General features: G+C 63.5%; 68 protein-coding genes and 5 tRNA genes (1 of these 73 running past the window's edge). 53 read left to right on the forward strand and 20 right to left on the reverse strand.

The window, feature by feature from the left end; all coding sequences use genetic code 11:
• The 12 genes from AC07Z7_RS08490 to AC07Z7_RS08545 form a co-directional block, all read left to right on the forward strand.
• Positions 1-886 (forward strand): efflux RND transporter periplasmic adaptor subunit (locus AC07Z7_RS08490; RefSeq protein ID WP_494765985.1); only part of this gene is annotated, 886 nt, incomplete at its 5' end.
• A 9-nt stretch (positions 887-895) separates the two neighbouring features.
• Positions 896-4,078, forward strand: coding sequence for an efflux RND transporter permease subunit (locus AC07Z7_RS08495; protein ID WP_494765986.1), 3,183 nt, complete (start codon positions 896-898; stop codon positions 4,076-4,078).
• Between the two features lie 94 nt (positions 4,079-4,172).
• A tRNA-Leu gene (locus AC07Z7_RS08500) sits at positions 4,173-4,259 on the forward strand.
• 75 nt (positions 4,260-4,334) lie between these two features.
• Positions 4,335-5,648, forward strand: coding sequence for a trigger factor (tig, locus tag AC07Z7_RS08505; RefSeq protein ID WP_094287488.1), 1,314 nt, complete (start codon positions 4,335-4,337; stop codon positions 5,646-5,648).
• 122 nt (positions 5,649-5,770) lie between these two features.
• Positions 5,771-6,379 carry an ATP-dependent Clp endopeptidase proteolytic subunit ClpP gene (clpP, locus tag AC07Z7_RS08510; RefSeq protein WP_063461792.1) on the forward strand — a complete coding sequence of 203 codons (609 nt, stop codon included), beginning with the start codon at positions 5,771-5,773 and terminating at the stop codon, positions 6,377-6,379.
• A gap of 102 nt (positions 6,380-6,481) precedes the next feature.
• Positions 6,482-7,747 (forward strand): ATP-dependent Clp protease ATP-binding subunit ClpX, encoded by a 1,266-nt coding sequence (clpX, locus tag AC07Z7_RS08515; RefSeq protein WP_094287490.1) that lies wholly within the window; start codon positions 6,482-6,484, stop codon positions 7,745-7,747.
• A 126-nt stretch (positions 7,748-7,873) separates the two neighbouring features.
• On the forward strand, positions 7,874-10,306 hold the full coding sequence (gene lon, locus AC07Z7_RS08520; RefSeq protein ID WP_494765987.1) for an endopeptidase La: 2,433 nt from the start codon (positions 7,874-7,876) through the stop codon (positions 10,304-10,306).
• An 85-nt stretch (positions 10,307-10,391) separates the two neighbouring features.
• A tRNA-Gly gene (locus AC07Z7_RS08525) sits at positions 10,392-10,467 on the forward strand.
• Positions 10,468-10,525: 58 nt separating this feature from the next.
• Positions 10,526-10,599 (forward strand) — tRNA-Cys (locus AC07Z7_RS08530).
• 180 nt (positions 10,600-10,779) lie between these two features.
• Positions 10,780-10,855: transfer RNA gene (locus AC07Z7_RS08535), tRNA-Gly, on the forward strand.
• 154 nt (positions 10,856-11,009) lie between these two features.
• Positions 11,010-11,102 (forward strand) — tRNA-Leu (locus AC07Z7_RS08540).
• A gap of 142 nt (positions 11,103-11,244) precedes the next feature.
• Complete coding sequence (locus AC07Z7_RS08545; protein WP_494765988.1) at positions 11,245-12,228, forward strand: tyrosine-type recombinase/integrase; 984 nt, start codon at positions 11,245-11,247, stop codon at positions 12,226-12,228.
• Between the two features lie 9 nt (positions 12,229-12,237).
• On the opposite strand, the gene AC07Z7_RS08550 is transcribed toward AC07Z7_RS08545, so the two are convergent.
• The 16 genes from AC07Z7_RS08550 to AC07Z7_RS08625 form a co-directional block, all read right to left on the reverse strand.
• Positions 12,238-13,008: a DUF2971 domain-containing protein gene (locus AC07Z7_RS08550; protein WP_494765989.1), complete on the reverse strand. Its 771-nt coding sequence runs from the start codon at positions 13,006-13,008 to the stop codon at positions 12,238-12,240.
• A 104-nt stretch (positions 13,009-13,112) separates the two neighbouring features.
• Positions 13,113-13,340 (reverse strand): helix-turn-helix transcriptional regulator, encoded by a 228-nt coding sequence (locus AC07Z7_RS08555; protein ID WP_494765990.1) that lies wholly within the window; start codon positions 13,338-13,340, stop codon positions 13,113-13,115.
• Positions 13,337-13,690: a DUF4031 domain-containing protein gene (locus tag AC07Z7_RS08560; RefSeq protein ID WP_494765991.1), complete on the reverse strand. Its 354-nt coding sequence runs from the start codon at positions 13,688-13,690 to the stop codon at positions 13,337-13,339. The genes AC07Z7_RS08555 and AC07Z7_RS08560 overlap by 4 nt, the downstream gene beginning before the upstream one ends.
• Complete coding sequence (locus AC07Z7_RS08565) at positions 13,674-14,855, reverse strand: 3'-5' exonuclease (RefSeq protein WP_494765992.1); 1,182 nt, start codon at positions 14,853-14,855, stop codon at positions 13,674-13,676. Before AC07Z7_RS08565 ends, AC07Z7_RS08560 begins: the two co-directional genes overlap by 17 nt.
• A 3-nt stretch (positions 14,856-14,858) precedes the next feature.
• A complete protein-coding gene (locus tag AC07Z7_RS08570; RefSeq protein ID WP_494765993.1) occupies positions 14,859-15,368 on the reverse strand; it encodes a hypothetical protein in 510 nt (169 codons plus the stop codon).
• Positions 15,365-15,580, reverse strand: a complete 216-nt coding sequence (locus AC07Z7_RS08575) for a Lar family restriction alleviation protein (RefSeq protein ID WP_494765994.1) — start codon at positions 15,578-15,580, stop codon at positions 15,365-15,367. The genes AC07Z7_RS08570 and AC07Z7_RS08575 overlap by 4 nt, the downstream gene beginning before the upstream one ends.
• The gene (locus tag AC07Z7_RS08580; protein ID WP_494765995.1) at positions 15,577-15,834 is read right to left on the reverse strand and encodes a hypothetical protein; all 258 of its coding nucleotides are present in this window, start codon (positions 15,832-15,834) and stop codon (positions 15,577-15,579) included. The genes AC07Z7_RS08575 and AC07Z7_RS08580 overlap by 4 nt, the downstream gene beginning before the upstream one ends.
• A complete protein-coding gene (locus tag AC07Z7_RS08585) occupies positions 15,831-18,302 on the reverse strand; it encodes a ParB/RepB/Spo0J family partition protein (RefSeq protein WP_494765996.1) in 2,472 nt (823 codons plus the stop codon). Before AC07Z7_RS08585 ends, AC07Z7_RS08580 begins: the two co-directional genes overlap by 4 nt.
• 9 nt (positions 18,303-18,311) lie before the next feature.
• Complete coding sequence (locus AC07Z7_RS08590) at positions 18,312-18,641, reverse strand: hypothetical protein (protein WP_462387245.1); 330 nt, start codon at positions 18,639-18,641, stop codon at positions 18,312-18,314.
• Positions 18,638-18,955, reverse strand: a complete 318-nt coding sequence (locus tag AC07Z7_RS08595; protein WP_494765997.1) for a hypothetical protein — start codon at positions 18,953-18,955, stop codon at positions 18,638-18,640. Before AC07Z7_RS08595 ends, AC07Z7_RS08590 begins: the two co-directional genes overlap by 4 nt.
• On the reverse strand, positions 18,952-19,287 hold the full coding sequence (locus tag AC07Z7_RS08600) for a hypothetical protein (RefSeq protein WP_494765998.1): 336 nt from the start codon (positions 19,285-19,287) through the stop codon (positions 18,952-18,954). Before AC07Z7_RS08600 ends, AC07Z7_RS08595 begins: the two co-directional genes overlap by 4 nt.
• A 3-nt stretch (positions 19,288-19,290) precedes the next feature.
• On the reverse strand, positions 19,291-19,530 hold the full coding sequence (locus AC07Z7_RS08605) for a hypothetical protein (RefSeq protein ID WP_494765999.1): 240 nt from the start codon (positions 19,528-19,530) through the stop codon (positions 19,291-19,293).
• 94 nt (positions 19,531-19,624) lie between these two features.
• Positions 19,625-19,984 carry a hypothetical protein gene (locus AC07Z7_RS08610; RefSeq protein ID WP_494766000.1) on the reverse strand — a complete coding sequence of 120 codons (360 nt, stop codon included), beginning with the start codon at positions 19,982-19,984 and terminating at the stop codon, positions 19,625-19,627.
• A complete protein-coding gene (locus AC07Z7_RS08615) occupies positions 19,981-20,178 on the reverse strand; it encodes a hypothetical protein (protein WP_494766001.1) in 198 nt (65 codons plus the stop codon). The genes AC07Z7_RS08610 and AC07Z7_RS08615 overlap by 4 nt, the downstream gene beginning before the upstream one ends.
• Positions 20,175-20,381: a hypothetical protein gene (locus AC07Z7_RS08620; protein ID WP_494766002.1), complete on the reverse strand. Its 207-nt coding sequence runs from the start codon at positions 20,379-20,381 to the stop codon at positions 20,175-20,177. Before AC07Z7_RS08620 ends, AC07Z7_RS08615 begins: the two co-directional genes overlap by 4 nt.
• Positions 20,378-20,842: a DUF7673 family protein gene (locus AC07Z7_RS08625; protein ID WP_494766003.1), complete on the reverse strand. Its 465-nt coding sequence runs from the start codon at positions 20,840-20,842 to the stop codon at positions 20,378-20,380. Before AC07Z7_RS08625 ends, AC07Z7_RS08620 begins: the two co-directional genes overlap by 4 nt.
• A 117-nt stretch (positions 20,843-20,959) precedes the next feature.
• On the opposite strand from AC07Z7_RS08625, the gene AC07Z7_RS08630 reads away from it, so the two are divergent.
• Complete coding sequence (locus AC07Z7_RS08630; protein WP_494766004.1) at positions 20,960-21,478, forward strand: hypothetical protein; 519 nt, start codon at positions 20,960-20,962, stop codon at positions 21,476-21,478.
• Positions 21,479-21,480: 2 nt separating this feature from the next.
• Here the strand turns inward: AC07Z7_RS08630 and AC07Z7_RS08635 are convergent, their stop codons facing one another.
• Positions 21,481-22,047, reverse strand: coding sequence for a helix-turn-helix domain-containing protein (locus AC07Z7_RS08635; RefSeq protein WP_494766005.1), 567 nt, complete (start codon positions 22,045-22,047; stop codon positions 21,481-21,483).
• Between the two features lie 82 nt (positions 22,048-22,129).
• Here AC07Z7_RS08635 and AC07Z7_RS08640 point away from each other — a divergent pair, with 82 nt between their 5' ends.
• Positions 22,130-22,387 carry a helix-turn-helix domain-containing protein gene (locus AC07Z7_RS08640; protein WP_494766006.1) on the forward strand — a complete coding sequence of 86 codons (258 nt, stop codon included), beginning with the start codon at positions 22,130-22,132 and terminating at the stop codon, positions 22,385-22,387.
• Positions 22,388-22,392: 5 nt separating this feature from the next.
• Here AC07Z7_RS08640 and AC07Z7_RS08645 read toward each other — a convergent pair whose 3' ends face one another.
• Positions 22,393-22,746: a hypothetical protein gene (locus tag AC07Z7_RS08645; RefSeq protein ID WP_494766007.1), complete on the reverse strand. Its 354-nt coding sequence runs from the start codon at positions 22,744-22,746 to the stop codon at positions 22,393-22,395.
• Positions 22,747-23,016: 270 nt separating this feature from the next.
• On the opposite strand from AC07Z7_RS08645, the gene AC07Z7_RS08650 reads away from it, so the two are divergent.
• The 37 genes from AC07Z7_RS08650 (at position 23,017) to AC07Z7_RS08830 (ending at position 49,687) form a co-directional block, all read left to right on the forward strand.
• A complete protein-coding gene (locus AC07Z7_RS08650; protein ID WP_494766008.1) occupies positions 23,017-23,490 on the forward strand; it encodes a phage regulatory CII family protein in 474 nt (157 codons plus the stop codon).
• Positions 23,487-23,789 (forward strand): hypothetical protein, encoded by a 303-nt coding sequence (locus AC07Z7_RS08655; RefSeq protein ID WP_462387269.1) that lies wholly within the window; start codon positions 23,487-23,489, stop codon positions 23,787-23,789. Before AC07Z7_RS08650 ends, AC07Z7_RS08655 begins: the two co-directional genes overlap by 4 nt.
• Before the next feature lie 188 nt (positions 23,790-23,977).
• Positions 23,978-26,446 (forward strand): VapE domain-containing protein, encoded by a 2,469-nt coding sequence (locus tag AC07Z7_RS08660; RefSeq protein WP_494766009.1) that lies wholly within the window; start codon positions 23,978-23,980, stop codon positions 26,444-26,446.
• A gap of 428 nt (positions 26,447-26,874) precedes the next feature.
• The gene (locus tag AC07Z7_RS08665; protein ID WP_494766010.1) at positions 26,875-27,201 is read left to right on the forward strand and encodes a hypothetical protein; all 327 of its coding nucleotides are present in this window, start codon (positions 26,875-26,877) and stop codon (positions 27,199-27,201) included.
• Positions 27,188-27,619: a hypothetical protein gene (locus tag AC07Z7_RS08670; protein ID WP_494766011.1), complete on the forward strand. Its 432-nt coding sequence runs from the start codon at positions 27,188-27,190 to the stop codon at positions 27,617-27,619. The genes AC07Z7_RS08665 and AC07Z7_RS08670 overlap by 14 nt, the downstream gene beginning before the upstream one ends.
• Before the next feature lie 668 nt (positions 27,620-28,287).
• On the forward strand, positions 28,288-28,773 hold the full coding sequence (locus AC07Z7_RS08675) for a phage terminase small subunit P27 family (RefSeq protein ID WP_494766012.1): 486 nt from the start codon (positions 28,288-28,290) through the stop codon (positions 28,771-28,773).
• Positions 28,742-30,526: a terminase large subunit gene (locus tag AC07Z7_RS08680; protein ID WP_494766013.1), complete on the forward strand. Its 1,785-nt coding sequence runs from the start codon at positions 28,742-28,744 to the stop codon at positions 30,524-30,526. Before AC07Z7_RS08675 ends, AC07Z7_RS08680 begins: the two co-directional genes overlap by 32 nt.
• Positions 30,523-30,696: a hypothetical protein gene (locus AC07Z7_RS08685; protein WP_218338966.1), complete on the forward strand. Its 174-nt coding sequence runs from the start codon at positions 30,523-30,525 to the stop codon at positions 30,694-30,696. Before AC07Z7_RS08680 ends, AC07Z7_RS08685 begins: the two co-directional genes overlap by 4 nt.
• Positions 30,697-30,699: 3 nt before the next feature.
• Positions 30,700-31,989 carry a phage portal protein gene (locus AC07Z7_RS08690; protein WP_494766014.1) on the forward strand — a complete coding sequence of 430 codons (1,290 nt, stop codon included), beginning with the start codon at positions 30,700-30,702 and terminating at the stop codon, positions 31,987-31,989.
• Complete coding sequence (locus tag AC07Z7_RS08695; RefSeq protein ID WP_494766015.1) at positions 31,986-32,927, forward strand: S49 family peptidase; 942 nt, start codon at positions 31,986-31,988, stop codon at positions 32,925-32,927. Before AC07Z7_RS08690 ends, AC07Z7_RS08695 begins: the two co-directional genes overlap by 4 nt.
• A gap of 65 nt (positions 32,928-32,992) precedes the next feature.
• Positions 32,993-34,306 carry a phage major capsid protein gene (locus AC07Z7_RS08700; protein ID WP_494766016.1) on the forward strand — a complete coding sequence of 438 codons (1,314 nt, stop codon included), beginning with the start codon at positions 32,993-32,995 and terminating at the stop codon, positions 34,304-34,306.
• An 83-nt stretch (positions 34,307-34,389) separates the two neighbouring features.
• Positions 34,390-34,785: a hypothetical protein gene (locus AC07Z7_RS08705; RefSeq protein WP_494766017.1), complete on the forward strand. Its 396-nt coding sequence runs from the start codon at positions 34,390-34,392 to the stop codon at positions 34,783-34,785.
• A 3-nt stretch (positions 34,786-34,788) separates the two neighbouring features.
• Positions 34,789-35,340 carry a hypothetical protein gene (locus tag AC07Z7_RS08710; RefSeq protein WP_494766018.1) on the forward strand — a complete coding sequence of 184 codons (552 nt, stop codon included), beginning with the start codon at positions 34,789-34,791 and terminating at the stop codon, positions 35,338-35,340.
• A 9-nt stretch (positions 35,341-35,349) separates the two neighbouring features.
• The gene (locus AC07Z7_RS08715) at positions 35,350-35,688 is read left to right on the forward strand and encodes a phage head closure protein (protein ID WP_494766019.1); all 339 of its coding nucleotides are present in this window, start codon (positions 35,350-35,352) and stop codon (positions 35,686-35,688) included.
• Positions 35,681-36,166, forward strand: a complete 486-nt coding sequence (locus AC07Z7_RS08720; RefSeq protein ID WP_494766020.1) for an HK97-gp10 family putative phage morphogenesis protein — start codon at positions 35,681-35,683, stop codon at positions 36,164-36,166. The genes AC07Z7_RS08715 and AC07Z7_RS08720 overlap by 8 nt, the downstream gene beginning before the upstream one ends.
• Before the next feature lie 104 nt (positions 36,167-36,270).
• Positions 36,271-36,528, forward strand: a complete 258-nt coding sequence (locus AC07Z7_RS08725; RefSeq protein WP_494766021.1) for a hypothetical protein — start codon at positions 36,271-36,273, stop codon at positions 36,526-36,528.
• A gap of 17 nt (positions 36,529-36,545) precedes the next feature.
• A complete protein-coding gene (locus AC07Z7_RS08730; RefSeq protein ID WP_056063275.1) occupies positions 36,546-36,767 on the forward strand; it encodes a hypothetical protein in 222 nt (73 codons plus the stop codon).
• 41 nt (positions 36,768-36,808) lie between these two features.
• Positions 36,809-37,744 carry a phage tail tube protein gene (locus AC07Z7_RS08735; RefSeq protein WP_494766022.1) on the forward strand — a complete coding sequence of 312 codons (936 nt, stop codon included), beginning with the start codon at positions 36,809-36,811 and terminating at the stop codon, positions 37,742-37,744.
• A gap of 97 nt (positions 37,745-37,841) precedes the next feature.
• Positions 37,842-38,162 (forward strand): hypothetical protein, encoded by a 321-nt coding sequence (locus tag AC07Z7_RS08740; RefSeq protein ID WP_440597104.1) that lies wholly within the window; start codon positions 37,842-37,844, stop codon positions 38,160-38,162.
• Entirely contained in the window at positions 38,126-38,575 is a 450-nt protein-coding gene (locus AC07Z7_RS08745) for a DUF1799 domain-containing protein (RefSeq protein WP_494766023.1), read from the forward strand. Before AC07Z7_RS08740 ends, AC07Z7_RS08745 begins: the two co-directional genes overlap by 37 nt.
• Before the next feature lie 6 nt (positions 38,576-38,581).
• Positions 38,582-43,069 carry a hypothetical protein gene (locus tag AC07Z7_RS08750; RefSeq protein WP_494766024.1) on the forward strand — a complete coding sequence of 1,496 codons (4,488 nt, stop codon included), beginning with the start codon at positions 38,582-38,584 and terminating at the stop codon, positions 43,067-43,069.
• On the forward strand, positions 43,066-44,007 hold the full coding sequence (locus tag AC07Z7_RS08755; protein WP_494766025.1) for a hypothetical protein: 942 nt from the start codon (positions 43,066-43,068) through the stop codon (positions 44,005-44,007). The genes AC07Z7_RS08750 and AC07Z7_RS08755 overlap by 4 nt, the downstream gene beginning before the upstream one ends.
• The gene (locus tag AC07Z7_RS08760; protein ID WP_494766026.1) at positions 44,007-44,468 is read left to right on the forward strand and encodes a hypothetical protein; all 462 of its coding nucleotides are present in this window, start codon (positions 44,007-44,009) and stop codon (positions 44,466-44,468) included. Before AC07Z7_RS08755 ends, AC07Z7_RS08760 begins: the two co-directional genes overlap by 1 nt.
• Positions 44,465-44,854, forward strand: coding sequence for a hypothetical protein (locus AC07Z7_RS08765; protein WP_476498247.1), 390 nt, complete (start codon positions 44,465-44,467; stop codon positions 44,852-44,854). The genes AC07Z7_RS08760 and AC07Z7_RS08765 overlap by 4 nt, the downstream gene beginning before the upstream one ends.
• The gene (locus tag AC07Z7_RS08770) at positions 44,854-45,345 is read left to right on the forward strand and encodes a hypothetical protein (protein WP_494766027.1); all 492 of its coding nucleotides are present in this window, start codon (positions 44,854-44,856) and stop codon (positions 45,343-45,345) included. Before AC07Z7_RS08765 ends, AC07Z7_RS08770 begins: the two co-directional genes overlap by 1 nt.
• Entirely contained in the window at positions 45,342-45,746 is a 405-nt protein-coding gene (locus tag AC07Z7_RS08775) for a DUF4376 domain-containing protein (protein ID WP_494766028.1), read from the forward strand. The genes AC07Z7_RS08770 and AC07Z7_RS08775 overlap by 4 nt, the downstream gene beginning before the upstream one ends.
• On the forward strand, positions 45,746-46,216 hold the full coding sequence (locus AC07Z7_RS08780) for a hypothetical protein (protein WP_494766029.1): 471 nt from the start codon (positions 45,746-45,748) through the stop codon (positions 46,214-46,216). Before AC07Z7_RS08775 ends, AC07Z7_RS08780 begins: the two co-directional genes overlap by 1 nt.
• Positions 46,213-46,908 (forward strand): hypothetical protein, encoded by a 696-nt coding sequence (locus AC07Z7_RS08785; protein WP_494766030.1) that lies wholly within the window; start codon positions 46,213-46,215, stop codon positions 46,906-46,908. Before AC07Z7_RS08780 ends, AC07Z7_RS08785 begins: the two co-directional genes overlap by 4 nt.
• Positions 46,901-47,275: a hypothetical protein gene (locus tag AC07Z7_RS08790; RefSeq protein ID WP_494766031.1), complete on the forward strand. Its 375-nt coding sequence runs from the start codon at positions 46,901-46,903 to the stop codon at positions 47,273-47,275. Before AC07Z7_RS08785 ends, AC07Z7_RS08790 begins: the two co-directional genes overlap by 8 nt.
• Complete coding sequence (locus tag AC07Z7_RS08795) at positions 47,272-47,556, forward strand: hypothetical protein (protein WP_494766032.1); 285 nt, start codon at positions 47,272-47,274, stop codon at positions 47,554-47,556. The genes AC07Z7_RS08790 and AC07Z7_RS08795 overlap by 4 nt, the downstream gene beginning before the upstream one ends.
• A complete protein-coding gene (locus tag AC07Z7_RS08800) occupies positions 47,553-48,011 on the forward strand; it encodes a D-Ala-D-Ala carboxypeptidase family metallohydrolase (RefSeq protein ID WP_494766033.1) in 459 nt (152 codons plus the stop codon). The genes AC07Z7_RS08795 and AC07Z7_RS08800 overlap by 4 nt, the downstream gene beginning before the upstream one ends.
• Positions 48,008-48,370, forward strand: coding sequence for a hypothetical protein (locus AC07Z7_RS08805; RefSeq protein ID WP_494766034.1), 363 nt, complete (start codon positions 48,008-48,010; stop codon positions 48,368-48,370). The genes AC07Z7_RS08800 and AC07Z7_RS08805 overlap by 4 nt, the downstream gene beginning before the upstream one ends.
• 98 nt (positions 48,371-48,468) lie before the next feature.
• Entirely contained in the window at positions 48,469-48,669 is a 201-nt protein-coding gene (locus tag AC07Z7_RS08810; protein WP_494766035.1) for a hypothetical protein, read from the forward strand.
• Positions 48,666-48,848: a hypothetical protein gene (locus tag AC07Z7_RS08815; RefSeq protein WP_494766036.1), complete on the forward strand. Its 183-nt coding sequence runs from the start codon at positions 48,666-48,668 to the stop codon at positions 48,846-48,848. Before AC07Z7_RS08810 ends, AC07Z7_RS08815 begins: the two co-directional genes overlap by 4 nt.
• Before the next feature lie 106 nt (positions 48,849-48,954).
• On the forward strand, positions 48,955-49,281 hold the full coding sequence (locus tag AC07Z7_RS08820; protein ID WP_494766037.1) for a hypothetical protein: 327 nt from the start codon (positions 48,955-48,957) through the stop codon (positions 49,279-49,281).
• Between the two features lie 39 nt (positions 49,282-49,320).
• Positions 49,321-49,509, forward strand: a complete 189-nt coding sequence (locus AC07Z7_RS08825) for a hypothetical protein (protein WP_494766038.1) — start codon at positions 49,321-49,323, stop codon at positions 49,507-49,509.
• Positions 49,496-49,687 (forward strand): helix-turn-helix domain-containing protein, encoded by a 192-nt coding sequence (locus AC07Z7_RS08830; RefSeq protein WP_494766039.1) that lies wholly within the window; start codon positions 49,496-49,498, stop codon positions 49,685-49,687. Before AC07Z7_RS08825 ends, AC07Z7_RS08830 begins: the two co-directional genes overlap by 14 nt.
• Here the strand turns inward: AC07Z7_RS08830 and AC07Z7_RS08835 are convergent.
• Complete coding sequence (locus AC07Z7_RS08835) at positions 49,684-49,989, reverse strand: hypothetical protein (RefSeq protein ID WP_494766040.1); 306 nt, start codon at positions 49,987-49,989, stop codon at positions 49,684-49,686. The genes AC07Z7_RS08830 and AC07Z7_RS08835 overlap by 4 nt on opposite strands.
• A gap of 389 nt (positions 49,990-50,378) precedes the next feature.
• Here AC07Z7_RS08835 and AC07Z7_RS08840 point away from each other — a divergent pair, with 389 nt between their 5' ends.
• A complete protein-coding gene (locus AC07Z7_RS08840) occupies positions 50,379-51,014 on the forward strand; it encodes a DUF6806 family protein (RefSeq protein WP_063461795.1) in 636 nt (211 codons plus the stop codon).
• 128 nt (positions 51,015-51,142) lie between these two features.
• Positions 51,143-51,667, forward strand: coding sequence for a M48 metallopeptidase family protein (locus tag AC07Z7_RS08845; RefSeq protein WP_094287494.1), 525 nt, complete (start codon positions 51,143-51,145; stop codon positions 51,665-51,667).
• Positions 51,668-51,753: 86 nt separating this feature from the next.
• On the opposite strand, the gene murI is transcribed toward AC07Z7_RS08845, so the two are convergent.
• On the reverse strand, positions 51,754-52,118 hold the final stretch of the coding sequence (gene murI, locus AC07Z7_RS08850; RefSeq protein ID WP_494766041.1) for a glutamate racemase. Its footprint extends 529 nt past the window's final position; 365 of the gene's 894 nt are visible here — the last part of the coding sequence; its start codon lies off the right edge, out of view; the stop codon is at positions 51,754-51,756.

Below are 52,118 nucleotides of genomic sequence, written 5' to 3' on the forward strand. Positions count from 1 at the left end.
GCTGGACCCGAAGGACTACCAGCTGGCGACCGACGCTGCGCGCGCGCAGCTGGCATCGGCCACCACGCAGCGTGACCTGGCGGCGGCAGACCTCAAGCGCTACCAGACCCTGAAAGACCAGAATTTCATCAGCGGTGCCGAGCTGGAGCGCCGCGAAGCCACGCTCAAGGCCGCGCAGGCCACGCTGGACCAGGCGCGCGCCCAGCTGTCGTCGCAGGGCAACCAGGCGGCCTACACCACGCTGGTGGCTGATGTGTCGGGTGTGGTGACCGGCATCGATGCCGAGCCGGGCCAGGTGGTGGCTGCGGGCACGCCCGTGGTGCGCATTGCCCAGGACGGGCCGCGCGATGTGGTGTTTGCAGTGCCCGAGGACAAGGTGGCGCAGATTGCCGTGGGCTCGGAAGTGGCTGTGCGTGGCTGGTCCGGTGGCGCCACGCTGGCGGGCGCGGTGCGCGAGGTGGCGGCCAGCGCCGATGCGGCCACGCGCACCTACCAGGTCAAGGTGGCTATCGACAGCGCAGAAGCCCCCGCGCTGGGCGCCACCGTGTACGTCACGCCCAAGGCACTGAGCCATGCGGGCATCCCGGCCATCAAGCTGCCCACCAGCGCGCTGCGCCAGGAGGGCCAGGCCACGGCCGTTTGGGTGTATGACCCGGCCAGCAGCAGTGTGAAGTCGCAGCCGGTGCAGATCGCCACGGCCGACGGCAACGAAGCCGTGGTGGCGGCGGGCCTCACGCCCGGCATGCAGGTGGTGGCGACGGGCGTGCATGTGCTCTCGCCCGGGCAGAAGGTGATGGTTTATCAGCCAAAAACGGCTTCTCCGCCCGCTGGTAAAGCGAAAGCAGCTCCTGAATTGGTAGCAAACCCGGCCTCGGCTGCCAACTGAGGGCCACGCATGTCACAACAACAACCCAAAGAGGGGTTCAACCTCTCCAAATGGGCGCTCGACCATCCCGCGCTCACCCGCTACCTCATGGTGGTGTTGATGCTGCTGGGCTTTGCCGCCTATTTCCAGCTGGGGCAGGACGAAGACCCGCCGTTCACCTTCCGTGCCATGGTGGTGCGCACCTACTGGCCTGGCGCCACGGCGCAGCAGGTGGCCGAGCAGGTCACCGACAAGATCGAGCGCACGCTGCAGGAGGTGCCTTACGCCGACAAGATCCGCAGCTACTCCAAGCCCGGCGAGTCGCAGATCATTTTCCAGATCAAGGACTCGTCCAAACCCGGCGATGTGGCCAACGTCTGGTACACCGTGCGCAAGAAGGTGGGCGACATGCGCTACACCCTGCCGCAGGGCATCCAGGGGCCGTTCTTCAATGACGACTTTGGTGATGTGTACGGCGTGATCTATGCGCTGGAGTCGGAGGGCTTCAGCTACGCCGAGCTCAAGCAGTTTGCCGATGATGTGCGCCAGCAGCTGCTGCGCGTGCCCGATGTCGCCAAGGTCGAGCTGTTTGGCGTGCAGGATGAAAAGGTTTTCATCGAAATCTCGCAAAAGCGCCTGTCGCAGCTGGGCCTGGACATGAACCAGGTGCTGACCCAGCTGGGCCAGCAAAACGCGGTGGAAAGCGCTGGTGCCATCCAGACCCCGCAGGACCAGGTGCAGGTGCGGGTGCAAGGCCAGTTCAATGCCGTGGAAGACCTGGCGGCCATGCCGATCCGGGGTCCCTCGGGTGCGCAGCTGCGCCTGGGCGATATTGCCGAGGTCAAGCGCGGCTATGTGGACCCGGCCACCGTGAAGGTGCGCCACCAGGGCCGCGAGGTGATTGCACTGGGCGTCTCCATGGCCAAGGGCGGCGACATCATTGCGCTGGGCAAGGCGCTGCACACCGCCACCGACCGCATCGGCGGCACGCTGCCAGCGGGCGTCAAGCTCGTGAACGTGCAGGACCAGCCCAAGGCCGTGTCCACCTCGGTGAACGAGTTCGTCCGGGTGCTGATCGAGGCCGTGGTCATCGTGCTGGCGGTGAGCTTCATCAGCCTGGGCTTTCACAAGCGGCCGGGCAAGAACCCGCTGTGGAAACGCTGGTACATCGACCCGCGCCCCGGCCTGGTGGTGGGCATCACCATCCCCATGGTGCTGGCGGTGACCTTTCTGGCCATGTGGTACTGGGGCATCGGCCTGCACAAGATTTCGCTGGGCTCGCTCATCATTGCGCTCGGCCTGCTGGTGGACGACGCCATCATTGCCGTCGAGATGATGGTGCTCAAGCTCGAAGAGGGCTACGACAAGGTGCGCGCCGCCACCTTTGCCTACGAACTCACAGCCATGCCCATGCTCACGGGCACGCTGATCACGGCGGCCGGGTTCTTGCCCATCGGGCTGGCGAAGTCCACTACGGGCGAGTACACGTTTGCGATTTTTGCCGTGACGGTGATCGCGCTGGTGCTCAGCTGGATCGTGTCGGTGTACTTTGTGCCGTACCTGGGCACGCTGCTGCTCAAGGTGCCGCCGCATGTGCTGGCCGCGCAGGCGAACAAGGGTGTGACGGACGACCCGCACGAGGTGTTCGACAGCCCGTTCTACCGCACCTTCCGCCGTCTGGTGGACTGGTGCGTGCAGCACCGCTGGCTCACCATCGGCGCCACCATCCTCACCTTTGCGCTGGGCATTGTGGGCATGGGCAAGGTGCAGCAGCAGTTCTTCCCGGATTCGAGCCGGCCTGAAATCCTGGTGGACATCTGGTTCCCCGAGGGTACGTCGTTTGCGGGCAACGAAGAAGTTACCAAGCGCGTGGAGCAGCGCCTGCTGGCTGAGCCCGGCGTGACGGCCGTGAGCACCTGGGTGGGCTCGGGCGTGCCGCGCTTCTACCTACCGCTGGACCAGGTGTTCCCGCAAAGCAACGTCTCGCAGTTCATCGTGCTGCCGCAGGATCTGAAGCTGCGCGAATCGTTGCGCGTGAAGCTACCCTCCTTGCTGGCTGAGGAATTCCCCGAGGTGCGCGGCCGTGTCAAGCTGCTGCCCAACGGGCCGCCGGTGCCGTACCCGGTGCAGTTCCGTGTGGTGGGGCCGGACCCGCTGGTGCTGCGCGAGCGCGCCGACGAGGTGAAGGCGCAACTGCGCCAGAACCCCGACATGCGCGGCGTGAACGACAACTGGAACGAATCGGTGAAGGTGCTGCGCCTGGAAGTGGACCAGGCCAAGGCGCGCGCTCTGGGCGTCACCAGCCAGTCGATTGCCCAGGCGTCCAAGACCATCCTCTCGGGCACGCAGGTGGGGCAGTTCCGCGAGGGCGACAAGCTCATCGACATCCTGCTGCGCCAGCCGCTGGACGAGCGCAACGCCATCACCGACATTGCCAACGCGTACCTGCCCACGGCCTCGGGCAAGTCGATCCCGCTCACGCAGATCGCCAAGCCCGTGTTCACCTTGGAGCCGGGCGTGATGTGGCGCGAAAACCGCGACTACGCCATCACGGTGCAGGGCGACGTGACCGAGGGCCTGCAGGGTGCCACGGTGACAGCGGCTCTGCAGCCAGCGCTGCAGAAGATCGAGGCGCAATGGCGCGCCTCGGGGCAGGGCGCTTACCGCATCGAAGTGGCGGGGGCGGTGGAGGAAAGCTCCAAGGGCTCGGCCTCGATTGCGGCCGGCTTGCCGGTGATGCTGTTCATTACCTTCACCCTGCTCATGCTGCAGTTGCACAGCTTCAGCCGCGCGATGCTCGTCTTCCTGACCGGGCCGCTGGGCCTGGCGGGGGTGGCGGCGGCGCTGCTGGTGCTGAACCGGCCCTTCGGGTTTGTGGCGTTGCTGGGCGTGATTGCGCTCATGGGCATGATCCAGCGCAACTCCGTGATCCTGATCGACCAGATCGAACAGGACCGCGCCCGGGGCGTGCCTGCGTGGGACGCGATCGTCGAGTCAGCCGTGCGCCGCCTGCGCCCCATCGTGCTCACGGCCGCTGCGGCGGTGCTGGCCATGATCCCGCTGTCGCGCAGCGTGTTCTGGGGGCCGATGGCGGTGGCCATCATGGGCGGGCTCATTGTGGCCACCGTGCTCACGCTGCTGGCGCTGCCTGCCATGTACGCCGCCTGGTTTCGGGTCAAACGGCCCACGCCAGAGGTTCTTGGAGGGGTTTGATTCCCACCCAGCCCGCATCAGGGTAAAATAGAAGGTTGACCGATTTCACGCAGGCGGCAGCTGAGGTTGCCGCCTGTTTGTTTGTTGTAGAACCGCGCGGGTGGCGAAATTGGTAGACGCACCAGGTTTAGGTCCTGACGCCAGCAATGGTGTGGGGGTTCGAGTCCCCCCCCGCGCACCACCCATGTGAGACTTTGCGGAACACGGCGCTGCTGCGCTGCAGCCAGCACGATCCACATTCATAAGAGGAATAGCCATGGCCGTTACTGTTGAAACCCTTGAGAAGCTCGAGCGCAAGATTACGCTGAGCGTGCCCGTCACCCTGATCCAGTCCGAAGTCGATACGCGCCTCAAGCGCCTGGCTCGCACTGTCAAGATGGACGGTTTCCGTCCTGGCAAGGTCCCCATGAACGTGGTGGCCCAGCGTTATGGCTACTCGGTGCAGTACGAAGTGCTCAACGACAAGGTCGGTGAAGCCTTCGCCGTGGCTGCCAACGAAGCCAACCTGCGTGTGGCCGGCCAGCCCCGCATCACCGAAAAGGAAGGCGCTCCCGAAGGCCAGGTGACTTTCGACGCCGTCTTTGAAGTGTTCCCCGAAGTCAAGATCGCCGACCTGTCGGACGCCGAAGTCGAAAAGCTGTCGTCCGAAGTGACCGACTCTGCCATCGACAAGACCATCGACATCCTGCGCAAGCAGCGCCGCAGCTTCGCCCAGCGCGCCCTGGACGCTGCCGCCCAAGACGGCGACCGCGTGACCGTGGATTTCGCCGGCAAGATCGACGGCGAACCCTTTGATGGCGGCAAGGCCGAAGACTTCCAGTTCCTGGTCGGCGAAGGCCAGATGCTCAAGGAATTCGAAGACGCAGTGCGCGGCATGAAGTCGGGCGAAAGCAAGACCTTCCCCCTGGCTTTCCCTGCCGAATACCATGGCAAGGACGTGGCCGGCAAGACCGCCGACTTCCTCGTGACCGTGAAGAAGATCGAAGCGGCCCACCTGCCCGAAGTGAACGACGCACTGGCCAAGTCGCTGGGCATCGCCGACGGTTCCGTGGACGGCCTGCGCGCCGACATCAAGAAGAACCTGGAGCGCGAAGTCAAGTTCCGCCTGCTGGCCCGCAACAAGCAAGCCGTGATGGACGCCCTGGTGGCCAAGGCTGAGCTGGATCTGCCCAACGCCAGCATCCAGGCTGAAATCGCCCGCCTGCTGGAAGGCGCTCGCGCCGAGCTGAAGCAACGCGGCATCAAGGACGCCGACAAGGCCGAGATCCCTGAAGACGTGTTCCGCCCCCAGGCCGAGCGCCGCGTGCGCCTGGGCCTGGTGCTGGCCGAGCTGGTGCGTGCCAACGAACTGCAGGCCAAGCCCGAGCAGCTCAAGGCCCATATCGACGAGCTGGCTGCCAGCTACGAGAAGCCTGAAGACGTGGTGCGCTGGTACTTCGGCGACCGCCAGCGCCTGGCCGAAGTCGAAGCCGTTGTGATCGAAAACAACGTGACCGAATTCGTGCTGGGCAAGGCCAAGGTGGTCGAGAAGACCGTGTCGTTCGACGAACTGATGGCCCAACAGGGCTGATGGGTCTGGCCGGGCGGTTGGTTGCCTAACTGCCCGGTTGTTGCCGTCACACAGGGGCTTGTGCTTTCGTGCACAGGCCCCAATTCATTTCTGAGTACAGTACCTGCTTGACTGGAGAAAACATGAGCGCATTGGAAACACAAGGCCTGGGCATGGTCCCCATGGTCATCGAGCAGTCGGGCCGTGGTGAGCGGTCCTATGACATCTACTCGCGCCTGCTCAAGGAGCGCGTGATTTTTCTGGTGGGTCCGGTCAACGACCAGACCGCCAACCTGGTGGTGGCGCAGCTGCTGTTCCTGGAGAGTGAGAACCCTGACAAGGACATTTCGTTCTACATCAATTCACCCGGCGGCTCGGTGAGCGCTGGCATGGCGATTTTTGACACCATGAACTTCATCAAGCCCGATGTCTCGACCCTGTGCACGGGCATGGCGGCCAGCATGGGTGCCTTCCTGCTGGCGGCCGGCGCCAAGGGCAAGCGTTTTGCACTGCCCAACTCCAAGGTCATGATCCACCAGCCGCTGGGTGGCATGCAGGGCCAGGCCACCGAGATCGAGATCCACGCGCGCGAGATCCTCAAGACCCGCGAGCAGCTCAACAACATCCTGGCCGAGCGCACGGGCCAGTCGCTGGAAAAAATCCAGCGCGACACCGAGCGCGACTACTTCCTGTCGGCCGACGAGGCCAAGGAATACGGCCTGGTGGACCAGGTGATCAGCAAGCGCTCCTGATCGCCACACGCTCGCACAGCGGCGTTTTCCCCCGGGGAAGACGCCGTTTTTTATTTGGTTATCATCCCGACAACTTTCCGTACGTAACAAGGCATTGCCCCCATGGCCGAGAAAAAAGGCTCTTCCAGCGAAAAAACCCTTTACTGCTCTTTCTGCGGCAAAAGCCAGCATGAAGTGAAGAAGCTGATCGCCGGTCCGTCGGTCTTTATCTGCGACGAGTGCATTGACCTGTGCAACGAGATCATTCGCGATGAACTTCCGGCTGGTGACCTGGCCCGTGAAGGCCGCAGCGACCTGCCCACACCGGTAGAGATCAAAAACAACCTCGACAACTACGTGATTGGCCAGGAAGTGGCCAAACGCACGCTGGCGGTGGCGGTGTACAACCACTACAAACGCCTGCGCCACAAGGACAAGGCCCACAAGGACGATGTGGAGCTGTCCAAGAGCAACATCCTCTTGATCGGCCCCACGGGCTCGGGCAAAACGCTGCTGGCTCAAACGCTCGCGCGCATGCTGGACGTGCCCTTTGTGATGGCCGATGCCACCACGCTGACCGAGGCGGGCTATGTGGGCGAGGACGTGGAGAACATCGTCCAGAAGCTGCTGCAAAGCTGCAACTACGAGGTCGAGCGTGCCCAGCGAGGCATTGTCTACATCGACGAAATCGACAAGATTTCGCGCAAGTCGGACAACCCCAGCATCACGCGTGACGTGTCGGGCGAGGGCGTGCAGCAGGCGCTGCTCAAGCTCATCGAGGGCACCATGGCCAGCGTGCCGCCGCAGGGCGGGCGCAAGCATCCCAACCAGGATTTTCTGCAGATCGACACGACCAACATCCTGTTCATCTGCGGCGGTGCGTTCGCGGGCCTGGAGAAAGTGATCGAGAACCGCACCGAAGCGTCGGGCATCGGTTTTGGTGCATCGGTCAAGAGCAAAAAGCAGCGTTCGCTGACCGAGGTGTTCACCGAGATCGAGCCCGAGGACCTGATCAAGTTCGGCCTGATCCCCGAACTGGTGGGCCGCATGCCCGTGGTCACCGCGCTGGCCGAGTTGAGTGAAGACGCGCTCGTGCAGATCCTGACCGAGCCCAAAAACGCGCTGGTCAAGCAGTACAGCAAGCTGTTGTCGATGGAGGGCGTAGACCTGGAGATCCGCCCTGCAGCACTCAAGGCCATTGCCCGCAAGGCTCTGGCTCGCAAGACTGGCGCGCGGGGATTGCGTTCGATCCTGGAGCAATCGCTGATCGGCACAATGTTCGACCTGCCCAACACCAGCAATGTTGAAAAGGTGGTGGTGGATGAATCCACCATCGAAGAAAACAAGCCGCCGCTGCTCGTCTACCGCGAAGCGGCCAAGAAGGCCTGAAATGACCGGAGCGGGCGCCCTGTTGCTGCCCCTTGCACCATCAACCCTTGCGCCAGTACGGCTGCGCGCAAGGGTTGAAAATCCCCACATGTGGAGCCACTTCCACAGAGCACTTTGAGGATTTCCATGTCCGGACATACCCCCCTGCCAGCCACCCCCATTGACCTGCCACTGTTGCCATTGCGCGATGTGGTGGTGTTCCCCCACATGGTGATCCCGCTCTTCGTGGGCCGTCCCAAGAGCATCAAGGCGCTTGAGATGGCCATGGAGGCCGATCGCCGCATCATGCTGGTTGCCCAGAAGGCTGCCGCCAAGGATGAACCCTCGGTGTCGGACATGTTCGACGTCGGTTGCGTATCCACCATCTTGCAGATGCTCAAGCTGCCTGACGGTACAGTGAAGGTGTTGGTGGAGGGGCAGCAGCGCGCGCTGGTGACCTCCATTGACGACACCGAAACGCATTTCATGGCCACCGTCACGCCGGTCGAGGCCACGCCCGAGGCGAACAAGCCCAGTGAGATCGAGGCCCTGCGCCGAGCGGTGATGCAGCAGTTTGACCAGTACGTCAAACTCAACAAGAAGATTCCGCCCGAGATCCTCACATCCATCTCCAGCATCGACGATCCCGGCCGCCTGGCCGACACCATTGCCGCGCACCTGCCGCTCAAGCTGGAGAACAAACAGGTGGTGCTGGACCTGTCGGACGTGAAGGCGCGCCTCGAAAACCTGTTCGAGCAGCTCGACCGCGAGGTGGACATCCTCAATGTGGACAAGAAGATCCGGGGCCGCGTGAAGCGTCAGATGGAGAAGAACCAGCGCGACTTCTACCTGAACGAGCAGGTCAAGGCCATCCAGAAGGAGCTGGGCGAGGGCGACGAAGGTGCTGACATCGAGGAGATCGAGAAGAAGATCAAGCTCGCCAAGATGCCCGCCGAAGCGCGCAAGAAGGCTGAGGCCGAACTCAAGAAGCTCAAGCTGATGTCGCCCATGTCCGCCGAAGCGACCGTGGTGCGCAATTACATCGACGTGCTCACAGGCCTGCCCTGGAGCAAGAAGACCAAGATCAAACATGACCTGGTGAATGCCGAGGGCGTGCTCAACGAAGACCATTACGGCCTGGACAAGGTCAAGGACCGCATCCTCGAATATCTCGCGGTGCAGCAGCGTGTGGACAAGGTGAAGGCCCCCATCCTGTGCCTGGTGGGGCCGCCGGGTGTGGGCAAGACCTCGCTGGGCCAGTCGATTGCCAAGGCCACGGGTCGCAAGTACGTTCGCATGGCCCTGGGTGGCATGCGCGACGAAGCCGAGATCCGTGGACACCGCCGCACCTACATCGGCGCGCTGCCGGGCAAGGTGCTGCAGAGCCTCTCCAAGGTGGGCACGCGCAATCCGCTGTTCCTGCTCGACGAGATCGACAAGCTGGGCACGGACTTCCGGGGCGATCCATCGAGCGCGCTGCTCGAGGTGCTGGACCCCGAGCAGAACCACACCTTCGGCGATCACTATGTCGAAGTTGACTTCGACCTCTCCGACGTGATGTTCGTGGCCACGTCCAACTCGATGAACATCCCGCCCGCTTTGCTGGACCGGATGGAGGTGATTCGCCTGTCGGGTTACACCGAGGACGAAAAAACCAGCATCGCCATGAAGTACCTGCTGCCCAAGCAGCTCAAGAACAATGGCGTGAAGGACGAGGAACTGCTGATCACCGAAGCCGCCGTGCGCGACATGGTGCGGTACTACACAAGGGAGGCGGGCGTGCGCTCGCTGGAGCGCGAGCTCTCGAAGATCTGCCGCAAGGTGGTGAAGGGCCTGCAGCTCAAGAAGCTCACGCCCCAGGTGGTAGTGACAGCGGACAACCTGCCCGACTTCCTGGGTGTGCGCAAGTACACCTATGGCCGCGCCGAGTTGCAAAACCAGGTGGGGCAGGTCGTGGGCTTGGCCTGGACCGAAGTGGGCGGTGACCTGCTGACCATTGAAGCGGCCATCATGCCCGGCAAGGGCGTGATCACGCGCACCGGTTCGCTGGGCGACGTGATGAAGGAGTCCGTGGAGGCAGCACGCACTGTGGTGCGCAGCCGCGCGCGCATCCTGGGCATCAAGGACGAAGCGTTCGAGAAGCGCGACATCCACATCCACGTGCCAGACGGCGCCACACCCAAGGACGGCCCGAGCGCGGGCGCTGCGATGACCACCGCGTTTGTTTCGGCGCTGACGGGCATCCCTGTGCGCGGTGATGTGGCCATGACCGGCGAAATCACGTTGCGGGGTGAAGTCACTGCGATTGGTGGGCTTAAGGAAAAGCTGTTGGCAGCTTTGCGCGGCGGCATCAAGACAGTGTTGATCCCTGAAGAAAACGTGAAGGATCTGCAGGAGATACCCGACAACGTGAAGAGCGGGCTGGAAATCGTGCCCGTGCGCTGGATCGACAAGGTGCTGGAAGTGGCGCTGGAGAGCAAACCTGTGCCCTTGACGGACGAAGAGGTGGCGGTGGTGGCGCCGGCTCCGGCCGAAAAAGCAGCCGCCTCGTCAGCGGTGGCCGATGGTTTGAAACATTGACGCAAAATTTTTTGAAGAGCCCCAAAAATGCGGTACAATTCATTCCATCGCAGCAAACGTTGTACAATGTAAGGCTTCGGTAAATGCGGGAATAGCTCAGTTGGTAGAGCGCAACCTTGCCAAGGTTGAGGTCGAGAGTTCGAGACTCTTTTCCCGCTCCAATTTCCAGAAAAAGGGAAGCAAATGCTTCCCTTTTTTGTCGGAGGAATGTGAATTCCTGGCGCGGTAGCAAAGCGGTTATGCCCCGGATTGCAAATCCGGTTAGTCCGGTTCGACTCCGGACCGCGCCTCCAGATACGGTCTGCACCGTCGATGGCTCAGGATTTTTTTGAGATCCTGGTTGTGATGAAGACGGGCAAAGCTGGGTGGTGATTGGAAAATTTTTGGCCAGCAATCGAATGAGGCCAAAAATAGCGATATAATTTGAGGCTTGCTGATAAGCGCTAACGGAAACGTTAAGGCGGCAAGCAAATGCGGGAATAGCTCAGTTGGTAGAGCGCAACCTTGCCAAGGTTGAGGTCGAGAGTTCGAGACTCTTTTCCCGCTCCAATTTTGAAAAGGGAAGCCTAGGCTTCCCTTTTTTCTTGGTCCGCCGGGTTGCGTCGTTTTCCAGCGCAAGCCTGTGGACCGAGATGCGACAGGGCATTGCGCGCATGTGCTGCCCGGGTTACGCTGCAATGCAGGTGTGCGCTCAGCGGCCGACGCCCCGATGGTGAAATTGGTAGACACTGCGGACTTAAAATCCGCCGCTTTCCTGAAAAGGGGCGTGCCGGTTCGACCCCGGCTCGGGGCACCACTCGACTGTTTTCGTTTGTGCAGCAATTGCACAAAGCTAGACAAATCAAGGCTCTAGCGCTTCTCTCTTTGGTGGTACAGTGCGCCCGCTGCACACATTTGCACATGCGGCGCCCCCAAAATCCCCCCACCAATCCCCCCAAATGGCAACGCCCATCAAAACGGCCAAAGGCACCTGGCGCATTCAGATCGAGGTGAAGGGCCAGCGCGACAGCAACACCCTGCCCACCAAGCGCGAGGCGGCTGAATGGGCTGCCAGGCGCTCCGCTGAGCTGCTAGCCACGGCCACCGGCCGCGCCGGTGAAGTGAAGACGCTGGGCCAGGCGCTGGTGCGCTACGGCGAAGAGGTGTCGAGCGAAAAGAAGGGCTGGCAGAAGGAGTTGATACGCCTGCAGGCCTTCCCGCGCCAGCCGCTGTTCCCTGCCAAGCGCCTGCTCGCCGAGCTGACGCCCGCCGACATCGTGGCCTGGCGTGATGCCAGGCTAAAGGTGAATGCGCGCAGCTCGGTACTGCGGGACATGGTGCTGCTGTCCCATGTGCTGGAGGTGGCCCGGCGCGATTGGCAGTGGTTGAACTCGAACCCGATGCGCGACGTGCGCAAGCCGTCAGAGCCTGATCACCGAGAGCGGGTCATTTCCGGCCCCGAGGTGCGGCGCATGCTGCGTGCGCTAGGGTGGAGTAGGGGGCCGGTGCGTTCGGTGGGCCACGCGGTGGCCAACGCCTTTCTGCTGGCCCTGCAGACGGGGTGCCGAGCCGGGGAGATCTGCGGCATCCGTTGGGATGATGTGGGGGCGGGTTACTTCAAGGTGGACGGCAAGACCGGCAAGCGCGATGTGCCTGCCGTGCCGTGCACGATGCGCACCATCGAGCTGATGCGCGGCTTTGACAAAGACCTGGTGTTTGGTCTCAAGACGCAGAGCCTGGACGCGATGTTTCGCAAGTACCGGCAGCGGGCGGGGCTGGAGGGGTTTACCTTCCACGACAGCCGTCACACCGCTGCCACGCGATTGGCCCAGCGCCTGCATGTGCTGGACCTGTGCAAGATGTTTGGGTGGACCAGCACCACCCGCGCGCTGGTGTACTACAACCCTAAGGCTAGCGATATAGCAAAACGAATTGTTGGCTAAGAGGCATTGCTACCGATAAGACGCCGATGATTGACGTACTTTTGTAACTCGATGTCCGTGCTTATTGAGAAAGCTTCTTACAACATTGAGCGGAGACTTATTCTTCGGCCCCAATATAACTTCTGCAATGGCCGGGGTTTGTATTTCGAGTAACTTTACTGTTTGGTATGGAATCAGGTTGCAAGGTGTCGTGCGGAAGTCGCCTGTTGAATGGCTTTCGCTGTTGACGGTTGAGATTAATCTCCACTCTTTTTCTTCCGAAAAGGCAGGGGATTTCAAAATAAATAGACTATTGATAAGTGTAAGGGCTTTTGAAAAAAGTGCCTGTACAACATTATCCGTTATAGGTTCTTGTATAGCTTTATTAATAATGCCAGTCACTCTGGTTGATTGTGCAAGTCGGTCAATGTATGACTGCATCTTAAGGAAGGTGTCGCGCACTTCTTTCTTGTGGTCTTCAGGGCTGTAAAGCACGCGTTTGAGAACTGCCGGCGTTTCAAAGAGTTTGCTAATTGATTCCACATTTGCGAGTTCGTTAAGGTATTCGCTGTTAAAGCCAATGCAAAATCCTTGGCCATCGTTTGCGTACCCTCTCCATTGGCTAAGCAAGTCTGCAGCCTCGGATAGACACAGTGCCAGTCCGTCGTACTGTTCATTAATCGTGTTCAAGAAAATTGGAATGATGGATTGATATTTTTCCTCAACTGAATATTCTTTTGAGAGCTCGCTAAAAGCTCTGTGAACCATCTTCCCTTCTAGAGCGTCATTTGACAGGCTCATAGAGGAAAGTCGTATTGAGCCGTGGTGAATGATCGAATGAAATGTGTCCGTAGAGCAGTAGTGATACAGGATTTTTGGGGTGTGTTCTTGACGGTTATCTGTAGTCATTGCGATTGTTCCCATTCAATAATTTCGCTGAGCAGCCATTTTCCGTCCCGCCCTGGTCTTGGGAAAGCCTTATCTGACATCAATCTTTTTGCCAAGGTGTTGCGGTGCACGCCCATGCGCTCTGCCAACTGGCCACGGTCCAGGCGTGTGCCCAGCATACTGGCCATCAACTGCATGGCGCTGGCCATCTTGTCGATGCGTTCCAAAAGCTGTGCTTCGCTCATGGCTTGTTTCCTTGGTTGGCCCGCTTCGCGGCCATGTGGTCCTGCAGCCAGGCCTCGGCCGAGGCGGGGTCGCCCAGCTGGCCAGTGACGCGGCGGCGCATGTTCATCGCGCCCGCCTGGCGCCATGTGATGGCGATAGCGCCATGGGTGAGCGCTTGGGCGCGCTTGGACATGGCGATGTCATAGTGACTGTCATGGCGCGGGGGCGCCTGGTGCCAGCGGCGGGCCACGCCGATCTTGTCGGCCATGGCGTGCAGCTCTTCGTCGGTGTCGGCCAGCAGGTGGGACATCTTCATGCGCCCGAGCTGGCCCGCTGGGTATAGGTGCATGTCGTCAACGTACACGGGCATCGGGCGCCTCCTCGCTGGCTGGGGTGTACAGCACGTCCACCACCATGCCGGGTTGCAGATCTTTCGGCACCATGCCGCCGTCCACCACCTTCACCAAAATTTCGCCCATCACCCGCCCGACACCCAGCACCTTCGCCTGCAGCTCGCTGTGGTTCGATTCCAGCAGGCCCAGCAGCGGTGCGCCTTCTTCCGTTGCGCGCGTGATGAATACGGGGTGCCCGTTGTGCTCTATGACGCTGGCGCCTACGGGCGCGTTTTTGATGGCGTCCACCAGGTCCTGCGACAGCGGCCGCAGCTTGGTGGACTCGCCGCGCTGGTGCAGCATCATGGCGAAGTTGCCCACGTCCACCGGGTCGCCCTTGTTAACGTGCCTGCGCAGATCCAATGCAAGGCTATCCTGGTGGCATTGCTCTTTGTCTTCCCAGCCGCCGCGCCCCTTTGCCCTTGCGTTGGCCAGCTTGGCTTTCATGGCGGCTGCGAAGCGGTCCACGGCCGCGTCGTCGGGGTGGGCTGGCGCCGGAACCCACCCCAACGCATCCCGCGCTTCATACGTGGCCACCTTCTTGCGCAGGGCCTGCAGCTCGGCCTCGATGCCAGCGGAGTACAGAGGGAGTGCCTTGGCCAACTGCTTCGCTTCATGCCGTGCATCGTGCAGGGCGTGGTGTTCGATCCCCACAAAATCACCAACTTGCTTGGCGGTGGGAAAGGCATCAACTAGCGTCCGCATGTCTCGGTCGTTCCACCATGCCCAAGGTTGTGGGTAGCCCAGCTCGTGGCACTGGGCGTAGAGCGATGAAAGAATGGTGCAGTCGAAGCTGGAGCCATTGCCCCACATCTTTACCGTCGTGGGGTCAGCAAGTTCAAGCACCCAAGCGCTGAATTTGCACATCGCCACGGTGGCGCTCACGTGGTCGGTCGCTTGCAGACTGGCGGCTTTGGCCTCGGGCGTTTGCTCGTCCCACCATGCCAGGGTGGCAGCATCAATGTCCCGCCCTGGCTGGTTGTAGCCATCAATGGCGATATGGAACTCTCCGACGATCAGACCCGTTTCAGACACAGCAACGGCACCAATTGCTATGACTGCAGCGTTTGGCTTTGTGCTCAGCGTTTCAAGGTCCAGCACGATGTGCGCGGCGGCTGGGTTATGTTGGGTGGCTTCTGTCATGGGTCAAACTCCTGCAAGCGCCAGCTGCTCGCTGGCCGGGGTGGTGTTGATGACGACGGCACCGGCGACGCGGCGCACGTCTGCGGCGGCGTGGTCTTCGGCGCGCTGGTATTCGCCGCGCGTTAGGTGGCGCAGCTGGTGGTGGTAGATCTGCAGGCCGTCGCGTACCAGGTCCAGCTCTTCGTAGTACAGAGCGGTGGGGCGCCATTCACCCGTGGCCATGGCGCGGCGCATGATGCCGTCGAGGGCGCGCTGTGCGGGCTCGATGTGGCCGCGCGTGCCTCGCACCGGGCTGGTGAGGGCCACCGAGTCGGCAATGTTCATTGCGCTCACCAGGTGGGCCCACTGCTGTTCATTGGCAACGCCCTCGCGCAGGGCTTTGAACGCCTGGCGTAGCGGGGCCATGATGGTTTCGACCTGGCTGTGGTCCAGCAGCGCGGCCTGCCAGGCTGCGAGGCGCACGGGGTTCTGCACACGTGTGCGCGGTTGGCGGGGTTTGCGGCCGTGGGTCATAGTGGCAGTGCCTCCTGTGCAGGGGCAGGCGTGCGGCGGTTCCATGCCTCGGCCACCAGCGGGCGGCAGTCGTCGCCAGCGCTGATGCGGTACATGGTGGCCAGGCCGCAGCGGGAGCATTCGACCCAGTGCCAGCCGTCTGCATTGGTGTGCATGGCTGCAGCCCCGCCGCAGCATGGGCAGGGCTTGAGGGGTAGCGGCTTGTCGGTCATTGGAGACCCCACCCAGTGCGGATCTGTTGGGCTACTTGCGCGGCGCTCCGCGCCATGGTGTGCAGGGCCTTCACAAATTCGCGGCTTGCTTGGTGGAAGGCGCGGATTTGCTGCAGCCGCAGCTCGATGCGCTCGCAGGTAACGTTGACAGCAGCGCGGCCGCAGATGGCGCCGATTTTGCGCAGCAGGATCTGGTTACCGGTGCGGGCGTTCTTGGCGCGGCGGATGCGGTGGCTGGTTTTGGCGCGGCTCATTCCAGCACCTCCAGCTCTTCGGTGCCGAAGGTCATGAACGTGGCCACGCCGCCCTTGACGCCGGGGAACATGATTTCCCAGCCGTCATCTTTGCAGGCCTTGACCGTGCCCTGACGCCAGCGGTATTCGTTGCGCGCCATGGTCATCCCAGCATGCAGTACGCGGACTTTGCTGCCGATTAACGGGTCTGCTTTGTAGGGCTCCACTTCAGCGCTGGTGATGTTGGCCAGCATTTCGTGGCTCTTGGGGCCAAAGCGCAGCACCAGGTCTTGGCCTCCCTTTTCCACTACGCCCACGCGGCCGCAAGTCTTGCGGCGCTTGCCATCGGGACCACGAGCGTCATCCTTTACGCGGACGATTGCGCCTTGCTCGATGCGCGGTAGTGGTGCAGGTGGCTCACCTGCTGGCTGGGGCGTAGCCTGCGCGGTAGCGACTGGCTGCGCTTCGTCGCCCTGCGCCGTAGGCGCCACGTCCTGGGCCTTGGCAGTGGCACCGGCCTTGAGTTTGGGCTGGGCCTTGTCTACTGGCGCCGCACCGGCGGGTGCCGGTGCTTCGTCGCCCTGCAGCGCGGGAGCGCTGCCTGTAGTGGACTCCCCCTCGAGCGCTTGCATCGCGGCCGCGATGTCGGCCGAGGCCTTGGCCTTCGATGTTTTGGGCACCTCAGCAGCGGCTTTTGCGCCAGCGCGCGCAGCCGATTTTTTCGCGGCACCCTTGCCGCCCTTACCCCCCTCCGCACCTTCCCCCGCTTGCGCAGCCAGATCGGTCGCGGCAGCTGGTTTTTCGCGTTCGGGCATGTATTTGGCCTTGGCTTCGGCCTGCACTTCGTTGATGACGACGGGCAGTTTGTCCTGCAGTGCAACACCGGCCACCAGCATCAGGCCCGCATTCGCAGGCCGGTCCAGATAGCCACGATCCTCCGTGCGCGAGGTGCGCTCCATGAGGATGAGCAGGTGCAACAGATGCGGGGTGGGCGTGGTGTTGGCGTAGTCGATGACGGCGCTGTGCGCACCCACCTTGCCAAGGTCAAGGCGGGCGGCGATGCGCTCGGCTTGCTCGGTGGACAGGCGCGCGGCCTCTTGCTTGACCAGGTAGCGGTGCACGTCCAGCGTGAAGAACTCGAACCCGCTTGAGCCCACCTCGTTCCATGTACGGGTCAGCAGGGCGTCGCGCCAGGCCTGCTCGTACTGCGCATGGGCGCGCGCCTCGGCCGCTGCCTTCTTCTGCTCTGCCAGTTCGCGGGCTTCTTTGCTGACGGTGCTGGCCTTGGCCTGGGGGGCGGTGGCTTGGGCTTCCACGATCTTCAGCAGCCGCAGCACCACCTCGTTGGGCAGGCACGCCAGCATGTCGCCCTTCTTGCGCGGGTTCTCGATCAGCACGGCCTCTATGCCCTCGGCCTGCATCTGCTTGCCGATGATTTTGCGCAGGGGCTGGTCGGTAGGGCTGTCGTCGGCAAAGTCTAGGCGGCGATAGCCTTTGAGCTTTGGCGCTGGGCCGTAGCCGCCCATCACCACCAGCTCGGCCGATTCCTTGCTCTCGATCACGGTCTGACCTTTGGCGCGGGCTTGCTCGGCCAGCTGGTGGGCGTGGGCCTCTTCCTTCTTGTGATAGCAGGGTGCGTCTGTGCACACGTCTGCACTCTTCACATCGGCAAACAGCTCAGGGTTCGCGCCAGTGCGCTTGGGGCAGTTGGTGCACGCGCCAGCGCCTGGCAGGAGGTCGGCATCCGTGCGCGAGAAGGGGGCCTTGTCCAGCGCCAGCATGTAGTGCTGGCGGATGTAGGCCGCTGCCCTACGTGCGCCAATGATTGGCTCACCTTCGTAGTCGGTCTCGGTCAGATCCTTGATGGCCTTGAGCTGCTGGCTTTCGCTGGGGATGCGGGCCACCTGCAGGGCCTTGGAGAAGTCCAGCTTTCCGTCGCGCAGCGCCTGGCGCCCGACCTGGCACAGGTCCAGAATTTTGAGGGCGGCGTACACGTAGCTGCGACTCTGGCCGATCTTCTCGCCAATCGCGTCGGCGGTCATGCCGAAGTCGTCCAGCAGGCTGCGGAAGCTCTCGGCTTCTTCCAGCTTGTCCACGTCTTCGCGCTGGATGTTCTCGATGTGCTGGATCTCGCGGGCCTCGCGGTCAGTCAGCGCCCGGATCATGGCCGGGATGGTCTTGGTGCCTGCGATGTGCGAAGCGCGTAGGCGGCGGGCGCCGGAGACCAGCTCGTACACCGGCAGCGGTGCGCCCTGGCGTCGGAACCCGAAGGTGTCTGCCATGCGGGTGCCGGGCAGGGGGCGTAGCAGCACGGGCTGCACTACGCCGCGCTGCTTGATGGTCTCGGCCAGCTCTGCCAGCTTTTGCTGGTTGAACGTGCGGCGCGGGTTGGTCAGGCTCTCTTCAATGAGCTGCAGATCCACCATGCGCATGTCCGTATCGGGCGCGGTGGTGGAGGCGGTTGCGGTGTCTAGTTGATCGGTTGCCATGGAGTCACCTCAGAAGGGGTAGCCGGGGGCGTTGTTCTTGAGCATTGCCAGTGCCGTTTGGATGGGGATGGCGTGGCGCATGTGGATGGGGGGCGGGCAGTGGCTGAGCACGATGTGATCGAACTCGGGCCACTTCTCGCCAGGCCACCATTCGTCTAGCAGGTACGGCAAGTCGAAGTGGCGGCACAGGTCTTCGGCGTGCATGCCTTTGCCGCTGCCCTGGGGGCCATAGATCAGGATGGACTTGCGGCCCTTGCCGGGCGTGGGTGTGTGCGGCTTGCGGTTGCCGGTGCCGCCGTGGAACTTGGGCCGGGCGCGTGCGAGGTGTTGCAGGTTCATGCTGGCACCTCGCCTGGCTGGTTGGGGTTGTGCGTGCCCAGCAGGCGGGTGGCTGCACGGTGCACCTCGGGGCCCACGGCATAGCCGTATTGGTCGGGGTCCACCAGATCGCGCACCAGCTCCATGGCCTTGTCTTTGCCGTGCCAGTAGCGCACATCGCTTGCACGGTGGGTGCAGACGTTGAGCAGGTCGGTGGCCAGCGCTTGGCCTGGCGTGAGCCGTTGGCCTGGCAGTGGTGTGCCTGCGGTGGTGTACACCATGATCCCGCCGCCGGGCTGGTCGATGATGTGGATGGTGGTGGTCTTCGAAGTCATTGCAGATCGGCGCGCTGGGCGCTGGTTTGGGGTGGGTTGATCAGGTCGGCCTCGCACTCAAGGCGCTTGGCTTTGAACTTGGGGTTGATCGCCTGCAGGTCGGCGTGCTGGCCTTGCATGCGGTTGGCCAGGGAGCGCGCTGCAACGCAGCTGGCGGTACCCTTGTCGGGGTAGCGGTGGCTGATGAGGACCAGCTGGCCGGTGTGGCGGTCTTCAATCTCCAGCTCCACCACGGGCACGCCGCCCCGCGTGTAGCGGCAGGTGCTGCGGGTTACCTTGCCGCTGATGTGCAGCGTGAAGGCCCCCGGTGAGGGTTGTGCACACGTGTGCACAGCTCAACTCCACCGCGTGAAGTGATGGAACGCCACGCAGAAGATGACGAACCCCACGAACACGCAGAAGCAAAGGAACAGGGCTTTGACCACCACGCGCGCAGCGCGCACGGCCCAGTGGGGGCGCTTGCGGCGGCTGGTGGACGGCATCAAGGGCACCGGAACGAAGGGGCGTGCAGGGCGTACAGCGGCCTTGCTGCCGCTGCCCGACGTGGGCCGGTAGGGCGGTGCTTGGTAGGTCATTGGCGGGCCCCCCGCGCGGCCAGGGCGCGCGCAATGCGGTAGGAGGTGCAGGGGCCCAGCACACGGCGCAGGGCGGTGTAGAGGCGATGGGTGGTCATTGGCGCTCCTTTCCGAAGTCGTAGCCGATGGGGTTGAAGTGGTAGCCCTTGGTGATGGCCCCGCACATGACGGCGCTGGCCAGGCCGCCGAAGGTGTCGAGGAGTTGACCGGCCATGGCGCGCTGCAGCCGCGCGATTGCGGGGTGCAGGCCGATCAAGGCAATAGCGGTGTTTGCTTGGAGGCTGTAGCGGGTGCAGGCCGCCAAAAGGCGCACACGGATCTGGCGGCTTTCTGCGAGCTGGTGACGCTGTGCTTCATACGCGGCCAGCGTTACGGCAAGTGCCTGGCGTTGCTGGGCTTGTGTGCACATGGAGTCCAGGTCCAGCCTGGGCGCGTTGGCGATGGGGGCGGTCATGCGGCGCCGCCTGCTCTGCGCCGCTGTGGCGCGCGTGGTGTGGTGTCAACCGTGCCGGGCACCGAGTGCACGCTGACGGGCTGGCCGTAGAAGTCGCCGCAGCTGCGGATGGCGTCACGGATGGCGCGGCGCATGGTGTGCAGCTTGAGGCCTGGGGCGACGGGCACCGAGACGACGAACTGGCGGCGGCTCATGCTGCACCGCCTTCCTTGCGGGGCCACCGCTCAAACTTGAGGGTCGCTGCGTGCTGCTTGCGCAGCTCTTCAACGTCGAGTTTGTTTGCTGCTGCTGCCTCTTCGGTCAGCAGCTCGTAGCTGCGGCTGCCGGGGCCGATGAGCCATGCCAGGCGCGGGTCCAGCTGCATCTGGCGCAGCAGGTGGGCGACGGCGCTGCTCATGCTGCACCGCCTGCGTCCGTTGCAACCAGGCGGCGCAGTTCCGCCAGCTCTGCGGCCTTGCAGCGCTTGGGCAGGCGCAGGTCATAGGCCATAAGTTCCAGCTCGTGCCCCACGCTCGTGCGTCCCAGCAGGGCGTTGAGTACCTCGTGCACTTCGGCGCAGCAGTGGCCTGCGTCGGTGGCGATGGCGGTGATGGCCGCGTTCAGGTTGCCCGCATCAAGACGGCGCAGTTCCGTCAGATCCAACGGGAAGCGAGGGCCGTTGTACAGGCCCAGCAGCACCATGGCGGCGGTGTCGCCACCGCCAGTGCCAGGGTGGCGCTGTGCCAGGCGGAACAGCTGCAGGAACGCGTTGGTCTGCGTGTTGCTGTACCGCTCCAGCAGATCAGCCTCTTGTTGGCTGATTTGCCGCGTCGGGGCGGGTGTGCACACGTGTGCACAGGGGGATGGATGGGATTGCATTTCGGCCCTCGTTTGGTGAACGTGGGGCGAATCATCGGTAATCCGATTGAGGTTGTCAACGGATTTCCGATATGTCGTGCATGCATCATCCGGTTACATGCTCAAAAGGAGGGATTTATGCGGTTGATTGCACTTGCCATCACGGGCGCCTTACTTGCCCCCCAGGTAGGGGCGGGCGACGTTAAATACATGAAGAAGTTCGGTGACTGGACCTCAACGGTGTTCTCCGATCCAATGACCGATGCGCAGGACTGTGCAGCCGTCTATAACAAAGACCTGAACATCCTGTACACCTCGAAGGACTCCATCAAAATCAGCTACAAAGGGCGCGGCGGTGTAGAGGGATTTCGGTATCGGTTTGGTAAGGCCAAAGCTAGCGATACCGAGCAGGCAAGCGATGCCGCCAAAGACTTTATGGTGATCCCGGTGTTCTCGGCCGAGGTGTTAGATGCGCCTTATGCACGCGTTGTCGGCTCGACGGTGTTACGCACGGCGATATCGCTGGAAATCAGCTTCAAGGGCTTGAAAGCCGCTAGGGCTGATATGGCGTCACGGTGCTCCATGGAGCCGCTGCCAAAGCTTGATAACGCGCCGGAGTGGGCAAAGTGGCAACTACAGCCAGTTGCTCAAGACTAGGTCTATTTCCCCAGCGGGCGATGCTTAAGTTCGTCTTTTGAGCCAGGGCTTCCCGCTAGGGAATTCGTAGACTCTGGCTCCGGCGCGTTTCCCCGCGCAAGCGCTCTCTGAACGTGGCGCGCTATGTCTTCCGTTTCTTCCGGATGTTCGGCCAGCCTTTGCAACAGCGGTGCAACTGAAATCCGCACCAAGTTGTCATGGCGGGCCAATTCCTCGCCCAGCATAGTTATCAACCGCCCAATGGAGGCAGTCGGAGCAATTGGAATGGGCGGGTTTGCGCCACGCTGGCCATGCCATGGGTCTGGCATGTGCTCTCGCGCGACAAGCGGTGCAGATGCTGCTAAATCCCATTGACCCTCGCCCGTCGCCAGCCAGTGGGAGTTGACACCTAACGCTGCGGCAAGCTGCACCGTTTTTGAAGAGCCATGCGCAATGGTTTCGGCCTCGGCAAGGGTGCTCTGAGACATGCCAGCCAGCTTTGCAAGCGCAGCTTGAGACAAACCGGCACGTTGCCGCGCAGAGTGCAGCCGTTCCCCAAATGAGGTCCGTTCTCTTGTCCGTTTTGTCATGCTTATAGGCTAGCCGATATGAATATCGGAAAGCCGCTGGTTTTGCTGTTCATTCAACCGGAAAACCGATATAGTTGCGGCCATGAACTGGTCTCAACTCGTGCTTTCCATCCAAGCCGCAGGATGGAGTCAGCCTCAAATCGCTGCGGCGTGTAACTGTGCTCAGTCCACGATCAGCGACATCGCGGCTGGTCGAACTAAGGACCCACGGTTCTCTATTGGCAAGGCGCTGATCGATCTGGCTGGCAGCGACAAGTGCAGCGGGCAGGCGGACGGCATTCAGGTCGCCCAGGCCTTGCCGCCCACCGCACCCGCTGGGCAGGGGGTGGCACATGCGTAGTTCCGCTATCGCTGACGCGGTGCAATGCCTTTTATCAGGTGGGAAAACAGCCACGATGAGCCCACGTGCTGATGCACCTTGCGAAGTACCCACAGGTACGCGCTTAGGACCGACAGCACCGACACCCCCACAAATGCGAGCGCTGCAACAGGCATGGAGTTCTGCCATGTCTGGAACCACTCCAGCGCGTCCTTTGGTGTCACTTGAAACGCCCACATGACCAGTAGCGCAGCGCACACCAACGCCAGATGTGCCAAAGCGAACGCAAGCCACATCACTACGTTCGCTAGACGGGCTGTCATCGTGAACAGCACGTCTACGGCCTCGGCTGCGCTCCTGAAGATCGGTTCTTGTTGCATGAGCGGATGGTACTGCCCATCTGCCGCTGCCCTTATGCAAGCAGCTGCGGGCCTCCGCTTTATTACCTACCACGCCCAGATCCAAGCCGCTGGGCTGTTGCTCCTCCCTATGGCGTTCTGTGCGCAGGCACGTGCGTGTTTCTTCGCATTGTGGCGCGGTAGGTGCGTTCTTTTCCCGTTTCTTTTTCATTTGGTGCCCCTCTCTCTCATGGCCGCAGTGTCGTGCGGGGCGGGCGCTTTTGTCAGTAACAACACATCGGGGGCGCTGTGATGATGAATGTGCTTGATGCCGCGTACAACGTGGTGAACGACTATGAAGGCGGGGCGGCCAGCCTGGGCCCGCGCATTGGCAAGGCTGGCACCACGCTGAGCCATGAGGTGACCTGCACGGGCACCGCAAAGCTGGGCCTGGAGACTGCCGTGAAGCTCACGGTTCTGTCGAGGGACTACCGCATCCTGGAGGCATTTGCAGCCCAGTGTGGGCGCGGGACGTTTCAATTGCCTAGCGTTTTGGCTGAGGGTGGTGACAACGTGCTGGCCCGCTTGGGTGATGTGCTGCGGGAGCAGAGCCACGTCGTGCGCGAGGTGAGCGAGTCGCTGGAGGATGGGCGCATTTCCGAGAACGAGCGGGACAGCATCCGCCGCGAGGTAGGCCAGCTGATTGCCACGGCCACGCAGTTGCTGGCGGAAGTGGACCGGGCCTATGAAGCCAGTGAAGCGCGACGCGAAGGCGGTGCCGCATGAGGCCCGCTGGCGAGATCCGCAGGGCGTTGCTGGACGCTTGCGCAGCCCTGGCCAGTGGGGTGCAAGACCCCGAGCACGGGCCCAGTCTGCGCGAGATTGCGCACCGGGCCTGCGTGGGCCTGGACGCTGCACAGGACACCATGAAAAATATGGTGCGAGCTGGCGTGGTGCACCGCGTGAACACGCGCAGGGTGGACTACCGCAATAAGCCGGTGGCTGAGTACCGGCCCGGCGCGATGACGCTGGCCGCAAACGATGCTGTTGCTGCCCTTGCTGGCGCCGTGCGGGCCTGGGGGTAATCGGATGCTGTTGAACCAAGCCGCTGGCGGGAGGGACGCCGGTTTGTACCTGGCTATGTGTGCGGGAGGGCCTGCACATGGGTGAGCCGACTTCGGCGCAAGCATCAACCACACCACCCGCTCCGCCGCATGTTGATCCGCCAGTATGGGACACCATACCGGCCCGCCTCGCGCAGGCGCAGCAGTGGGTGCTGTGGAAGTTTGAATGGGATGCCAAGCGCACCGCCTGGCTGAAGGTGCCGTATTACGTGCAGGGTGGGCGCCGTACGGGCGGGCAGGGTGATGACCGTGACCGCATGCGCCTGGCTACCTTGCCGGTGGTGCGGCGCGCGTTTGAACGGGCTGCGGGCACTGAGAAGGCCTGGACGGGCATTGGCTTTGGCTTTCTGCCCGGCGATGGCCTGATAGGCATTGACCTGGACAAGTGCTTTGACCCGGCCACCGGCCAGCTGGGTGACCGCGCTGCCAAGATCGTGCAGGCGTTCCATTCGTTCACAGAGTTCTCGCCATCGGGCAAGGGCCTGCACATTTACGTGGAGGGCCACACGGCCACGGCCAAGTCGAACGACATTGGCGTGGAGATGTTTTGCGAGAAGCAATACTTCACCGTGACCGGCAGACACATGGAGGGCACGCCCCTGGAGGTGTTGCCCGCCGAGGATGGCGCCATCAAGCGCATGCACGCCACGATTGCCGAGGCCAAACAGAAGTATCAGGGGGCAGCGCCTGCGAAGGCTGCACCGCGCAGCGCCCATGTTCCGGGTGCGCGCGAGGGGCGGGATGATTTCGCCTACGTGAACGGCGAGGCCATGAAGGCTTTGCATGCTTGGGTGCCTACGCTGTTCGCGGGCAAGGAATCGGCCAGCGGCCAGGGGTACCGGGTGACCAGCAAGGCGCTGGGGCGGGATCTGCAGGAAGACCTTTCGATCAAGCCCGAGGGCATCGTGGATTTCGGTGTTGCCGACATGGGCGACCACCGCCAGGGCAAGCGCACGCCCATTGACCTGGTGATTCAGTGGGGGCCGGGCACGTCTAAGCCCGCCGAGGCCTTGAAGTGGCTGGCGCAGGTGATGGGCATCCAGCTGAGCCCAGCGCCAGCACCCCGCGCGAAAAATTCGGCTCCCGCTGGGGGGGCAGATGACGCGGGCGCAGCGCCTGCTGCTGCACCTGCGGCCGATGGTGGCGGTGGTGGTGGCAAGCCGCCGCGCCAGCGCCGGGGCGGCGGGGATGATGCCCGCGATGAAGATGCAGACGGCGACCTGGTGGAGCTGTACAACAAGCTGGTGATGCATCGCGGGCGGCCCATGGATTGCCGCGAAAACGTGATGTATACGCTGCTGTTGGACCCTGAGCTAAAGGGCTTGGCCAAGCTGAATGACTTCACCCGCTTGATTGAGCGCAGCCGCACAACACCATGGGGGCACGCTGCGGGCGAGTGGGACGAAGAGGATGACCTGATGCTGGGTGAGTACCTGCTGCGGTCTCATCGCCTCGGTGTGAAGGCGAAGGGCACCCTGCGCGATGGCGTATTGATGGCGGCGCGCTCGCATCGCTTTAACCCGGTGGTGGACCTGATCAAGGCTGAGACCTGGGATGGCCAGGATCGGCTGGATACCTGGCTGTCGCAGGTGTATGGGTTCCCTGAGCGCAAGGACCCTGCGGAGCGTGAGCGGTTGCTGGAATATGCGCGCCTGATCGGCCGGTGCTTCTTCATGGGCCTGGTCAAGCGGGCCATCCAGCCAGGGTGCAAGTTCGATTACATGCTGATCATCAAGGGAGAGCAGGGCCTTACAAAGTCCACTGCTTTCCGGGCGATTGCGGCGCCGTTCTTCACCGACAACGGCACGAAGGTGGGGGAGAAGGATTCCCTTATGGCGCAGCAGCTGGCATGGATCGTGGAGTCTGCTGAGCTGGAGTCGCTGAACAAGGCCGACAGCACGGCCATCAAGCAGTACCTGAGCGTGCAGGAGGATCTGTACCGGCCGCCGTATGGAGCGCAGATGATCAAGGCGCCTCGGCACTTTGTGAACGTGGGTACGACGAACGCTGACACGTTCTTGAAAGATGCCACCGGCGACCGTCGGTTTTGGCCGCTGGAGGTGCTGTCGGTGAATGTGGAGCTGTTGCGCGAGTTGCGCGGGCAGCTGCTGGCCGAGGCGCTGCACCGCGTGCTGGCCGGGGAACAGTATTGGCCCAGCCGCGAGGATGAAAAGCGGCTGATCTTCCCTGAGCAAGAGCAGTTCAAGCGCGGCGACTCGTGGGAAGACCTATTGCACGACATCGTGAACGAGCAGATGTCACATAAGGTGGGGGAGCCTGCTGGCGCCACCATCGACTTCTGGGCCACCACGAAGCTGTACGCAGCAATGGGCATCAAGCCCGACCGCATTGATGGCCAGGGCAACATGGATGAACGCATGTCCCGTGCCATGAAGGCCCTTGGCTTTGACCGGCACCGAGAGACCAGCGGCCAGCGCAGGCGCGGCTTCTTGCGCCGCAAGCCTGATAAACCCAAGGATGGAGCACCAGGGGCGCCGGGCGGCGCACCCCCAATCGATCCACCACCCCCGGCGGCTGTTGCGCAGCACGGCCATTTGCGCGGCGTGGTGCCCGATCCCTTTGATGTGAGAGGCGACGACGATGCGTTGCCCTTCTGATTTCACCCTCTCTTACCGAGGGGCGCGTGGGCGCCTTGCGGTTTGGTCACGCCCCGGCCGGGTGTGCGCACGTGTGCGCGCCCTGGTGGTCCTGTCGCCTCCGCCGTCCACCCCGTCCACCCTACGTCCACCGGGGGGTGGACGGCGTAAGCGGTTGATTTCATTAGGGAAGCGGGCGACACGTCCACCCGTCCACCCCATATGACCATCCGCACACACACAAGCGCGTGTGCAGACACGGGGGCGCGTGTCTGCGCGCCCGCGCGGGCGCAGCTTACCTACCTACCTATGGACAGGGTGGTCCTATGGACGGATCAAGGATTGGCGCGGGTTTGCGCCGTCCACCCCTCGGCCACCCTCCGCCATCTGGTGGCCTTCTTTCACCTCATCACAGGCTGTGCACACGTGTGCACAACAAGGATTTCGCTATGACAACATCAGCCAAGCCAGCCAGCATGCGGGTGGCGATGCCAGAGACTGCCGACTTTGTGGACCGCAAGCGCGTGGAATGGGGCAGGGCCTACGTGGACGACTGCCTCAAGCGTGCATTGGCAGGTGAGCCCGGCTACTTCTATGCCATCGAGGGCGGGCATGTGATGGGCACACCGTGGGGCATCCCGCCCGGCGGGGTGGGTGGCGCCATGTGCGTTGCCAGGCTGCAGGCCATGGCCCTGATGATGGGCACCACGTTCGCGGGGTTCATGCGGGAGCCGATTGCAGCAGCTGCAGCAGGGGGTGGTGATGGCCAGGCTTGAGCACATCCGGCAGCGGCTGGAAGAGTGGGCCATCTGGAAGACCCGTGACGAAGCTGGCGCGCGTGGCTATGCCAGTAGTTCGGTGCTGTTGACCGTCACCAGCTGTTTCTCTCGCGGTTCGTACAACGGCATGCTGATCCCGGTGTTTGAGGAACGGTCGGCAGAGACTGACCTGGCTGTGGAGTCGTTGAAGCTCACGCGGTCGCATCTGTATGCCACGCTGGACTACATCTACTTGAAAGAGCTGGGCATCCCCATGACGGCATTGAAGATGCGCAGGGCTCAGTCCACCATCAAGGCGCAGTTGGAATCGGCAGACCATGCGATTGCTGAATTCTTGGAGAACCGGGCCAATGAAGCGGAGAAGCGGCGCGTGATGGCAGCGTACGAAAGACGCCGGAGGGGTTTTACACCTTAGACCTTTTGGGTACATTTCAGGCACCTTGTGTTTATTGCGCCCCTCCCTGTGATGGATGCGAGGTGGAACCCCGGCAGGCTTGGCTTGTCGGGGTTTTCTTTTTCCTGTTCCTGTTGTGAGTGACCGATATGAAGCCTTCTGCCAGCGATAGCGATAGGCGGCGGGGCACAGCCCACCAGCGTGGGTACACATCGGCATGGAAGAAGGCACGGGATGGACACCTGCGGTCCAACCCGCTTTGCGAGGATCACAAGAAGCGCGGGGACCTTGTGCCCGCCACGGTGGTAGACCACATTGAGCCGCCCAAGATCATGGACGCGGTGGAGTCTGGAGATCCTGAGCGCATCGCCGCCGCGCGGGCGCTGTTCTGGAATCGCAGGAACTGGCAGAGCCTGTGCAAGCTGTGCCACGACTCCATGAAGCAACGCTTTGAGAAAACCGGCCGCGTTCCTGGTTGCTCGGTCGATGGCTTGCCACTGGACCCGCGCCACCCGTGGAACCAAAAGCAATGGGGTAGGGGGGGGTAAAAACTTTCACCCCTGTTCACTAAAGACCGTTCGCTTCCCTCGGCTCGCAACGCCGGGAAATATGGGGAGGGGGGGGTATCAACTGAAGGGGTGGGTATGGCAGGAAACGCTAACTCTGGTCGGCGCTCTGACCCGGCTTTCATGCACCAGCTGCGCGGCGATCCCAGCAAGCTGGGAAAAGACGCCCTGGCCAAGAAGACCGAAGAGCAGCAGATCGCGGCCAGCGAGCCGCCGAAGCCCGCCTGGTTGAGTGAGCGCGCGTCGAAGGAATGGGACCGCGTTGTGCCCGACCTGCTGCTGCTCGGCTGGGTTCACCGGCTGGACCGCGTGGCGCTGGCCACCTACTGCGAGGCAGTGGCCGACTACGAGAAATTCCGCGAGCGCATTGCAGCGGAGAACAAGCGCCAGGAAGACGCTGGCGATGTGCAGACATTCGCCACCGGCGCAAAGCAGCTGAGCATCTGGCGCCAGCTGGCCAACGATGCAGAAAAACGCGCGAATGCCGCTGGCGCGGGCTTTGGGTTCACGCCGCTTGCGCGCCGCACGATGAAGACGGTGGCGACTGCGCCGCAGGGAACGCTGTTCCCCAACGAACATGAAGAGGCCGCAGCACGCTATTTCAACTGACCGCGTTTCCGATTTTTGCCACCAGGTGCTTAGCGGCGCCATCGTTGCGGGTCCGGCAGTTCGGGACGCGGCGCGGCGCCAGCTGCAGGACCGTGCGAACGGCCACGAGCGCGGCCTGGTGTGGATGCAGGACAAGGCAGACCACGCCATCGGCTTCTTTGAGGATGTGCTGAAGCTCAATGGCGGTGAGTATGAAGAGAAGCCGTTTCTGCTTGCCCCATGGCAGGCGTTCGTGGTCGGGTGCATCTTCGGCTGGTACACGGTCGAAGGATTCCGCCGGTTCAACACCGCGTACATAGAGACTGCCAAGGGTTCCGGCAAGTCTCCATTGGCCGCCGGCATTGGGCTGTATGGGCTGGTGTCAGATGGTGAGCAGCGCGCGGAGATCTACGCTGCCGCCACAAAGCGCGATCAGGCACAGATCCTGTTTCGGGATGCGGTGGCCATGGTGGACCTGTCGCCGCTGCTCAGCTCTCGCCTGGTGCGTTCGGGGCGCGATGAAAAGGTGTGGAACCTTTTCTACAGCAACACCAACAGTTTCTTTCGCACCATCAGTGCGGATGAGGGGCAGTCGGGGCCGCGCCCGCACATCGGCCTGGTGGACGAAGTGCACGAGCACAAGACGCCGACAGTGGTGAACATGATGCGGGCCGGGCGCAAGTCGCGGCGGCGCGCGCTGCTGTTGATGATCACCAACAGCGGCAGCGACAAGAAAACGATCTGCGGCACGTACCACGACCTGGGCGTGCGCGTGTGCCGGGGGGAGTTCCCCGACGACACGCTGTTTGCGTTCATCTGCAACCTGGACGAAGGCGAGGACCCGTTTGAAGACGAAGCGTGCTGGCCCAAGGTCAACCCCAGTTTGGACTACCGTGCGCACGGCCAGTTGGACGGCATCCCCGGCCGCCGCTACCTGCGCGAGCAGATCAACCAGGCGCGCGGGGCGCCCGCGCAGGAGGCTTTGGTACGGCGCCTGAACTTCTGCGAATGGACGCAGGCAGAAGCGCCGTGGATCAGCTGGCAGGTGTGGAGCCAGGCGCAGGAGCGCGTGCCGATGTCGCTGCTGCGCAATCGGCCTGCAGTGGGTGGCCTGGACCTGTCCAGCACCACCGACCTGACAGCGTTCGTGCTGATGTTCTTCCCCACGGAGGAAGACCCGCACTGGCGCGTGATGCCGTATTTCTGGATTCCTGACCACGACCTGGACAAGCGCGAGGAAACCGACCGCGTGCCCTACCGGGTGTGGATCAAGGAAAAGTGGCTAGAGACCACACCGGGCCGGGCCATCAGCAAGCTGCACGTTCTGCGCCGCCTGGTCAAGATCTGTAGCTTCTTCGATGTGCGCAAGATCGCGTTTGACCGCTGGCGCATCGAAGACCTGCAGATGCTGATGGTGGAGCACGGCATATCTCTGCCGCCGCTGGAACGCTTCGGCCAGGGCTACCAGGACATGGGCCCGGCCGTTGACGAATTCGAGCGCCGCCTGCTCGGCGTGGCGCCGTTGGACGAAGAGGGCCAGCCGCTGGACGTAGAGGTGGAAACGCTGCGGCATGACGGCAACCCGGTGATGACCTGGTGCGCTGGCAACGCCGTGGTGGTCAGCGATCCGGCCAATAACCGCAAGGTGGACAAGTCCAAGTCCATCGGCCGCATCGACGGCATCGTGGCGGGTGTCATGGCCGCCGGTATCAGCAGCGGCGGGCGACCCGGCAACGGGAAGTCCGTCTATGAAAAGGAAGGGGTAGGTATATGAAGCTGGTGCTTCTGTCGTTCGTGCTGGGCCTGCTGGGCTTTGCACTCGTGGTGGCAGGGGTGGCCATGGTCCATATCCCTACCGCGTTGATCATCGCTGGCGTGGCCCTGGTGGCGTACGCCTTCCTGCTTGATCGTGCTGCAGCTGCAGCCGCTCGGGCGAAGGGCTGACCCATGTTCTTTTCCCAACTGCTTGCCAGCGGTGAAGCGGGCAGCGTGTCCGACAGCAGCAGCGGCTTCTGGCGCAGCTTCCTGGGTGGGGGCGGCAGCAGCACCGGCGTGCGCGTCACGCCGGAATCTGCGCTCGCGCAGCCCATCCTGCAGAACTGCGTCACGCTGCTGGCTGAAACGTTGGCCCAGCTGCCGTGCGAGATCTACCAGCGCAGCGGCGAGGCCACCGGCGCGCAGCGCACACCGGCCATCAACTACCCGGCCTATGACGTGCTGCGCTACCAGCCCAACCCGTTCCAAACGCCCTACGAGCGCACGGAGCTGCTACAGATGGCCGCAGGCCTGCGTGGTAACGGGTATGAGTTCATAGAGCGCCGCGAGGATGGCCACGTTAAGGCCCTGTGGCCGTTGGGCACGGACAAGGTGCAGGTGCTCAAGGGTCCCGACCTGCTGCCGTACTACCGCATTTCCGGCGTTGCAGACCCGTTGCCGATGCGCCTGGTGCATCACGTGCGGTGGGTCAGCCATGGTGGCTACGTGGGTCTGTCTCCCATTGAGCTGCACGCCGAGGCGGTGGGCCTCTCGCAGGCCATCCGGCAATACACCGGCAAGTCGTTTGCTAACGGCGCCACGGTCTCCGGCGTCATCGAGCGGCCCAAGGAATCGCCTGCGATCACCGACCAGGGCACCATCGACAAGCTGATCAACCAGTGGGGCCAGAAGTACGGCGGCATCGACAACGCCAAAAAAGTGGCGCTGCTGCAGGAGGGCATGACGTTCAAGCCCATTTCGATGTCCAACGTGGACGCCGAGGTGGTCAACATCCTCAAGCTCTCAGGCGCCGACATCGCGCGGATCTACAAGATCCCGCTGCCCATGGTCAACGACCTGGACGGGGCGAACTACAACACGGTCGAGCAGCTGCTGATCATGTTCGTGGTGTTCGGCCTGCTGCCCTGGGTCAAGCGCCATGAGCAGTCGATGATGCGCGACTTCCTGCTGGAAGAGGACCGCAAGGGCTACTACATCGAGTTCAACCTGTCGGGCCTGCTGCGCGGCGACCAGAAGACCCGGTATGAGGCCTACGCCATCGGGCGGCAGTGGGGCTGGCTGTCAGTCAACGACATCCGCCGACTTGAGAACATGCCGCCGGTGCAAGGCGGCGACACCTACCTGCAGCCGCTCAACATGGTGGATGCAACCAAAGGCGTCTTCGCAGACGCCACCAACCCCCGCACGCGGGCCCAGCTGGAGCAAACCAAGCTGGAGATTGAAAGGATGCTTGCGCAATGAAAAGCCATATCCGCACATCGGCGCTGCTGTTCAATCAGCCGCTGCTTGCCACGCCTGACCTGTTGGAGCTGGGCGTACGCTGGGCGAATCAGGTGATGGGCCTGAACATCATCAACATCCACGCTGGCCCCGCTATGCGCATGGACGACAACGAGGGCGGCGGGCGCATGGAAGTGGAGGGCGGGCGCCACGGCAGCGCGGCCGCCACGGGCGTGGCCGTGATCCCGGTGCACGGCGTGCTGGTGCCCCGCGCCGCGCACCTCAACGCCTGCGAGACCATGACTAGCTATGAGGGCATCGTGGCCATGGCACGCCAGGCTATCAACGACCCATTGGTGGAGCGTCCTGTACTGGACATCGACAGCAACGGCGGGTCGGTGGCGGGTGCTTTTGAAGCAGCTGCCGAGATCCGCAAGTTGTCGGCCATCAAGCCCATCACAGCGGTGGTGAACTTCTCGGCCTACAGCGGCGGTTATCTGCTGGCAGCGGCCTGCACCGATGTGGTGGTAAGCCGGACAAGCGGTGTCGGCTCCATCGGCGTCATCGCCTCCCACCTGGATCGGTCGGCCCTCAACGAAAAGCAGGGCGTGAAGGTCACCACCGTGTACGCGGGTGCCCACAAAAACGACCTCACACCGCATGAGCCGCTGTCGGAACAGTCGCTCAAGGTGCTCACCGAGCTGGTGAACGACGGCTATGAAATGTTCGTCTCGGCCATCGCTGAGTACCGTGGGCTCACAGCCGCTGCAGTGCGCGCCACCGAGGCGGGCCTGTACCGGGGTGAGGCCGCAATCCGTGCAGGCCTGGCAGACCGCCTGCAGGCCCCGCAGGACGCCGTGGACGACATCGCCCGCGCCGTTGCCGACAGCCGCGCCCAGCGCCGTGGCGCCCGTGTATCCCTTCGTGCCAGGGCCGCCCTGGTGCAGTCCCAGATCTGACCGCGTTCGCGGCAGTTAACCCCGCCCGCATCAGCGGGCTTTTTTTTGCCCCAAGGAGGCATGCAATGTCCCAAGTGTTGAAACTTCGCAGCGAACGCGCCAAGCTGAATGAAGAGCTGCAGGCGCTTGCCAAGAAAGAGGCCGATGGCGGTAGCCTGAGCGCCGAAGAGCTGAGCCGCTTCGGCCAGCTCGAAACCGAGATTGCCGACCTGTCGGCCAAGATCACCCGCGCCGAGGCCGCAGAGCGCATGCAAGCGGCCACAGCGGTGCCTGTCAATGAGTCCGCGCAGGGCATCGCCAGCCCGCCCGCACACATCTCCGTGACGGACAACGCCCCGCCCGGCGCAAAGATGGCGCAGATGGTGCGCCTGCTGGCGATGTCGCAAGGCAACCAGCAGCAGGCCGCCAGCCTGGCAGCATCGGGCGGCTTCGGCCAGGACGTGGCTATGGCCTTGTCCACCGTCACCCCTGGCGCGGGCGGCGTGCTCGTTCCCGTGAACTTTGCTACTGAGCTGATCGAGTCGCTGCGCCCGGCTTCGGTAGTGCGCCGCATGGGGGCAATCAGCTTGCCGCTCAACAATGGCAACCTGACCATTCCGCGCATCCTGGGCAACACTTCGGTGTCCTATATCGGCACCGAGACCGACATCGGGATCACTGACATGACCTTCGGTGATTTGAAGCTGTCGGGTAAGAAGGCTGCAGCCATCGTTCCTATCAGCAACGATCTGTTGGCCAATTCGGGTGTAAACCCACGGGTTGATCAGTCGGTTGCTGGTGACCTGACCACAAGCATGGGCTTGTCGCAGGATCTGCATTTCATCCGCGCCGATGGCTCAGGGAATCTGCCCAAGGGCCTCCGCTACTGGGTGCTGCCGGGCAACCTGGTCAACGCCCCTGCGGCGCCCACACTGCAGCAGGTGGAAACGTTCCTGTCTGGCCTGATCCTGCGGTTGGAGAACGCCAATGTGCAGCTCGGCGGTTGCGGCTGGCTCATGGCGCCTCGCACCATTCGGTGGCTGGGCTCTCTGCGCGATGGCAACGGCAACAAGGCGTATCCCGAAATCGAGCAGGGCAAGCTCAAGGGCTATCCCTTCGCGCTCACAACGCAGATCCCGATCAACCTGGGCGCGGGCACCAACGAGTCGGAAATCTACTTTGTGAACTTTGCCGACATCTATATCGGTGAAGACCAGCATCTGGTGATCGCCTACAGCAATGAAGCCTCCTACAAGGATGGCGGCGGCAACATGGTGAGCGCGTTCCAGCGCGACCAGACGCTGGTGCGCGTGATCGCCAAGCACGACATTGGCCCGCGCCACGTCGAGTCCATCGTGGTTGCCAAGCAGGTCACCTGGGGCGACACCATGCTCTCCTGAGCGTGGCCACCCTGAACGGTTGATTCATTCCCCGCTGTGCACACGTGTGCACAGCTCTCAAACTCATTTCCATAGGGGGTGCCATGAGCACTACAGAAAAGCGCGCAGTGAAGTTCCTGCAGTCCTGGCGCGGCTACAGCGCAGGCGAGATCGCAGGCTTTGACGAAAACGTGGCCGTGCAGCTGGTCAAGTCCAAGGTGGCCGAGGAATATTCGGCCGATGGCGAAAAGGCCTCGGCCACGCAAAACCCGGCCAAGCAGCCCGCACAGCGGCAACCGGCAAGCAACAAGCGCGGCAAGACCGAAGCACCAGCGCCAGCCCCTGCGCCTGCTGAAGGCGGTACACCGGGCGTTTCGGCCGATGCCGGTGCGGGCCCTGCAGACACCAGCAACCCCGCTGGCGCCGAAGGTAGCCAGGCAGCAGCTGATGCGGCAGCAGCTGGCGCCGGTGGCAGCGCCGACAACGACGACCGCCCCTAAGCCATGGCACAGCGCATCGCGTACACAGGCGACCCTGTGCTGACACCGCAGGACATTGCCACCTGGCGGCGCAACGACGCGGTGCTGCTGGAAAGCGACCTGCTGGAGCAGATCGTTATTCCCGGCGTGGTTGCCCAGTGCGAATCCCGCACCGGCGCGGCCATCCAAGAGGCCCGCTATGTCGAGCACTGGCCGGTGCACCGCCTCTCGGGCGATGCGCTGGATACAGGGCAGGCCTTTGAGGTGGAGTTGGTCGAAGTGATTGCGCCTGATGGCACAGCCACCCCGATCACCGCGCCCGTGGTGCTTCGCAGGGAACAGCGCGAGTCGTTCGTGTCGTTCCCCGAGGGGCGCCCGGCAGGCCTGCTGCGCATCACCTACAAGGCCGGGGCCGACCTCGATGCATACCCCGGCGTGCGTAACTGGCTGCTGATGCACATCGGCACCGTGTACGCGCAGCGTGAGTCGCTGGTGACCGGGACCATAGTGGCAGAGCTGCCCGCTTCGTTCCTTGACCACATGCTGGCCGAGATCACCGTGCCGCCACGATTCTGAGGACCCATCATGTTGCAAGCAGGAAAGCTAGATCAACGCATTACGCTGCGCGCTCCTGGTCGTACCCGTGGCACTTCAGGTGGGTTCAAGAAGGAGTGGGTGGATCAGCCGCCGATGTGGGCTGCTGTGCGCAATCTGAGTGGCAACGAGAAGCCTGCCACAGGTGCTGCAGGTGGCAGGGTAGCTGTGGCTCGGACTGAGTTCACCATACCCTACCGCGCTGAAGTTTCCGCAGAGTGGGGCGTGCTGTACCAGGGGCGGCACTTCAACATCGTGCACGTCAACGACCTGATGGCTCGTAGAGAGTGCTTGATCCTTACCTGCGACACGGGGATGAACGATGGCTAAAAGCGAGACCCTTGGCATCGGTGAACTGAGCCAATCCTTCCAAGGCCTCAAGACCGGCATGGAAACCCGCGTTGCCCGCCTCATGGTGGCCTCTGCGGGCGGCGTACTGCGCAGCAAGGCGCGCGGCATCGCACAGGCCAAAGGGCTGCGCAAGACCGGCGCGCTGCTCAAGAACATTGTGATCAAGCGCGAGCCGCAGGCGCCCGCAGGCACCGCCCAGTACAACCTCGGCGTGCGGCATGGTCGCAACCTGACCAAGAAGCAGAAGACCAACAGCAAGCTGGCCATCAACAAGACAGGCCGCATCGTCAAGCGCTACGAAGACGATCCGTACTACTGGCGCTTCCCCGAGTTCGGCACCAAGAAGCAGCAGGCCACCCCCTTCCTGCAGCCTGCACTGGAGCAGGGCAAGGAAGAGGCTGTTGATGCCATGGCCGACCGGCTGGACAAAGAGCACGTAAAGGCAAGCAAGGCATGAGCACCATTCATCAGCTACTTTCTGTGGCCCTAACCCCGGTGCTTGCAAACACCTGGGCGGTAGAACTGGAGCCTAACCCCCGTTGGCCTGCTGCTGTATTCGACGTGGACAGCAAGCCAGAAGAGACCTGGTGTGCGGGCGGCGGGTACGGCCAGCACGACGTGCACCTGGTGGTGTTGGCTCGCACCATCGAAGAGCTGGACGTGCTGCTGCCCCTGGATGGTGGCGGCCCATTCCGCGCTGCGCTGGAGGCTATGCCCTCCTATCAGTACGAAGACGACGCGGGAGACGCTGACTACGAACCGGACGCCGAGATCTTCGCCCGCTACCTCACCGTGCGCTTGCGCACACCCCGCCACTAACCACACCTGGAACCACTATGGCAAAAAGCACCGCAGCCCCTGCGGCGGCTGGCGCAGCTGCGCCCGTCGCCACCCCCAAAGCCACCAAGCCAGCGCACCACCTGCCCACGCCACCGCGTGCGCGCGATGAGTTCACCGGCATCGGCGGCACCTACACGCGCGACCCCGTAACCGGCGTGCGCACCCGCGTCCCGCCCCCGGCTCCGGCCGAGGGCGACGACAACACCGCAGCAGCCTAAGCAGCGGCCGTTTCTGAAACCCTGACCTGAAAGGAACCCCCATGGCCAAGTCCATGAAAAAGATGCTGCTGCTGGCAAAGAAAGAAGTCACAGCTGGCACCGATGCACTCCCCACCGCAGCGGCCAATGCCATCCTTTGCCGCGCCCTGATGCCCGAGCCCATCACGGCCGAGCAGGTGCAGCGCGACCTGATCCGCCCCTACAAGGGCAACAGCGGCAGCCTCACCGTGGGTGAGCACCGCAAAATCACATTTGAGGTGGAACTGGCGGGCGCGGGCGCTGCCGGGACTGAACCCGCATGGGGCCTGCTGCTGGAGGCCTGCGGATTTGCCGCCACCATCACCGCAGGCACGGACGTGACCTATGACCTGGTCAGCGAAGGCGAACCCACCCTCACGCTGTATGGCTACCTGGACAAGACCAAGTTCGTCATCACCAATGCCAAGGGCACGGTGTCCTTCGAGCTGAATGCCAAGGGCATCCCGGTGATGAAGTTCGAATTCCTGGGCACCTACAGCGCCGCCACCGAGGAAGTGGCCATGCCCACCGGCGTTGACTACAGCGACTTCATCCAGCCCAAGACTGTGGGCAAGACCAACACGCCCACCTTCAGCTTTCACGGGTTGTCTGCGTGCATGTCGGCCTTCAGCATCAACCTCGCCAACGCCCTGGCCTGGCGCGAGCTGGTCAACTGCGCGGCGCCCCACAGCCCGGACCGCCAGCCCTCGGGCAGCGTGACGATGGAGATGCCCAGCATCACCACCAAGAACTGGGCCGAGATCGTGCGCAACAGCGTTGTGGGCGCCTGCAGCCTGGTGCACGGCACTGTGCCGGGCAACATCATTGAGCTGGCGATGCCTGCCGTGCAGTGCAAGCCGTTCACGCTGCAGGACGACCAGAGCATCGCCATGATCAACATGCCGTTCGACATCAACCCGGTGGACGGCAACGACGAACTGCAAATCATCGTTCGCTAACCATCCCTGTCCGTGCACACGTGTGCACACCCCAAAAAAAGAGCCACCCATCGCGGTGGCTCTTTTGCTTTCTCCCCCTTTTCCTCACTCGCACACCATGTTCATTCTTACCCCCGACGAAACATTCAAGGCCACCGTCAAGGTTCAAGTCGCCATGCCAAAGGGCGGCTGGCGCGAAGAGAGCTTTGTCGCCATCTTCAAACGCACCTTTGAAGAAGACCGCGAAGAGCTGATCAAGCTGTCCAACGTCGAACTGCTGCGCCGTGTGCTCACTGGTTGGGAAATGCAGGACCAGGACCGCGCCCCTGTGCCGTTCAACGAGCAGAACCTGGAGGCCTTCCTGCGCCTCACCGGTGCGGTGCGCGAGGCCATGCTGGTCTATTGGCACCACAACGTAGGCGCCAAAGAAAAAAACTGATTGAGGCCGCGCGCTGGTGGGCAGGTGCCCGCGACGAAGCGCCCGGCACCTTCGAGCCCGACTACAGCGTGCTCGAAGCCATGGAGGCCTGGGGCGCCAGTGCGGACGACATCGACAAGGTGCGCGCCCGCATCGATGCCGCTGCCACTGCCCCCCCGGCCGAGGGCGAGGCCTTCGGTGTGTACGCAGAGAACCTGCCGGTTGTCGCGGCCTTCGAGGCCTTGCGCACCCAGTGGCAGTACGCAGGCATGGCGGGCCAGCGCATGGGCTTTTGCTACGCGGGCGTCAACGCCTGGCTGGATCGCTTCGTCCACCGGCGCAAGCGCCGCGCCGTCATGCACGGCCTGCAGGTCATGGAGCGCGCGGTGCTCGTGGCAGATCAAGAACAACGTGACAAGAAAGAACGGGAGTAAATCAGCATGTCTGCACTCGGCTCCCTGGTGGTCAAGCTCGGCCTGGATTACGCCCAATACACGGGCGGGCTCGACAAGTCCGAGCAGGCCGCCCTGGCGGCGTCCAAGAAGATTCAGGACACCTTCGACAGCATGAAGGCCAAAGTGGCCACGACTGCGGGCGCCATCGCTGGCGGTCTGGCCGCTGGCTTCACCATCGCGGCCTTCAAGGGCCTCATCTCTGGCGCCATTGAAGGTGGCGCCGCCCTCGACGATCTGCGCATGCAGACCGGTGCCACGGTCGAAGCCCTGTCGGGCCTGATGGCCGTGGGCAAGTTCAACAACATGGGGCCCGAGCAGATCGGCGCCGCCATGAACAAGCTGGCCACCAACCTGGCAGGCGCCAGCGAAGAAAGCAAGGGCACCGGCAAGGCGTTGGAGGCCCTGGGCATTGACTTCGACAGCTTCAAGAAGCTGCGCCCCGAAGATCAGATGCAGACCGTGGCCAAGGCCATGGCAAAGTTTGAAGACGGCACCGGCAAGGCCGCTGTGGCCATGGCGCTGTACGGCAAGCAGGGCGCGCAAATGCTGCCCTTCCTGCACGACCTGGCCGAGGTGGAAACCCTGGCCGCCAAGGTCACCACCGAGCAGGCTGCGGCCGCTGCCAACCTGGACGACAACCTCACCCGCCTGAGCACCAGTGGTGAGGCCTGGAAGAAGGAATTGGCCAACGGCATGATCCCCGCGCTCGACCTGGGCGCGCAGGCCATGCTGGACGTGATGAACGGCTCGGGCGGCATCCGTGAGGAAGTGCGCCGCCTGGTAGCCGATGGCAGCGTGCAGGCCTGGACCAAGAGCGCCATCACCGGCCTCACCTATGTGGCCGATGCCGCCCAGTACGTGATGCGCGGCGTCAAGCTGCTGGCTGAGAGCCTGGGCGCCTACGCGGCCGCAGGCGCTGCCTACTTCGGCGGCGTGGGCGAAGCCGTGGCAAAGGTGCTGCGCGGTGATTTCACGGGCGCGCTGGACAGCATGCGCTCGGGCACCACCCGCGCGGGCACCATCATCCGCGAGCTGGGCACCACCGCCATCCAGACCTTTGGCGAAGACACCCTGGGCAGTCGCATCCGTGCGCGCATGGGGGAGATTGAGGCCACCGGCGGCCAGGTGAAGGAGGTCCGCAAGGCCCTTGAGTACGTCAACACCACCCTAGACAAGACGGGCAAGGCAGCGGCCGCAGCAAAGAACCCGGTAGACGCCCTCCTGGAGTCCATCGACAAGCGCGTGGCCGTGCTCAAAGAAGAGCTGAGCACCGGCGAGAAACTGACCGAAGGCGAAAAGATGGCGGCCGAGGTGCGCCAGAAGCTCGCCACCAGCACCGACGCCCAGATCATCGCTGGCCGCAGCCTGGTTGAAACCCGGCTGAAAGACATGCTCACCACCGAGCAGCAGGTGGTGGCACACCGCGAGGAACTGAAGTCCCTGGAGGCCACGCGCGAAGCCCGCATGAAGCTGGTGCAGGGTATGGAACAGGCGACATCCAGCCTGGTCGCTCAAAACCAGGCCCTGCGCGAAGAGATCGAAGTCATCGGCCTGACCGATGCAGCACAGCTTCAGCTCCTGCAATCGCGCAACCGCGCGCTGATCCTGACCAAGGAGGCCACCCTGGCCGAGCTGGAGCGGGCCAGCGTGATCACCGGCACCATGACGCGCGAGCAGATCGCGCTGCAGGCCGAGATCGAAGCGCTGCGCGAGCGCAACGAGCTGCTGGGCGCCAAGTACGACCGCACCATCACCGCCAAGGCCGCAACTGAGGCCGCCAACGAGTGGACCAAGTTTTACGACAGCATCTACAACGGCCTGAGCGACAGCCTGTACCGTGGGTTTGAGGCGGGCAAGGGCTTCTTCAAATCGTTCTGGGACGGCATCAAAAATCTGTTCAAGACCACGGTGCTGAAGCTGGCGGTGCAGGGCGTTATGACCGGCATCACCGGCGCCCTGGGCCTTACCGTCACGGGTGCCAATGCGGGCGTGACGGGCGGGGCCAGTGGCGGCGGCGGGCTGGGCATGCTCAGCGGCCTGGGCAACATCGTGTCCAGCGGTTTCGACCTGATCACCAAGGGCGTGAGCAGCGCGGTAAACAACGCGTTCGGCAACTTCGCATCCAGCGACCTGGGCGTGCGCCTTGGCCTGAGCGCCCCTGTGGACTACGGCACCGGCTACACCGCCAATGTGATGACGCCCATGGGCACCAACATTGGCGCAGGCCTGGGCATGCTGGGCAACGGCCTGGCAGGCTACGGCATCAGCTCCATGCTGTCGGGCGGCTACAGCGTGGGCGGCGGTAACGCCGTGAACATCATCGCGGGCATCGCTAGTGCGTTCTTTGGCCCGCTCGCGGGCGTGGTGGGTGGCCTCATCAACCGCCTGTTCGGCCGCAAGCTGGCAGACGTGGGTATCGAGGGCACTTTCGGCGGCAAGACGGGTTTCGAGGGCCAGCAGTACGAGTTCTACAAGGGCGGTCTGTTCCGCTCGGACAAGACCAAGTACAGCGACCTGGACCCAGCGTTTGAGAAAGCGCTGGGCGACACCTTCAAGGGCATGCGCGCGCAGGTGGCCTACTTTGCCGATACGCTGGGCCTGAGCGCCGACAAGCTGGAGGGGTACACCAGCAAGATCAAGATCAGCACGCAAGGCCTCAACGCCGAGCAGATCCAGCAGAAGTTTCAGGAGGCGCTTGCCACTGCCAACAACGAATTGGCAGAGCAGGTGCTGGGCACCTGGACCACGACCAGCAAAGAAGTTACCCGCGTGGTGTACGACAACGTGGGTCGGGGTGCGGATGACTTCATGGCCTCATCCCGCGAGGTGACCGAGACCATCGAAGAGACCACCTACACCGCCAGCAAATACGCCAAAGAGGGCGAGAAGGCTATCGACACGCTGACCCGCCTGTCCACCAGCCTCACCACCGTCAACGGCATATTTGACACGCTGGGCTACACGCTGCTGGAGGCCAGCCTGGACGGTGCCGACGCGGCCAGCAAGATTGCGGACGCGTTCGGCGGGCTCGACAAGATGGTGGCCGCCACCAGCAGCTACTTCCAGAACTTCTACAGCGAGGAAGAGCGCCGCGCGGTGGCCGTGCGCCAGCTCGATGGCGAGTTTGCCAAGCTGGGCCTGACGGTGCCCAAGACCCGTGCGGAATACCGCCGCCTGGTCGAAGCACAAGACCTGAACACCGAGGCAGGCCGCAAGGCCTACGCCATGTTGATCATGTTGTCGGGCTCGTTTGCCGAGCTGAACCAGACAGCCGAGGAAGCTGCAGCTGCTGCCAAGGATGCGCTCAAGACGCAGCTGGACGCGGCCTACAGCACGCTGGAGCGCTCCATCGCAGCCCAGCGCAAGGCGCTGGAAGCGCAGCGCGCAGCAGCGGCCGAGCTGGCTGGGCTGTGGGGCAAGGTGCAAGACATTGCATCGGGTGCCATGCGCGAGTTGCGGGGCGAGGTGGGCAGCACTGCTGCACAGCAGGCAGCGAAGGGCATGGTGTTCATCGAGAACGCCCTGCAGGGCGCTCTGCTGGGGATCATCCCCAACGCAGACGACCTCACCAACGCACTGTCCGCTGCGCGTGGCGGCCTCACGGCCGACAACTACCTCACTCAGTTCGAGCTGGACCGCGACCGCCTGGTGCTTGCCGGGCAGATGGAGCAGCTGGCGGGTGTGGCGGGCAAGCAAAAGAGCATTGCAGAGCAGTCGCTGGACGCGCTGGATCGTCAGATCAAGCAGGGCGAGGAAACGCTGGAGAAGTTCCGCGAGCTGATCGACATTGCCACCGGCAATGTGCAGGCCACGGTATCGGTGGAAGAGGCCATCAATCAGCTCACCGAGCTGCTGAAGCCAAAGACGCCGGGTGCAGGTGGCTCGGGCGGTAGCGGCAGTGCGGGCGGTGCGGGGTTCGGCCCCGGCATGCCTGGCAGTGGTGCATCTGCGGCGGATGCCAAGTACAAGCGGGTTCTCTCGCTGGGAACGGCAGGCGTCGGCTATGAGCCAGTGATTGATCAGCAGCAGATTGCCAAGCTCGATGCGCTGGCGCCCGTGTACCACAAGTTCGACGGCACCGGCGACCTCAAGGGGCTGCTGGAGGCGGTCAAGTCTGCGGGCGGAACGCTCAACGATCTGGCGCTGATCACCGGTTTCTTTGATGCCGACTGGGCAAAGGCTGCTGCATCGGTGGGTGTGCCGGCCTTCCGGCTCGGTGGCGATCACCGGGGCGGATGGGCGATGGTGGGTGAGGACGGCCCCGAGCTGGCTTACCTGCCACCTGCGCGGATCTACACCGCGTCCACCACGCGGCGCATGTTGGCTGACAGCGTGCAGAGCGGTACCACCAGCAGCCCTGCGGCGCCGGTTGCCAGTGCGGGCGAGTCCAAGGCGGAAGCCCTGCTGGCCCGGGTAGCGCAGGTGCTGGAAGACTCATTTGAAGGCAACGGCATAAGGACTATCCCAGCATGACGACCACCGCGTACAGCAGTGTGAGTGTGTTGATGGCCGTCCCCATCACGGCCAGCATGTTGTCCGCAGGCACCACCATCGTAGAACCCGACCCAGCGTTGGGCGAAACGATGTGGGTGTCTGCGGGCACGTACGCCGTGGGGGCAGAGCGCATCAGCAACCACAAGGTGTATTCCTGCGTGCAGGCTCACAACGGCCGCACTGCGCTGCCCGAGGCAGACCCGGACTACTGGCTCTTCAAACGCCCGAGCAACCTGTTTGCCCCGTTTGACTTCTACCGGTCCACGGCAGCAAAGGCCACGGGCAGTCTCACCTACAAGCTGCAGGTGCCGTTCTTCAGTGACGTGAAGATCTTCGGCGCCGTGGGCGACCAGGTGCAGATCATCGCGCGCGATGCCCCTGGGGGCGCCATCCTCAAGCAGTCCACGCAGGATCTGTGGGAGCAGGCCCTCGGCTTCTGGGAGCTGCTGTTCTCGCCATTGGGGGTGCGCAGCACGGTGGAGCTGACGGGTATTCCCATCAGTCCTACCTCTGAACTCACCGTAACGGTGAGCGCTGGCCCCACGGCCGCCGTGGAGCTGGGCACCTTGATGGTGGGCGAATGGCGCAGCCTCACCGGTGGCACGGGTGGCACCGAGTATGGCAGCGAGGCCGAGCCACGGTCTTACAGCTACATCAAGTTTTACGACGACGGCACGTTCGAGATCAAGCGCCGACCTGGCGCGACCGATCTCACGTTGTCGGCGGTGCTCGATGCCGACCAGGCCGAGTACACGGTGGGGCTGCTGCAGCAGGTGCTGGACGTGCCGGTGGCCATCTCAGCCACCGACGTGCCCGGCTACGGCTACCTCAGTGCCCTGGGCCTCATCAGCGGGCGGGTCAAACCAGTCAACAGCAAAGAAGCGCAGCTTGCTGCGCGTGTGAAAGGAATCATCTGATGAGTACGCTGGTAATCATCCCGCCCACCCCCGTTCCTGCGGTAACGCCCGTGCCACCGTTCCCGCCCCTGTCGGACCGTGTGCTGGGCACCTACAACACGAAGGCCTACGCCTTCGGCAACCACATGGGCACGTTGTTCATGCCCGAGTTGGTGGCCCTGTGCGGCAGTGCGTATTCCAACGCGCAGGCGGCCAACGTGGCGGCCACCATCGCCACCGCCATGGCTGCAGCTTCGGCCTCGGCCGTGGGCGCCGACAAGTGGGTGATGGGCACCAACTACCCGACCGATGTGACGGCCTGGAGTCCCATCGACAAGCAGACCTACCGGCGCAATGCGCCCGGCGGCATCAGCAACGTGGACCCCAGCATCGATAGCGGCGGCAGCACCTCTGGCTGGACCCGCGTAAGCGGCGGTGACTCGCTGCCCCAGTTTCTCCTCTCGACCCAAGGAATCGTATGACCATCAACGCTCAAAACTACGCATCCACGCCCAATACCGCAGTCGCACAGGTGGGCGGCGCCGCCAATGCCAACCGCGACGGCACGGGCACCATCGTGACGGTGTTCACCGCTGGCGCCTCGGGCTCGCGGGTGGACGACATCACGCTGACCGCCATCGTGACCACCACGGCGGGCATGGTGCGCCTGTTCCTGCACGACGGTGCCACCGCCAAGCTGTGGCGCGAGGTGATGGTCCCGGCCAACACGGTCAGCGCTACCAACCCGGCCTGGTCTGCGCTGCTCACCAACCTGGCGCTGGTGCTCAAAGCGGGCTGGAGCCTGCGCGCCAGCAGCGAAAAGGCCGAGCTGATCAACGTGTGCGTGACCCGCGCGGGGGATTTCTGATGAACGCGGGCCAGTTTCCTTTGGGTGATGGCCGCACGCTGGGTGCGCGCCGTGTGGCGGGTGTGTCCGGGCGCGAAGCTGTCGTTATTCAGAACACGACGTACGCGCCGACCGCCTCATCGTTTGCGACTGCTGCGGGTTTGGCTCAGTACACGGCGCTCTTGTCGGCAGCAACCCGCACGCGCATCTATTCCGCCACGGGGCGCGGCGCAGTGAGGATCATGCTGGTGGAAGTGCCGTCTGGTGCGTTGGATTACCGCATTGAAGCTTTCCTGGACGGCAACCGCATCTATGACCGCACCATCAACAATGGCTCCGGGAACGCTCAAGCGCAGGCGGTGGTGGGTATCAATGCCACGCCTACCTCTAGCGTGAACAACAACTTGTTCCCGGACTATTTGCCGTTTGACGCCTCGTTCGAGGTCTATCTGACGATCACCCAGGCGGGCCAGACCGCCCGGTGGTGCTACCTGGTGGAGGCACATCAATGATCCTCGAAGTGATCGGCGGCGAGCCCGCCCCAACACCGGCCAGCGACCTGCGCGCCATGCTGTGGGAGCAGATCAAGGCCCTGCGCGACCGCAAGACGCAGCTGGGCGGCTACCAAGTCGGCGCCCATTGGTTCCACAGCGACACTTTCTCGCGCACCCAGCAGATGGCGCTGGTGATGATGGGCGCGGGCATGCCCGCTGGCCTGCAGTGGAAAACCATGGGCGGGGAGTTTGTGACCATGACGCCCACCCTAGCTGAGCAGGTATTTGCAGCTGCGGCCACGCGCGATGCTGCGCTGTTCGCCCATGCCGAAGTGCTGAGGGGGCAGGTGGATGCGGCCGAAGACCCCCTGGCCGTGGATCTGTCCGCCGGGTGGCCTGAGTCGTTCGGCGGTGTGTGATGCGCGCCGCCTTCTACAAGGCCACCCGCCCCGGCGTGCAAGGCCTCTACAGCCATGCCGTGCAGTGGGTGGACCGTGGCCCCTACAGCCACTGCGAGCTGGTGTTTGCCGATGGCATGAGCGCCAGCGCGAGCTGGGTGGATGGCGGTGTGCGCTTCAAGCGCATCGACTACGACCCGGACCACTGGGACTTCATCGAACTGCCCGACCACCTGGAGGCAGCAGCCCGTGCCTGGTTTGAGGCGCACAAGGGCGAGCCCTACGACTTGCCCGGCAACCTGCGCTTCGTCTTCTGGCTGGTGCGCGAGGCGCCCGAGGGCTGGTTTTGCAGCGAGGCCGAGGGCGCAGCGCTCGGCATCCTGGAGCCCTGGCGATTGGGCCCCAACGGGCTGGCGGCGCTGCTGCTCAGCATCTACCCACAGCAACCCGCTTCGGCGGGTTTTTTTACGCCCGAGGTATCCACCCCATGATCGATTACATCAAGCACTTGCAGGCGGCGGGCGTCCCTGCGCACTACCACACGGCCGCCATCGCCGCCCTGGAGGGCGCCCGCGAGCGCGCACAGGGCCTCACGTGGGCAAAGTGGCGCGTGCGCCTGTTCAAGGCGGGCAAGATCGCCCGGCTGCTGCCCTGGGCGGCCGAGCGCCTGGTGGATGTGCGCCCCGACCTGGCCGACTGGGACATAGCGCCCATGGTCAACATCACAGCGCACGGCGACAACGTGCCATGGGTGGAGACACCCGAGGGCGGGCGCCCCGCGCCAGGCCAGTGGCTGGACCCTGCAGACGCGCAGGCCGTGGCGGCCAACTACTGGCTGCAAGGCACACACCCGCGCAGCCCTGAGAGCCGCAAGGCTTGGTACAGGCGCAACGCTGGCGAGTACCGCGCCTGGCGCCTTGGCGTGCCGGTGGACGTGGCCACGGGCGTGCAGGTGTGGCGGGGCGGCGGCGTGACGGTGCACCACTGCGGCGACGCCTGGCAGCTGCAGGCCACCGAGCAGCTGGTGGGCCCGCTGCACCTGCAGATCCGCGTGGGCTATGAGATCAGCAACGTGTGGCACGAGCCATCGGGGCAGCAAGCCTGGTGGCCCATCGCGGGCCATGACCTGCGCGCGCCCGTCACCTGGTCCGTGCTGCCCGCATGGGGGGCGCCGAATGCCTGAGCCCACTTCAACATCAGGCATCAGCCTGGCCGCTGTCTCCATCGCCTTGCTCGGCCCCATGGCCGGGCCGTATGCGCTCATCGTTTTCTCAGCACTGGCCGGTGCGCTGTGGCCGCTGAGCGCGGCCGAGACGATGAAAAGCAGCGCGGGCTTCTGGCTGATGCTGCGCTGCACGCTCACGGCAGTGGCGCTCACCTCGGCACTGTCGCTGCTACTGCAAAGCCGGTGGCAGATCCCGGCCAACGAAGCACTGGCCCCTGTGGCCTTCGCCATTGGCGCCCTTGGTAATGGCTGGCGCCCCGTGTTTGAGGCGGTGGGCGGCGCCCTTCAGGCCGTGCTTTCCCGCATTGGAGGGCCCAAGCCATGAACACGTTCTTGATCGCCCACGAGGCGGCCTGCTTTGCGCTGTTCTTCAGCGTCTTCTGCCGCATGCGCATCACGACACGGCGCACGCGCACAGCCATCCGGTTGTCGTTCTGGGCGCTTGGCACCGTGGCCGCCCTGGGCATGGCCTGGCCCTTCATGTCCTGGCCGCTGCCGTGGTTTGGCGTGCTCCTGGCCCTGGCCATCCTGCAGGTGCAGTGGGTCACATCCCATTACTGGAAGGGGGGAGTCCCCCGAAGTTTCACGACCGAAGGAAACCCATGAAGCTCACACCGCATTTCACGCTGGCCGAACTTACAGCCAGCAGCACAGCCCAGCGCCTGGGCCTGGACAACACACCGCCGCCCGAGATCCTGCCGCGCCTGGTGCTCACAGCCGAGATGCTGGAGCGCATCCGCAGCACGCTGGGCGTGCCCATCACTGTCACCAGCGGCTACCGTAGCCGCCAGGTCAACGAAGCCGTGCGAGGTGTCACCAGCAGCGACCACACCCAAGGCCACGCGGCCGACATTGTGGCGCCTGGCTACGGCACCCCGTACCAGATCGCCCGCAGCCTGGCGCCGCTGGTGTCGGTGCTGGGCATCGGCCAGCTGATCCTGGAGGGCGTGAAGGGCAAGCAGTGGGTGCACGTCAGCACCCGCGTGCCTGACAAGCCAGCCAACCGCGTGATCACCATCACCGACCAGGGCGCCCAGCTGGGCATTCAGGAATTGCCATGATTCCGCTGCCCACGATTACTCCCGTAATGGTTGCGCTGGCCATCAGCCTTGCGGCCAATGCTGGCTTGGGCTGGGCCTACCTGGGCCAGCGCGACGAAACCACGGCTGCCGCAGGGCAGCGCGACCAGGCGCGCGCAGATGCCACCGCCTGCAGCGATGCAGCGCAGGATCTGCGCGACCTGGCAGACAAGCGCAAGGCGGCGGCCGCACCGGCCCGCGCGGCCGCAGCGTCCACGGCGCAGGGCCTGCAGCAGCGCGCGGACTACACCCTGGGCCTGCAGCCCAAAGTGCAGGGCGATCTGTGCGCCAGCATGCAGGCGCTGGGCGACGAATGGCTGCAGGGGAGGGGGCGCAAATGAATGGAACATTTTTGAAAAAGCACCAGGTGCTTTTTGTTCCAACGCTGGCCGCTGCTTTGCTGGGCGCGGGTTGCGCTGGAACACCTCAGTACACACGTGTGAACGTCCCCGTTCCAGTGGAGTGCAAGGAGGTGGTGCCCGACCGGCCCGCCATGCCCACCGAGGCGCTGGCACCTGGTGCCGCCCCCTGGGTGCTGTTGCGCGCTGCCCTGGCTGAAATCGACCGCCGCGAGGCCTACGAGATCCAGATGCGCGCGGCCTTGATCGCGTGCACTGCTCCTATCGAGGCGGCGCCATGACTGTGCACACGCATGCACACCACCAGGGCGCCCGCCCTGGCCCCGGCCGCAAGGCTATCAAGCAGTTGAATGAGCGCCTGCGGCGAGAGCAGCGCGAGCTGGCCAGGGAGGTGCAGGAGCGTGCGGGGCGCGGGTGCTATCCGGTGCGAGAGGATGGGCCACCGCCGCGCATCGATTAAAAAAGGGCTTGCACAGTCCACAAAGTGGACTATAATATCCACCATGCACACGACATCGAGTGCACCGCCCCGGCGGCTCCGGGCTTCCTCAAGAGGATCACACATCATGGCAATCAAGTTCAACCTGCACCACGTCACCAACGGCACCATCAAAGCCCGCTGCTGGTATCACGTTTACACCCGCACCGATGGCCGCAAGTGCGTTGAAGTCAGCTCCAAGGACTACAACCGCGCTCTGGGCCAGATCTTCCCTGCCGAGTATTCGAACAACACCGACACGATGACCGACTACTTTGATAAGGGCCGCGTGGTGTTCTTTGAAGACCATCCCCTGTACGCAGCGGCCAAGGCCCGCGCCGAGGCCGTGCAGGCGATGTGGGACGCCAAAGCAGCAGAGCGCGAAGCAAAGCGCGCAGCCCGGATGGGCCGGTAAGTAGGGAGGGGCGGCAACGCCCCTTTTTACAATCAACCCATGAACCAAGATCAAACGCCCGACGATGACCTGGTGCCCATGCCGCTGCGTGTTGCACGCGAGCGAAAAGCGCGCTGGGTGCAGTTATCACGCGCCGAGGGCAAGAAGCTCACCGACTGGATAGTGGAGCGCGTTGAGCGCGATCTGCCACCCCAAAACCCACCCCCGCGAGACCATGCAAACCGCTGATTTCATCGCCTGGCACAAAGCCATGGGCTACACCTACGAAACAGGCGCCGAGGCCTTGGGCATGTCGCGCTCGGGGTATCACAAACTGCTCAGCGGGCAATCGGCCATTGATCGGCGCACCGCCCTTGCCTGCGCCGCTGTCGCCGCTGGCTTGAAAGAGTGGGCGCCCAAGGGCTAAACCACCACCGGCACCACCCACCAGGCCTGCTTTAGGTATCTGTGGTGCGCGTCAAAGTCCTTGCCCGTGAGGCGCATTCCGCCCTGTAGCACCCGCAGCTCTGCATTTTCGAGAGGCGGCAGCACTGCGGAATGGTCGGACGCCCCTTCTTTGGGCAGCAGCAGGGCGTGGCGAAATGGCTCGCCGGTCTGCGGGCGCTTGAGCCGGTACACCAGCCAGCCGGTTTGCCCGTTGGCCTTGGCCACATCGTTCTGCAGGCGGTTGCCCTGGCCGTCGTAGAGTCTGTAAACCGTGCAGTACATGCGCCATCCTCGAAACACTGTCAAAGCATACAGTGTTTCTGTTTCGCCCGTCCAGCGGTTGGCCGCGTGCGAAAATGGGGTTATCGTGGCGCTGAGAGGTAGCGCCCAAGAAGAAACGGTCCCCCCAATTTCCCCCCGGAATCGGCGCCAAAGCCAATAGGCATGCGGCAATCCGACCCCGGCTCGGGGCACCACGAAGAGCCTGTTCAATGTCTTTTTGGAGATCGCATTGGAGTGCAATCGGGATGAGTGGATGCTCCGGCTGCGCATTATGGGCTCATGCCCATGCAAGCAACCGGGGCGTCCAATTGCCCGATTTCACTCCAACCCTGTGGGCAAGGGACTTGTGCGACTCCAAAAAGACATTGAACAGGCTCTAGGATTCAATCATGTCAAGTTACAACGCTCCCTTTGAAATCCACGTCCACGGACAGGTCCCCTTGCGCGCTGATGTGAGTTTTGACCAGCTCCAGGAAGCGCTCAAGCCTTTGTGGAAGTACGCTGGAGCCCGTTCGCTGGCCGATGGCGCTGCCAGTGCCTACGAGGAAGAGCCAGGCATCAAGTTCGATGCGCAAGAGCACTTGCTGCAAATGTGCTGGACCGTGCGGGGCGATGAAGACTTTCGCCAGTCGCTCGACGAGATGTGCATGAGCCTCAACGAACTGGCCGAGCAGGGGGCCGCGATCGAGGTCACGTTCTACGACGCCGACTTTGACGAGGAAGAGGAAGAGCAGGGCGCCGAGTCGCGCGACGACTTTGTGATGCTCTTCGTGGGGCCCACCCCGGCCGCCATCATGCAGGTGCAGCGTGATTTGCTGGTGCAGGACGTGGTGAACATGATGGAGCGGCATTTTGATGGCGCCGAGTTGGGGGGCGTGGTCGCGGAAATCGACAAGCTTTTCAGCCAACGGTTTGATGCGCTGGTGAACTCGCTGGAAATCGGCAAGCCCCCGCGCGGCCCGGGGGGGCCAGGCAGCAGTGGCCATGGTGGCGGCGGTGGTCGCCGTCCCCGCCACCTGCACTGACATCCTCGCTGCAAGCAAGGCTTTCAACGCCGCAGGTCGGCCGCACTGGCTTGCTGTGGCTCGGGCATCTGCGCGGCTGACCGCCGTCTTGCCACCGCGTTGCAGCCTTGCAGCCACGCTGCTCCCCCATGACCTCCGACCTCCCTTATCTGCGTTCTTACCCTGCGGCCTTGCAGGCGCAGGCGCGCGACCTGCTGGTGCAGGGAAAGCTCGGTGCGGTGCTGCAACGCAAGTACCCCGCTGCCCATGCCGTGCGCAGCGACAAGGCGCTGTACGACTACACGCAGGAGCTGAAGGCGCGTTACCTGCGCAACGCGGGCACAGTCAACAAGGTGCTGTTCGACAACAAGATCCACGTGGTGCGCCACGCGCTGGGTTTGCACACGGCGGTGTCGCGTGTGCAGGGCAATCGCTTGACGGCCAAACACGAGATCCGCATTGCCGCGATGTTCAAGCAGGCGCCGGACGAGTTTCTGCGCATGATCGTGGTCCACGAGCTGGCCCACCTGCGCGAGAAGGACCATGGCAAAGCCTTCTACCAGCTGTGCACCCACATGGAGCCGCAGTACCACCAGTACGAGTTCGACCTGCGGCTGTACCTCACGCATGTGGAACACGCGGGCACCCGGTTGTGGGGTGTGGAGCAGCCCTGAGAGCTGTGACATAAGCCTGAATTGCTATTCTTTCGATAGCTATTCAGGCTTGGTGAACGCGCGCAGAGGCCGATTGTTGCTTTGAATCAGGGCACTTGCACAGACTGGCAGCAACTCGCGGGCAGGTCCAACCAGCGCTGCGCCGCGACCTCCAGCATGGCGACGGGGCCCGTGGTCAGCAGTTGCACCGGGGGCGTGGCCTCAGACTGCGGTACGGGGGGCTGGCCAGGCCGAGTTTCTGCGGGCACATGCAGCAGTCCAGCAGCTTCCAGCAGGCGCCGCGTCTGGCGGGCCACGGGCTCGCCGGTCTCGATGAACTGGACGTCCGGCCCCACAAGCGCGCGCAGTTCATGGGCCACAAAGATGTAGTGTGTGCAGCCCAGCACCAGGGTGTCCATCTGCCCTGCGGCGGTGCCAAAACTGCCCATGGCCTGGACATAACGCGCGCACA

The sequence above is a fragment of the Acidovorax sp. GW101-11A03 genome (assembly GCF_059424825.1).

Excerpts from the sequence above, each read along its gene's own strand:
- AC07Z7_RS08495 (WP_494765986.1), top strand. The coding sequence starts at position 896 with ATGTCACAACAACAACCCAAAGAGGGGTTCAACCTCTCCAAATGGGCG.
- tig (WP_094287488.1), top strand. The coding sequence starts at position 4,335 with ATGGCCGTTACTGTTGAAACCCTTGAGAAGCTCGAGCGCAAGATTACG.
- clpP (WP_063461792.1), top strand. The coding sequence starts at position 5,771 with ATGAGCGCATTGGAAACACAAGGCCTGGGCATGGTCCCCATGGTCATC.
- clpX (WP_094287490.1), top strand. The coding sequence starts at position 6,482 with ATGGCCGAGAAAAAAGGCTCTTCCAGCGAAAAAACCCTTTACTGCTCT.
- lon (WP_494765987.1), top strand. The coding sequence starts at position 7,874 with ATGTCCGGACATACCCCCCTGCCAGCCACCCCCATTGACCTGCCACTG.
- AC07Z7_RS08545 (WP_494765988.1), top strand. The coding sequence starts at position 11,245 with ATGGCAACGCCCATCAAAACGGCCAAAGGCACCTGGCGCATTCAGATC.
- AC07Z7_RS08550 (WP_494765989.1), bottom strand. The coding sequence starts at position 13,008 with ATGAGCCTGTCAAATGACGCTCTAGAAGGGAAGATGGTTCACAGAGCT.
- AC07Z7_RS08555 (WP_494765990.1), bottom strand. The coding sequence starts at position 13,340 with ATGAGCGAAGCACAGCTTTTGGAACGCATCGACAAGATGGCCAGCGCC.
- AC07Z7_RS08560 (WP_494765991.1), bottom strand. The coding sequence starts at position 13,690 with ATGCCCGTGTACGTTGACGACATGCACCTATACCCAGCGGGCCAGCTC.
- AC07Z7_RS08565 (WP_494765992.1), bottom strand. The coding sequence starts at position 14,855 with ATGACAGAAGCCACCCAACATAACCCAGCCGCCGCGCACATCGTGCTG.
- AC07Z7_RS08570 (WP_494765993.1), bottom strand. The coding sequence starts at position 15,368 with ATGACCCACGGCCGCAAACCCCGCCAACCGCGCACACGTGTGCAGAAC.
- AC07Z7_RS08575 (WP_494765994.1), bottom strand. The coding sequence starts at position 15,580 with ATGACCGACAAGCCGCTACCCCTCAAGCCCTGCCCATGCTGCGGCGGG.
- AC07Z7_RS08580 (WP_494765995.1), bottom strand. The coding sequence starts at position 15,834 with ATGAGCCGCGCCAAAACCAGCCACCGCATCCGCCGCGCCAAGAACGCC.
- AC07Z7_RS08585 (WP_494765996.1), bottom strand. The coding sequence starts at position 18,302 with ATGGCAACCGATCAACTAGACACCGCAACCGCCTCCACCACCGCGCCC.
- AC07Z7_RS08590 (WP_462387245.1), bottom strand. The coding sequence starts at position 18,641 with ATGAACCTGCAACACCTCGCACGCGCCCGGCCCAAGTTCCACGGCGGC.
- AC07Z7_RS08595 (WP_494765997.1), bottom strand. The coding sequence starts at position 18,955 with ATGACTTCGAAGACCACCACCATCCACATCATCGACCAGCCCGGCGGC.
- AC07Z7_RS08605 (WP_494765999.1), bottom strand. The coding sequence starts at position 19,530 with ATGACCTACCAAGCACCGCCCTACCGGCCCACGTCGGGCAGCGGCAGC.
- AC07Z7_RS08610 (WP_494766000.1), bottom strand. The coding sequence starts at position 19,984 with ATGACCGCCCCCATCGCCAACGCGCCCAGGCTGGACCTGGACTCCATG.
- AC07Z7_RS08615 (WP_494766001.1), bottom strand. The coding sequence starts at position 20,178 with ATGAGCCGCCGCCAGTTCGTCGTCTCGGTGCCCGTCGCCCCAGGCCTC.
- AC07Z7_RS08620 (WP_494766002.1), bottom strand. The coding sequence starts at position 20,381 with ATGAGCAGCGCCGTCGCCCACCTGCTGCGCCAGATGCAGCTGGACCCG.
- AC07Z7_RS08625 (WP_494766003.1), bottom strand. The coding sequence starts at position 20,842 with ATGCAATCCCATCCATCCCCCTGTGCACACGTGTGCACACCCGCCCCG.
- AC07Z7_RS08630 (WP_494766004.1), top strand. The coding sequence starts at position 20,960 with ATGCGGTTGATTGCACTTGCCATCACGGGCGCCTTACTTGCCCCCCAG.
- AC07Z7_RS08635 (WP_494766005.1), bottom strand. The coding sequence starts at position 22,047 with ATGACAAAACGGACAAGAGAACGGACCTCATTTGGGGAACGGCTGCAC.
- AC07Z7_RS08640 (WP_494766006.1), top strand. The coding sequence starts at position 22,130 with ATGAACTGGTCTCAACTCGTGCTTTCCATCCAAGCCGCAGGATGGAGT.
- AC07Z7_RS08645 (WP_494766007.1), bottom strand. The coding sequence starts at position 22,746 with ATGCAACAAGAACCGATCTTCAGGAGCGCAGCCGAGGCCGTAGACGTG.
- AC07Z7_RS08650 (WP_494766008.1), top strand. The coding sequence starts at position 23,017 with ATGATGAATGTGCTTGATGCCGCGTACAACGTGGTGAACGACTATGAA.
- AC07Z7_RS08655 (WP_462387269.1), top strand. The coding sequence starts at position 23,487 with ATGAGGCCCGCTGGCGAGATCCGCAGGGCGTTGCTGGACGCTTGCGCA.
- AC07Z7_RS08665 (WP_494766010.1), top strand. The coding sequence starts at position 26,875 with ATGACAACATCAGCCAAGCCAGCCAGCATGCGGGTGGCGATGCCAGAG.
- AC07Z7_RS08670 (WP_494766011.1), top strand. The coding sequence starts at position 27,188 with ATGGCCAGGCTTGAGCACATCCGGCAGCGGCTGGAAGAGTGGGCCATC.
- AC07Z7_RS08675 (WP_494766012.1), top strand. The coding sequence starts at position 28,288 with ATGCACCAGCTGCGCGGCGATCCCAGCAAGCTGGGAAAAGACGCCCTG.
- AC07Z7_RS08680 (WP_494766013.1), top strand. The coding sequence starts at position 28,742 with ATGAAGAGGCCGCAGCACGCTATTTCAACTGACCGCGTTTCCGATTTT.
- AC07Z7_RS08685 (WP_218338966.1), top strand. The coding sequence starts at position 30,523 with ATGAAGCTGGTGCTTCTGTCGTTCGTGCTGGGCCTGCTGGGCTTTGCA.
- AC07Z7_RS08690 (WP_494766014.1), top strand. The coding sequence starts at position 30,700 with ATGTTCTTTTCCCAACTGCTTGCCAGCGGTGAAGCGGGCAGCGTGTCC.
- AC07Z7_RS08695 (WP_494766015.1), top strand. The coding sequence starts at position 31,986 with ATGAAAAGCCATATCCGCACATCGGCGCTGCTGTTCAATCAGCCGCTG.
- AC07Z7_RS08700 (WP_494766016.1), top strand. The coding sequence starts at position 32,993 with ATGTCCCAAGTGTTGAAACTTCGCAGCGAACGCGCCAAGCTGAATGAA.
- AC07Z7_RS08705 (WP_494766017.1), top strand. The coding sequence starts at position 34,390 with ATGAGCACTACAGAAAAGCGCGCAGTGAAGTTCCTGCAGTCCTGGCGC.
- AC07Z7_RS08710 (WP_494766018.1), top strand. The coding sequence starts at position 34,789 with ATGGCACAGCGCATCGCGTACACAGGCGACCCTGTGCTGACACCGCAG.
- AC07Z7_RS08715 (WP_494766019.1), top strand. The coding sequence starts at position 35,350 with ATGTTGCAAGCAGGAAAGCTAGATCAACGCATTACGCTGCGCGCTCCT.
- AC07Z7_RS08720 (WP_494766020.1), top strand. The coding sequence starts at position 35,681 with ATGGCTAAAAGCGAGACCCTTGGCATCGGTGAACTGAGCCAATCCTTC.
- AC07Z7_RS08730 (WP_056063275.1), top strand. The coding sequence starts at position 36,546 with ATGGCAAAAAGCACCGCAGCCCCTGCGGCGGCTGGCGCAGCTGCGCCC.
- AC07Z7_RS08735 (WP_494766022.1), top strand. The coding sequence starts at position 36,809 with ATGGCCAAGTCCATGAAAAAGATGCTGCTGCTGGCAAAGAAAGAAGTC.
- AC07Z7_RS08740 (WP_440597104.1), top strand. The coding sequence starts at position 37,842 with ATGTTCATTCTTACCCCCGACGAAACATTCAAGGCCACCGTCAAGGTT.
- AC07Z7_RS08750 (WP_494766024.1), top strand. The coding sequence starts at position 38,582 with ATGTCTGCACTCGGCTCCCTGGTGGTCAAGCTCGGCCTGGATTACGCC.
- AC07Z7_RS08755 (WP_494766025.1), top strand. The coding sequence starts at position 43,066 with ATGACGACCACCGCGTACAGCAGTGTGAGTGTGTTGATGGCCGTCCCC.
- AC07Z7_RS08760 (WP_494766026.1), top strand. The coding sequence starts at position 44,007 with ATGAGTACGCTGGTAATCATCCCGCCCACCCCCGTTCCTGCGGTAACG.
- AC07Z7_RS08765 (WP_476498247.1), top strand. The coding sequence starts at position 44,465 with ATGACCATCAACGCTCAAAACTACGCATCCACGCCCAATACCGCAGTC.
- AC07Z7_RS08770 (WP_494766027.1), top strand. The coding sequence starts at position 44,854 with ATGAACGCGGGCCAGTTTCCTTTGGGTGATGGCCGCACGCTGGGTGCG.
- AC07Z7_RS08775 (WP_494766028.1), top strand. The coding sequence starts at position 45,342 with ATGATCCTCGAAGTGATCGGCGGCGAGCCCGCCCCAACACCGGCCAGC.
- AC07Z7_RS08780 (WP_494766029.1), top strand. The coding sequence starts at position 45,746 with ATGCGCGCCGCCTTCTACAAGGCCACCCGCCCCGGCGTGCAAGGCCTC.
- AC07Z7_RS08785 (WP_494766030.1), top strand. The coding sequence starts at position 46,213 with ATGATCGATTACATCAAGCACTTGCAGGCGGCGGGCGTCCCTGCGCAC.
- AC07Z7_RS08790 (WP_494766031.1), top strand. The coding sequence starts at position 46,901 with ATGCCTGAGCCCACTTCAACATCAGGCATCAGCCTGGCCGCTGTCTCC.
- AC07Z7_RS08795 (WP_494766032.1), top strand. The coding sequence starts at position 47,272 with ATGAACACGTTCTTGATCGCCCACGAGGCGGCCTGCTTTGCGCTGTTC.
- AC07Z7_RS08800 (WP_494766033.1), top strand. The coding sequence starts at position 47,553 with ATGAAGCTCACACCGCATTTCACGCTGGCCGAACTTACAGCCAGCAGC.
- AC07Z7_RS08805 (WP_494766034.1), top strand. The coding sequence starts at position 48,008 with ATGATTCCGCTGCCCACGATTACTCCCGTAATGGTTGCGCTGGCCATC.
- AC07Z7_RS08815 (WP_494766036.1), top strand. The coding sequence starts at position 48,666 with ATGACTGTGCACACGCATGCACACCACCAGGGCGCCCGCCCTGGCCCC.
- AC07Z7_RS08820 (WP_494766037.1), top strand. The coding sequence starts at position 48,955 with ATGGCAATCAAGTTCAACCTGCACCACGTCACCAACGGCACCATCAAA.
- AC07Z7_RS08825 (WP_494766038.1), top strand. The coding sequence starts at position 49,321 with ATGAACCAAGATCAAACGCCCGACGATGACCTGGTGCCCATGCCGCTG.
- AC07Z7_RS08830 (WP_494766039.1), top strand. The coding sequence starts at position 49,496 with ATGCAAACCGCTGATTTCATCGCCTGGCACAAAGCCATGGGCTACACC.
- AC07Z7_RS08835 (WP_494766040.1), bottom strand. The coding sequence starts at position 49,989 with ATGTACTGCACGGTTTACAGACTCTACGACGGCCAGGGCAACCGCCTG.
- AC07Z7_RS08840 (WP_063461795.1), top strand. The coding sequence starts at position 50,379 with ATGTCAAGTTACAACGCTCCCTTTGAAATCCACGTCCACGGACAGGTC.
- AC07Z7_RS08845 (WP_094287494.1), top strand. The coding sequence starts at position 51,143 with ATGACCTCCGACCTCCCTTATCTGCGTTCTTACCCTGCGGCCTTGCAG.